The sequence below is a fragment of the Tistlia consotensis USBA 355 genome, assembly GCF_900177295.1.
Taxonomy (GTDB): domain Bacteria; phylum Pseudomonadota; class Alphaproteobacteria; order Kiloniellales; family DSM-21159; genus Tistlia; species Tistlia consotensis.
Genome location: NZ_FWZX01000039.1, coordinates 1 through 53,434, shown reverse-complemented (window position 1 = coordinate 53,434; position 53,434 = coordinate 1). Strand labels below are relative to the sequence as shown.

The 53,434-nt window shown below is 70.9% G+C and carries 59 protein-coding genes and 1 tRNA gene (1 of these 60 cut by a window edge); 29 read left to right on the top strand and 31 right to left on the bottom strand.

Going from position 1 to position 53,434, the window contains the following annotated elements; translation table 11 throughout:
- Positions 1-25, top strand: the 3' portion of a protein-coding gene (locus B9O00_RS28860; protein WP_085126320.1) for an SDR family NAD(P)-dependent oxidoreductase. The gene continues 737 nt to the left of window position 1, outside the view; only the last 25 of its 762 coding nucleotides appear in the window; its start codon lies beyond the left edge, outside the window; its stop codon occupies positions 23-25.
- A 9-nt stretch (positions 26-34) separates the two neighbouring features.
- On the opposite strand, the gene B9O00_RS28855 is transcribed toward B9O00_RS28860, so the two are convergent.
- Entirely contained in the window at positions 35-397 is a 363-nt protein-coding gene (locus tag B9O00_RS28855; RefSeq protein WP_085126318.1) for a hypothetical protein, read from the bottom strand.
- 109 nt (positions 398-506) lie between these two features.
- Positions 507-1,316: a phytanoyl-CoA dioxygenase family protein gene (locus B9O00_RS28850; protein ID WP_085126316.1), complete on the bottom strand. Its 810-nt coding sequence runs from the start codon at positions 1,314-1,316 to the stop codon at positions 507-509.
- 133 nt (positions 1,317-1,449) lie between these two features.
- Between B9O00_RS28850 and B9O00_RS28845 the strand changes: the two genes are divergently transcribed.
- Entirely contained in the window at positions 1,450-2,352 is a 903-nt protein-coding gene (locus tag B9O00_RS28845) for a LysR family transcriptional regulator (protein WP_159460364.1), read from the top strand.
- Between the two features lie 21 nt (positions 2,353-2,373).
- Here B9O00_RS28845 and B9O00_RS28840 read toward each other — a convergent pair whose 3' ends face one another.
- Both B9O00_RS28840 and dacB read right to left on the bottom strand, forming a co-directional pair.
- On the bottom strand, positions 2,374-3,423 hold the full coding sequence (locus tag B9O00_RS28840; RefSeq protein ID WP_085126312.1) for a lipid A deacylase LpxR family protein: 1,050 nt from the start codon (positions 3,421-3,423) through the stop codon (positions 2,374-2,376).
- Between the two features lie 49 nt (positions 3,424-3,472).
- Positions 3,473-5,008: a D-alanyl-D-alanine carboxypeptidase/D-alanyl-D-alanine endopeptidase gene (dacB, locus tag B9O00_RS28835; protein ID WP_085126310.1), complete on the bottom strand. Its 1,536-nt coding sequence runs from the start codon at positions 5,006-5,008 to the stop codon at positions 3,473-3,475.
- Between dacB and trmFO the strand changes: the two genes are divergently transcribed.
- Complete coding sequence (trmFO, locus tag B9O00_RS28830) at positions 5,007-6,353, top strand: methylenetetrahydrofolate--tRNA-(uracil(54)-C(5))-methyltransferase (FADH(2)-oxidizing) TrmFO (protein WP_085126308.1); 1,347 nt, start codon at positions 5,007-5,009, stop codon at positions 6,351-6,353. The two genes, dacB and trmFO, sit on opposite strands and share 2 nt — an antisense overlap.
- Before the next feature lie 90 nt (positions 6,354-6,443).
- Positions 6,444-6,881 (top strand): tellurite resistance TerB family protein, encoded by a 438-nt coding sequence (locus tag B9O00_RS28825; RefSeq protein WP_085126306.1) that lies wholly within the window; start codon positions 6,444-6,446, stop codon positions 6,879-6,881.
- Positions 6,882-6,918: 37 nt separating this feature from the next.
- Here the strand turns inward: B9O00_RS28825 and B9O00_RS32800 are convergent, their stop codons facing one another.
- Together B9O00_RS32800 and B9O00_RS28820 are read right to left on the bottom strand one after the other, a co-directional pair.
- Entirely contained in the window at positions 6,919-8,145 is a 1,227-nt protein-coding gene (locus tag B9O00_RS32800; protein WP_143596382.1) for a hypothetical protein, read from the bottom strand.
- Between the two features lie 146 nt (positions 8,146-8,291).
- Positions 8,292-9,152, bottom strand: a complete 861-nt coding sequence (locus B9O00_RS28820) for a phytoene/squalene synthase family protein (protein WP_159460363.1) — start codon at positions 9,150-9,152, stop codon at positions 8,292-8,294.
- Positions 9,153-9,257: 105 nt separating this feature from the next.
- On the opposite strand from B9O00_RS28820, the gene B9O00_RS28815 reads away from it, so the two are divergent.
- Positions 9,258-9,854: a hypothetical protein gene (locus B9O00_RS28815; RefSeq protein WP_085126302.1), complete on the top strand. Its 597-nt coding sequence runs from the start codon at positions 9,258-9,260 to the stop codon at positions 9,852-9,854.
- A gap of 204 nt (positions 9,855-10,058) precedes the next feature.
- On the top strand, positions 10,059-10,529 hold the full coding sequence (gene msrA / locus B9O00_RS28810; protein WP_085126299.1) for a peptide-methionine (S)-S-oxide reductase MsrA: 471 nt from the start codon (positions 10,059-10,061) through the stop codon (positions 10,527-10,529).
- Between the two features lie 128 nt (positions 10,530-10,657).
- Here msrA and B9O00_RS28805 read toward each other — a convergent pair whose 3' ends face one another.
- Positions 10,658-11,011 carry a PilZ domain-containing protein gene (locus B9O00_RS28805; protein WP_085126297.1) on the bottom strand — a complete coding sequence of 118 codons (354 nt, stop codon included), beginning with the start codon at positions 11,009-11,011 and terminating at the stop codon, positions 10,658-10,660.
- 275 nt (positions 11,012-11,286) lie between these two features.
- Here B9O00_RS28805 and B9O00_RS28800 point away from each other — a divergent pair, with 275 nt between their 5' ends.
- Both B9O00_RS28800 and B9O00_RS28795 read left to right on the top strand, forming a co-directional pair.
- Positions 11,287-13,779 (top strand): HWE histidine kinase domain-containing protein, encoded by a 2,493-nt coding sequence (locus tag B9O00_RS28800; RefSeq protein WP_085126295.1) that lies wholly within the window; start codon positions 11,287-11,289, stop codon positions 13,777-13,779.
- Between the two features lie 198 nt (positions 13,780-13,977).
- Complete coding sequence (locus tag B9O00_RS28795) at positions 13,978-14,244, top strand: hypothetical protein (protein WP_085126293.1); 267 nt, start codon at positions 13,978-13,980, stop codon at positions 14,242-14,244.
- Between the two features lie 104 nt (positions 14,245-14,348).
- On the opposite strand, the gene B9O00_RS28790 is transcribed toward B9O00_RS28795, so the two are convergent.
- The 3 genes from B9O00_RS28790 to B9O00_RS28780 are packed head-to-tail and all read right to left on the bottom strand — an operon-like array spanning position 14,349 to position 15,939.
- The gene (locus tag B9O00_RS28790) at positions 14,349-15,122 is read right to left on the bottom strand and encodes a hypothetical protein (protein WP_085126291.1); all 774 of its coding nucleotides are present in this window, start codon (positions 15,120-15,122) and stop codon (positions 14,349-14,351) included.
- Entirely contained in the window at positions 15,119-15,502 is a 384-nt protein-coding gene (locus B9O00_RS28785; protein ID WP_085126289.1) for a phage holin family protein, read from the bottom strand. Before B9O00_RS28785 ends, B9O00_RS28790 begins: the two co-directional genes overlap by 4 nt.
- On the bottom strand, positions 15,499-15,939 hold the full coding sequence (locus B9O00_RS28780; protein WP_085126287.1) for a hypothetical protein: 441 nt from the start codon (positions 15,937-15,939) through the stop codon (positions 15,499-15,501). Before B9O00_RS28780 ends, B9O00_RS28785 begins: the two co-directional genes overlap by 4 nt.
- A 251-nt stretch (positions 15,940-16,190) precedes the next feature.
- Between B9O00_RS28780 and B9O00_RS28775 the strand changes: the two genes are divergently transcribed.
- Complete coding sequence (locus B9O00_RS28775) at positions 16,191-16,382, top strand: hypothetical protein (protein WP_085126285.1); 192 nt, start codon at positions 16,191-16,193, stop codon at positions 16,380-16,382.
- A gap of 40 nt (positions 16,383-16,422) precedes the next feature.
- Here B9O00_RS28775 and B9O00_RS28770 read toward each other — a convergent pair whose 3' ends face one another.
- The gene (locus B9O00_RS28770; protein WP_085126283.1) at positions 16,423-16,977 is read right to left on the bottom strand and encodes a sigma-70 family RNA polymerase sigma factor; all 555 of its coding nucleotides are present in this window, start codon (positions 16,975-16,977) and stop codon (positions 16,423-16,425) included.
- Complete coding sequence (locus B9O00_RS28765) at positions 16,974-17,219, bottom strand: NepR family anti-sigma factor (RefSeq protein ID WP_085126281.1); 246 nt, start codon at positions 17,217-17,219, stop codon at positions 16,974-16,976. Before B9O00_RS28765 ends, B9O00_RS28770 begins: the two co-directional genes overlap by 4 nt.
- A gap of 261 nt (positions 17,220-17,480) precedes the next feature.
- Between B9O00_RS28765 and B9O00_RS28760 the strand changes: the two genes are divergently transcribed.
- Positions 17,481-18,272 (top strand): response regulator, encoded by a 792-nt coding sequence (locus B9O00_RS28760; RefSeq protein WP_085126279.1) that lies wholly within the window; start codon positions 17,481-17,483, stop codon positions 18,270-18,272.
- Positions 18,273-18,397: 125 nt separating this feature from the next.
- Here B9O00_RS28760 and B9O00_RS28755 read toward each other — a convergent pair whose 3' ends face one another.
- Complete coding sequence (locus B9O00_RS28755; protein WP_085126277.1) at positions 18,398-18,595, bottom strand: CsbD family protein; 198 nt, start codon at positions 18,593-18,595, stop codon at positions 18,398-18,400.
- A 90-nt stretch (positions 18,596-18,685) separates the two neighbouring features.
- On the bottom strand, positions 18,686-19,849 hold the full coding sequence (locus B9O00_RS28750) for an AI-2E family transporter (RefSeq protein ID WP_159460362.1): 1,164 nt from the start codon (positions 19,847-19,849) through the stop codon (positions 18,686-18,688).
- Between the two features lie 253 nt (positions 19,850-20,102).
- Between B9O00_RS28750 and B9O00_RS28745 the strand changes: the two genes are divergently transcribed.
- Positions 20,103-20,888 (top strand): hypothetical protein, encoded by a 786-nt coding sequence (locus B9O00_RS28745; protein WP_085126273.1) that lies wholly within the window; start codon positions 20,103-20,105, stop codon positions 20,886-20,888.
- Between the two features lie 31 nt (positions 20,889-20,919).
- Here the strand turns inward: B9O00_RS28745 and B9O00_RS28740 are convergent, their stop codons facing one another.
- The 4 genes from B9O00_RS28740 to B9O00_RS28730 all read right to left on the bottom strand — a co-directional run bounded on the left by B9O00_RS28740 (position 20,920) and on the right by B9O00_RS28730 (position 23,625).
- Entirely contained in the window at positions 20,920-21,681 is a 762-nt protein-coding gene (locus tag B9O00_RS28740) for a Crp/Fnr family transcriptional regulator (RefSeq protein WP_159460361.1), read from the bottom strand.
- Between the two features lie 55 nt (positions 21,682-21,736).
- Positions 21,737-22,036 carry a hypothetical protein gene (locus B9O00_RS33230; protein WP_159460360.1) on the bottom strand — a complete coding sequence of 100 codons (300 nt, stop codon included), beginning with the start codon at positions 22,034-22,036 and terminating at the stop codon, positions 21,737-21,739.
- A gap of 106 nt (positions 22,037-22,142) precedes the next feature.
- Complete coding sequence (locus B9O00_RS28735; protein ID WP_085126269.1) at positions 22,143-22,733, bottom strand: sigma-70 family RNA polymerase sigma factor; 591 nt, start codon at positions 22,731-22,733, stop codon at positions 22,143-22,145.
- Positions 22,734-23,549: 816 nt separating this feature from the next.
- Positions 23,550-23,625, bottom strand: a tRNA-Ala gene (locus tag B9O00_RS28730).
- A 212-nt stretch (positions 23,626-23,837) separates the two neighbouring features.
- Between B9O00_RS28730 and B9O00_RS28725 the strand changes: the two genes are divergently transcribed.
- From B9O00_RS28725 to B9O00_RS28680, 10 genes are all read left to right on the top strand, one after another.
- Positions 23,838-24,134: a YggT family protein gene (locus B9O00_RS28725; protein ID WP_159460359.1), complete on the top strand. Its 297-nt coding sequence runs from the start codon at positions 23,838-23,840 to the stop codon at positions 24,132-24,134.
- Positions 24,131-24,472 (top strand): DUF167 family protein, encoded by a 342-nt coding sequence (locus B9O00_RS28720; RefSeq protein ID WP_085126265.1) that lies wholly within the window; start codon positions 24,131-24,133, stop codon positions 24,470-24,472. Before B9O00_RS28725 ends, B9O00_RS28720 begins: the two co-directional genes overlap by 4 nt.
- A 150-nt stretch (positions 24,473-24,622) precedes the next feature.
- Positions 24,623-25,525: a bifunctional methylenetetrahydrofolate dehydrogenase/methenyltetrahydrofolate cyclohydrolase FolD gene (folD, locus tag B9O00_RS28715; RefSeq protein ID WP_085126264.1), complete on the top strand. Its 903-nt coding sequence runs from the start codon at positions 24,623-24,625 to the stop codon at positions 25,523-25,525.
- A gap of 402 nt (positions 25,526-25,927) precedes the next feature.
- The gene (locus tag B9O00_RS28710) at positions 25,928-26,971 is read left to right on the top strand and encodes an NAD(P)/FAD-dependent oxidoreductase (RefSeq protein ID WP_159460358.1); all 1,044 of its coding nucleotides are present in this window, start codon (positions 25,928-25,930) and stop codon (positions 26,969-26,971) included.
- A gap of 132 nt (positions 26,972-27,103) precedes the next feature.
- Entirely contained in the window at positions 27,104-27,340 is a 237-nt protein-coding gene (locus B9O00_RS28705; RefSeq protein WP_085126260.1) for an Os1348 family NHLP clan protein, read from the top strand.
- Positions 27,341-27,543: 203 nt separating this feature from the next.
- Complete coding sequence (locus B9O00_RS28700) at positions 27,544-29,649, top strand: cyclic nucleotide-binding domain-containing protein (RefSeq protein ID WP_085126258.1); 2,106 nt, start codon at positions 27,544-27,546, stop codon at positions 29,647-29,649.
- Positions 29,646-30,656 (top strand): polyprenyl synthetase family protein, encoded by a 1,011-nt coding sequence (locus B9O00_RS28695; protein WP_085126256.1) that lies wholly within the window; start codon positions 29,646-29,648, stop codon positions 30,654-30,656. The genes B9O00_RS28700 and B9O00_RS28695 overlap by 4 nt, the downstream gene beginning before the upstream one ends.
- A gap of 450 nt (positions 30,657-31,106) precedes the next feature.
- On the top strand, positions 31,107-31,334 hold the full coding sequence (locus B9O00_RS28690) for an Os1348 family NHLP clan protein (RefSeq protein ID WP_085126254.1): 228 nt from the start codon (positions 31,107-31,109) through the stop codon (positions 31,332-31,334).
- Between the two features lie 124 nt (positions 31,335-31,458).
- A complete protein-coding gene (locus tag B9O00_RS28685; protein WP_085126252.1) occupies positions 31,459-31,878 on the top strand; it encodes a hypothetical protein in 420 nt (139 codons plus the stop codon).
- A gap of 68 nt (positions 31,879-31,946) precedes the next feature.
- A complete protein-coding gene (locus B9O00_RS28680; RefSeq protein WP_085126251.1) occupies positions 31,947-32,885 on the top strand; it encodes a polyprenyl synthetase family protein in 939 nt (312 codons plus the stop codon).
- Positions 32,886-33,074: 189 nt separating this feature from the next.
- Here the strand turns inward: B9O00_RS28680 and htpG are convergent, their stop codons facing one another.
- Positions 33,075-34,973 (bottom strand): molecular chaperone HtpG, encoded by a 1,899-nt coding sequence (gene htpG, locus B9O00_RS28675; RefSeq protein WP_085126249.1) that lies wholly within the window; start codon positions 34,971-34,973, stop codon positions 33,075-33,077.
- Between the two features lie 199 nt (positions 34,974-35,172).
- Between htpG and B9O00_RS28670 the strand changes: the two genes are divergently transcribed.
- The 3 genes from B9O00_RS28670 (at position 35,173) to B9O00_RS28660 (ending at position 40,315) form a co-directional block, all read left to right on the top strand.
- Entirely contained in the window at positions 35,173-37,698 is a 2,526-nt protein-coding gene (locus tag B9O00_RS28670) for a DEAD/DEAH box helicase (RefSeq protein WP_085126247.1), read from the top strand.
- The gene (locus B9O00_RS28665) at positions 37,695-38,114 is read left to right on the top strand and encodes an RNA-binding S4 domain-containing protein (RefSeq protein ID WP_085126245.1); all 420 of its coding nucleotides are present in this window, start codon (positions 37,695-37,697) and stop codon (positions 38,112-38,114) included. The genes B9O00_RS28670 and B9O00_RS28665 overlap by 4 nt, the downstream gene beginning before the upstream one ends.
- A 263-nt stretch (positions 38,115-38,377) precedes the next feature.
- Entirely contained in the window at positions 38,378-40,315 is a 1,938-nt protein-coding gene (locus tag B9O00_RS28660; RefSeq protein WP_159460357.1) for a cyclic nucleotide-binding domain-containing protein, read from the top strand.
- A gap of 30 nt (positions 40,316-40,345) precedes the next feature.
- On the opposite strand, the gene B9O00_RS28655 is transcribed toward B9O00_RS28660, so the two are convergent.
- Complete coding sequence (locus tag B9O00_RS28655; protein WP_085126242.1) at positions 40,346-40,657, bottom strand: DUF3253 domain-containing protein; 312 nt, start codon at positions 40,655-40,657, stop codon at positions 40,346-40,348.
- Positions 40,658-40,789: 132 nt separating this feature from the next.
- Between B9O00_RS28655 and B9O00_RS28650 the strand changes: the two genes are divergently transcribed.
- Positions 40,790-41,494 carry an NnrU family protein gene (locus B9O00_RS28650; RefSeq protein ID WP_085126240.1) on the top strand — a complete coding sequence of 235 codons (705 nt, stop codon included), beginning with the start codon at positions 40,790-40,792 and terminating at the stop codon, positions 41,492-41,494.
- A gap of 7 nt (positions 41,495-41,501) precedes the next feature.
- Here the strand turns inward: B9O00_RS28650 and B9O00_RS28645 are convergent, their stop codons facing one another.
- The 7 genes from B9O00_RS28645 to gfa all read right to left on the bottom strand — a co-directional run bounded on the left by B9O00_RS28645 (position 41,502) and on the right by gfa (position 47,516).
- A complete protein-coding gene (locus tag B9O00_RS28645) occupies positions 41,502-42,155 on the bottom strand; it encodes an FABP family protein (RefSeq protein ID WP_085126238.1) in 654 nt (217 codons plus the stop codon).
- A 69-nt stretch (positions 42,156-42,224) separates the two neighbouring features.
- Positions 42,225-42,875 carry a histidine phosphatase family protein gene (locus tag B9O00_RS28640; protein ID WP_085126236.1) on the bottom strand — a complete coding sequence of 217 codons (651 nt, stop codon included), beginning with the start codon at positions 42,873-42,875 and terminating at the stop codon, positions 42,225-42,227.
- A 119-nt stretch (positions 42,876-42,994) separates the two neighbouring features.
- Positions 42,995-43,813, bottom strand: a complete 819-nt coding sequence (locus tag B9O00_RS28635; RefSeq protein ID WP_085126235.1) for a 3-deoxy-manno-octulosonate cytidylyltransferase — start codon at positions 43,811-43,813, stop codon at positions 42,995-42,997.
- 17 nt (positions 43,814-43,830) lie between these two features.
- Positions 43,831-44,865, bottom strand: a complete 1,035-nt coding sequence (locus B9O00_RS28630) for a phosphotransferase (protein WP_089229831.1) — start codon at positions 44,863-44,865, stop codon at positions 43,831-43,833.
- 25 nt (positions 44,866-44,890) lie between these two features.
- Positions 44,891-45,544, bottom strand: coding sequence for a LysE family translocator (locus tag B9O00_RS28625; RefSeq protein ID WP_085126231.1), 654 nt, complete (start codon positions 45,542-45,544; stop codon positions 44,891-44,893).
- An 18-nt stretch (positions 45,545-45,562) separates the two neighbouring features.
- A complete protein-coding gene (locus B9O00_RS28620; protein WP_085126229.1) occupies positions 45,563-46,774 on the bottom strand; it encodes an argininosuccinate synthase in 1,212 nt (403 codons plus the stop codon).
- A 169-nt stretch (positions 46,775-46,943) separates the two neighbouring features.
- Positions 46,944-47,516, bottom strand: coding sequence for an S-(hydroxymethyl)glutathione synthase (gene gfa / locus B9O00_RS28615; protein ID WP_085126227.1), 573 nt, complete (start codon positions 47,514-47,516; stop codon positions 46,944-46,946).
- A 291-nt stretch (positions 47,517-47,807) separates the two neighbouring features.
- Between gfa and mdoH the strand changes: the two genes are divergently transcribed.
- The 3 genes from mdoH to B9O00_RS28600 all read left to right on the top strand — a co-directional run bounded on the left by mdoH (position 47,808) and on the right by B9O00_RS28600 (position 50,413).
- A complete protein-coding gene (gene mdoH, locus B9O00_RS28610; protein WP_268810796.1) occupies positions 47,808-49,628 on the top strand; it encodes a glucans biosynthesis glucosyltransferase MdoH in 1,821 nt (606 codons plus the stop codon).
- Between the two features lie 63 nt (positions 49,629-49,691).
- The gene (locus B9O00_RS28605; protein WP_085126223.1) at positions 49,692-49,994 is read left to right on the top strand and encodes a type II toxin-antitoxin system MqsR family toxin; all 303 of its coding nucleotides are present in this window, start codon (positions 49,692-49,694) and stop codon (positions 49,992-49,994) included.
- Positions 49,892-50,413 (top strand): type II toxin-antitoxin system MqsA family antitoxin, encoded by a 522-nt coding sequence (locus B9O00_RS28600; RefSeq protein WP_085126221.1) that lies wholly within the window; start codon positions 49,892-49,894, stop codon positions 50,411-50,413. Before B9O00_RS28605 ends, B9O00_RS28600 begins: the two co-directional genes overlap by 103 nt.
- A 61-nt stretch (positions 50,414-50,474) precedes the next feature.
- On the opposite strand, the gene B9O00_RS28595 is transcribed toward B9O00_RS28600, so the two are convergent.
- The 4 genes from B9O00_RS28595 to B9O00_RS34375 form a co-directional block, all read right to left on the bottom strand.
- Positions 50,475-51,329, bottom strand: a complete 855-nt coding sequence (locus tag B9O00_RS28595) for a DNA adenine methylase (RefSeq protein WP_437123435.1) — start codon at positions 51,327-51,329, stop codon at positions 50,475-50,477.
- On the bottom strand, positions 51,326-51,904 hold the full coding sequence (locus B9O00_RS28590; RefSeq protein ID WP_085126219.1) for a 3TM-type holin: 579 nt from the start codon (positions 51,902-51,904) through the stop codon (positions 51,326-51,328). The genes B9O00_RS28595 and B9O00_RS28590 overlap by 4 nt, the downstream gene beginning before the upstream one ends.
- Positions 51,901-52,215, bottom strand: a complete 315-nt coding sequence (locus B9O00_RS28585) for a hypothetical protein (RefSeq protein ID WP_085126217.1) — start codon at positions 52,213-52,215, stop codon at positions 51,901-51,903. The genes B9O00_RS28590 and B9O00_RS28585 overlap by 4 nt, the downstream gene beginning before the upstream one ends.
- A gap of 233 nt (positions 52,216-52,448) precedes the next feature.
- Positions 52,449-53,033 carry a glycine-rich domain-containing protein gene (locus tag B9O00_RS34375; protein ID WP_496196061.1) on the bottom strand — a complete coding sequence of 195 codons (585 nt, stop codon included), beginning with the start codon at positions 53,031-53,033 and terminating at the stop codon, positions 52,449-52,451.
- Between the two features lie 151 nt (positions 53,034-53,184).
- On the opposite strand from B9O00_RS34375, the gene B9O00_RS32785 reads away from it, so the two are divergent.
- Positions 53,185-53,434, top strand: a 250-nt coding sequence (locus tag B9O00_RS32785; protein WP_200808696.1) for a transposase, incomplete at its 3' end; no start/stop codon positions are given.

Sequence of the window (53,434 nt, the reverse complement as noted above, 5' to 3'; positions counted from 1 at the left end):
CCTGACCCGCGGCGTGCAGTTCTGAGGGGCGGCCCTACTCGCCGACGGCGCGCGTAGTGCCGTCGCTCTGGTTGTAGTAGAGCGTGATGCGGTGCAGGGCGCAGAGGTCGACGCCGGTCCAGACCACGGCCTCGCCGTCGTCGTAGACCGCCTTGATGTCCCAGCGGCACTGGTTCTCCTCGGCGTCGAACTCGATGTCGACCGTCTCGCCGCTCGGCAGCGGGTCCTCGCCGAGGATGTCCTCCTCCCACTGCTCGGTCTTTGTCGAGGAGATGTAGAGGCGGTCGATCTGGTAGCCGGTCTCGTTGAGCAGGGTGAAGTCCTGCTCGCCGGCCTGGGCCGCCGCCGCCCACAGCAGCAGCGCAGCGGCCAGCAGCGTCCCCTTCGCGATCGTCATGTCCGAAAGCCCCCGCGCGGCAGCGCGATGCCGCCGATCGCGCGACCATTAGCACGCCTTTTCGCGCCGCGACAGTGGCCGCCGCGGCGCCGGGACGGCGGCGGCGACGCTACGGGCGGATCACCGGGAACAGCTCGGAATCGAGCGGGCCGCCGGCCGGGATCTGCGGGTCGAAGAGCATCGGCTGGAGGTTCGGCCGGGGGTTGTAGGTCACGTCCTCGCCGGCCCAGCGCATGACGTAGGCGCGCCGCCACAGGTCGTCGCGGGCGTTGCCCGGCGCGCCGTGGACCGTCAGGCCGTGGTGGATCGTGCAGTCGCCCGGCGCCATCTCGAAGGCGACGATGTCCAGCTCGTCGCGCATCGCCTCGATGTCCGGCACCGGTGGCAGGTCCTCCTTGTAGAGGTCCTTGTCGATGAAGGATTCGGCCTTGTAGCGCTGGCCCCAGCGGTGCGAGCCCTTCACGTATTCGACCGCGCCGCTTTCCATGGTCACGGGATCGAGCGCGAGCCAGAGGGTCGCGACCATGTCGCCGGCGACCGGCCAGTAGGTCGCGTCGTGGTGCCATACCGTGCGGGTCGAGGTGCCCGGCGCCTTGATCAGGAACTGGTCGAAGATGAGGTTGACCTTCTTCGTCCGCATCAGGGCGCAGGCGACGTCGGCCGCCCGCGAGTCCCGGACGATGCCGCCGAGCTCGGCGATGTGCTTGTGGACGAAGGTATCGCTGAAGAAGCGTCCCGTGCCGTCGCGCGTGGCGTCGTTGCTCATGCGGCTCGGCGCCGCCATGTCGCGGGCCGCGACGTCGCGCAGGAAGGCCACCTGGTCTGGGTCGAAGGCCTGCCGCAGGCAGACGATGCCGTCGCGCCGGTAGGCATCGACGGCGGCCTGCCCGAGGGCGTCGGCGTCGAAGTCGTTCGTCAAGCTGTCCCCCCTTCCCCTGCGTCGCGCTGGCGGCCGCCGCGGCCGGACCCCGGCTCTGTCGCTTGAACGAGCCTAGCGGCTGCCGTAGATGATCCAAAACGATGAAATCAGATGCCTTGGATCGGATTTTCCGATGAAGATCGAGCAGCTGGAGACCTTCCGCTGGGTCGCACGGCTCGGGTCCTTCACGAAGGCCGCGGCGCGGCAGAACGCGACGCAGTCGACGGTCTCGACGCGGATTGCCGAGCTGGAGCACAGCCTGGGCGCGCGGCTCCTCGACCGGTCGCGCCGCCAGGTGCGCCTGACGCCGAAGGGACGGGACCTGCTGAGCTACGCCGACGCGATCCTGGCGCTGGTCGCGGAGGCGCGGCTGACGGTCGGCGATCCCGCCGCCCTGACCGGCGGCCTGCGGGTCGGCGTCGCGGAACTCGTCGCGCTGACCTGGCTGCCGGCGATGGTCTCGACCTTTCACGAGGCCTGTCCGAGGATCCAGCTCGACCTGGAGATCGGCCTGACCGACGTCGTCCTCGAGCGCCTGGTCGCCGGCGAGATCGACGTCGGGATCGTCGGCCTGTCGCACGCGCCGCCCGACGGCTTCGCCGCCACGCCGATCGGAGAGACCGCGTTCGGCTTCCTCGCCGCGCCCTCGATGGCCCTGCCGGCGCCCCCGCTCGATCCGGCCGCGCTGAAGGACGTCCCGATCATCTCGCTCGGCCCGGGGGCGGAGGTCGCCAGGCTGCAGGACGACTGGTTCCGCGCCGGCAGGGTCGCGCCGCAGCGCTTCAACAGCTCGAGCTCGATCGAGATCAGCGCCGGCCTGGCGCGCGCGGGGCTCGGCGTCGCCCTGCTGCCGGTCGCCTACTTCGCCTCCGACCTGGAGCGCGGCTCGCTGGTCCGGCTGGCGGTCGAGCCGCCCCCGCCGCCGGTCAGGTTCTTCGCCCTCCACGCGCCTGGCGGCGCCTCGACGCTGGCGTCCCGCCTCGCCGAGATCGCCCGCCGGTCGGCCCGGGCCTCGTCCTGGCGCGCCGCACGCTGAGGCCGCGCGGGCCGCGCGGCCTCAGAACGGCACGTTGACCGAGAGCGCGAGGCTGCCGAAGGTCTGCCAGTCGTCGCCGACGAACTGCGGCGAGCGGGTGACGTGGGTGTAGCTGACGCGCACGTTGCCGAGCATCACCGCGACGCCGAGCTGCAGGTCGCCGACGAAGTTCTTCTTCTGGACCGAGGGGCTGTCCTGGAAGGTGTTGCCGTCGAGGAAGATGTCGCGGGCGACCGCGCGCCCCTCGACGCTGGCGAAGAGATAGGCGTCGAGGCCGCCGCGGGCGAAGTAGGCCGAGCCGGGCACCGCGGGACGGATGCGCGGCGGGCCGAAGTCGCGGTCGAGGCCGCTGCCGATCCGCACCGTGCCGCCGGCCGCGGCGTTGGTCATGACGTTGCCCAGGGTCAGCCCCAGGTGCGGCATGAAGTCGACGCCGAAGTTGGTGTCCTCGATCGGCTCGTAGACCATGCGCCACTTGGTCGTGTAGCTGAGGTCGAAGCCCGGCTCGTTGCCGAGCTGGTAGCCCCAGCCGTTCGAGGGCTCGTTGCCGATCAGCTGGTGGAAGGAGTTCTGCAGCTCCTCGGCCAGGGCCCAGGGGCCGACCACGCCGATGTCGAGGTTGAGGGTCTCCAGCTGGCCGATCTCGGTCGCCGTCGCGTCGTTGTAGGAGACCAGGCCGAAGCTGGCGTAGAGCCAGCCGGCATAGGGCCGGTCCTTCGGGTCGGGGGGATTGGCCTGGGTGTCGGCCGGGGTGAAGTAGATCTGCCCGACGCCGACCGAATAGCGCAGCTCCCGGTCGGAGTCGAAGAAGGGCAGCAGGTGGCCCATGGAGCGGGCGAAGTGCGTGCAGTCGAGCTCGTCCGACAGGTAGGACAGGTGCGTGCCGGTCGTGTAGTCCTTGTCGGTGCCGCCGACGACGTCGTTCTCCAGCGCCACCGAGATGTAGCCGCCGCTGCTGCTGTCCTTGGCCCGCGCCGTGCAGGCCGACGGCTCCTTCGCCTGGGCGCCGGCTGCGAACAGCAGCAGGCCCGCAGCGGCCAGCCCGGCGGCGCGTGTCGCAACTCCCGTCATTCTCGATCCCCCTTGCTGCCGCGCGAACGCGGGCCCCTGGTCGTCCCTGTCAACGCTTCCAGTGGCGCGAGAGGTCCCTGCGCATGGCAGAAAACGCGTCAGCCCGGGAAATCGGTCGGTCGGGGGCACCGTTCACCAGGAAGGCGAAGGCGCCCCAGCCGCCGTCCTTGAACCGGAAGTAGCCGGCGAGGCTGGTGACCGAGACCGGCACGCCGAGCCCGCCGGTCTTGACCATGATGCGCCGGTTCCAGTTGCCGTCGGCCGCCGAGGCGCCGGCGCCGCCGGGCGCCGGCAGGGTCGTCTGCGGGCCGTTCGCCGGCACCGTCAGGGCGCCGAGCAGGCTGGGGAAGGTCTCGGTCCGGCGATAGCCCTGCTCGAGCAGCTGGACGAGCTGGCGCGCGGTCAGCCGGTCGGCGGGATCGAGGCCGCTGCCGTCGGCGAGCCGCGGCGCCGGGGCGCCGGCGGGCGCCGGAAATGCGCTGCCGTCGGCGGCGCCGGCGACGTGGGCCTCCAGCAGCCTGCCGGCTGCCGCCAGGCTCGGCGGCTGGTCGGGCTGCAGCCTGCGCTGCAGGTCGAGCGCCAGGGTATCGGCCTGCAGGTTGTTCGAGTAGGTCAGCATCAGGTCGATGGCGCGTGCCAGCTCCGCGCCCTGGTAGTCGAGCAGCGGCTCGGCCCCGGCGACCGGCTGCTCGGACACGGCGACCGCGCCGTCGATCCGGATGCCGGCCTGCTCCAGGAAGGCGCGGAACAGCGTGCCGGCATAGTGCGCCGGCTCGGCCAGCGAGCGGTAGAGCGTCAGGGTCTTGCCCGGCGGCAGGCTGCCGGAGACCAGCAGGTTGTTCTGCGCGCCCTGGCTGACCCGCTCGAGCGACAGCTGCGTCGGGCCGTCGGCGGTGGTGACGCTGCCCTCGACGGCGACGTCCGGCAGGTCGTAGGGCTCGAGCAGCAGCTGCGCCGCCTGCCCCTCCTCGGCGTCGGCGACGACCGTCAGGGCCAGGGAATTGTAGTCGACCGGGGTCGCCGAGAGCGGGGCGTCGTAGGCGTTCTCGCTGCGCGCCTCGGCGTCGCAGCGGTCGGCGACGTTGCAGGCGATCCTGCCGAACAGCCCCTCGTCGACGATGACGCCGCCGGTGACCTCCTTCAGGCCGCGCTGCGCCAGGCTGCGCGCCATCCGCCAGAGGTCCTCGTCGGTGATCGAGGCGTCGCCGCCGCCGCGCAGCACCAGGTCGCCCGAGAGCGTGCCCTCCTTGAGGGCGCCGCGCCGCAGCAGGCTGGTGGTGAAGCGCCAGCCCGGCCCCCAGGCCTCGAGCGCGCGTCCGGCGGTCGCCAGCTTGACCACCGAGGCCGGGATCAGCGCGCGGTCGGGGGCATGGGCGGCGAGCACCTTGCCGCGCTCCAGGTCGACGATCAGGCCCGCGGTCGCGGCGCCCTTGGCCTCGAGCGCCGTCAGGGCGGGCAGGTCGGCCGGCGGAGCAGCGCGCAGAGGCCCCGGCAGCAGCGTCAGGCAGAGCCCGAGCAGCAGGCAGGGGAGGACCGGGGCGACTCGGCTTGCACCCGCGCTCGGCGCTTGGTTATGTGAGGCCATGACAACGCCTTCCGCACCCGTTCATGTCATCGGCGGCGGCCTGGCCGGCAGCGAGGCCGCCTGGCAGATCGCGCGCGCCGGCCTGCCCGTCGTGCTGCACGAAATGCGCCCGCAGCGCAAGACGCCGGCTCATGCGACCGATCGCCTTGCCGAGCTGGTCTGCTCCAACTCCTTCCGCTCCGACGACTGGCGCAGCAATGCGGTCGGCCTGCTGCACGAGGAGATGCGCCGCTGCGGCTCGCTGATCCTGGCCTGCGGCGACCGCCACCGGGTGCCGGCCGGCGGCGCGCTGGCGGTCGACCGCGACGGCTTCGCCGAGGCGGTGACGGCGGCCCTGGCGGCCGAGCCGCTGGTCACGATCGAGCGCGGCGAGGTCGCCGGCCTGCCGCCGGCCGAGTGGGACAGCGTCATCGTCGCGACCGGCCCGCTCACATCCCCGGCCCTGACCGAGGCGGTGCTGGCGCTGTCCGGCGAGGACCAGCTGGCCTTCTTCGACGCCATCGCACCGATCGTCCACAAGGACTCAATCGACTTCGGGAAGGCCTGGTTCCAGTCGCGCTACGACAAGGGCGGCGGCACGGACTACGTCAACTGCCCGCTCGACAAGGCGCAGTACGAGGCCTTCGTCGCCGCGCTGCTGGCCGGCGAGAAGACCGAGTTCCACGCGTGGGAGAAGGACACCCCCTACTTCGAGGGCTGCCTGCCGATCGAGGTGATGGCGGAGCGCGGCATCGAGACCCTGCGCTACGGCCCGATGAAGCCGGTCGGCCTGACCGACCCGCGCACCGGCGGCCAGCCCTATGCCGTGGTCCAGCTGCGCCAGGACAACGCGCTCGGCACGCTCTACAACCTGGTCGGCTTCCAGACCAAGCTGAAGTACGGCGCCCAGGTCGCGGCCTTCCGGACCATCCCGGGGCTGGAGCAGGCCGAGTTCGCGCGGCTCGGCGGCATCCACCGCAACACCTTCCTCAACTCGCCGAAGCTGCTCGACGGCCGGCTGCGCCTGAAGGCCGAGCCGCGGCTGCGCTTCGCCGGCCAGATCACCGGCGTCGAGGGCTACATCGAATCGGCGGCGATCGGCCTGCTGGCCGGGCGCTTCGCCGCCGCCGAGCGGCGCGACGAGGTGCTGGAGCCGCCGCCGGCGACGACGGCGCTGGGCGCCCTGCTCGGTCACATCACCGGCGGCGCCGCCGCCGAGACCTTCCAGCCGATGAACGTGAACTTCGGGCTGTTTCCGCCGTTGGGCAGGAAGCTGCGGAAGGCCGAGCGCAAGCCGGCCTACGGCGAGCGGGCGCTCGGCGACCTCGACGTCTGGCTCGGCCCGGGCAAGGTCGCCGCGGAGTAACGGAGGCTTCGATATCGCCGCGACCGGCGATATCATCGCATCGCGGGCGGACCGGGGGGTCCGGGACAGCCAGGGGAAAGAACGGCGCGCATGACGATCATCGGACAGCTTCGGGACGCCATCCGCTCGCGGCAGGAGCGCATCCGCTACCGGCCCTTCATGGAGGCGACCATGGCAGCCTGCGCGCTGGTCGCGATCGCCGACGGCGAGGTCAGCTTCTCCGAGCGCGTGCGCCTCGACCAGATGCTGGAATCCCTGGAGGAGCTGCAGGCCTTCGACCCGCACGAGGCGGTCGACCGCTTCAACGACTACGTCCAGCAGCTGACCGACGACCCCGCGACGGCGCAGGCCGAGGCCCTGGAGGCGGTGCGCCACTTGGCCGACGACGAGGAGGAGGCGGCGCTGGTGCTCAAGCTCTGCATCGCGCTCTGCCGCGCCGACGGCCGCTTCACCGAGACCGAGCGGGTCGCCGCCAAGCGGGTCGCGGAGACCCTGGGCCTCCCGGCACCCGACTATCTCAGCGTCTGAATTGTTCCTTGACCCATTTGGGAGTAAATTGTTTCTCCTAACTATTTCTGTGCGCATCTTCTTCTATGATGACAGATGGGAGATTCTCAATTTTTTCAGCCACCACCACTCCGATTTTTTTAAGGTTTTTGCGCACAAGCGATGAGAAATATCGATCTGAACGAAATATGTGTACATATGCTGCATAAGAGAGATGAACGAAATCTCCACCATCACTTTTTAGATTTTTCCTAGGACTTGTTGCATGCTGAGAAACGTACTCATGCAAACATACTGACACTAAATCCATAGATGGGAAAGCACCATATGGGAGATCCAGCAGAGCATCGATATGATCCATCGAGATTCGATAGGGGGACGTTCCTTCGCGAACTGCTGAACGAAGCGCTTTCGCCATACTCTCTCTAAGAAAAAGCGGGGTTATAGTTTTTCCGATATGCCCCCTGTATTCGGGCGGAATATTTCCCAAATCACCCCTCAGTTGATTTATTGAATTAAATACGTCCAATCCTAAATTGTCTATCCAAGCTGGGACCTTCTTCATATCTTGAAATTTTTCAAAATACCACCCTACGAAATTGCTCGGCCTAGTGACGCCCAACATAACCTCTCTCGCAACAGCCTCTTCATCGATTTCCCCAAGCATAAGTCGCAAAAAATATCGCTCTCTATAAAATCGTTCTGATAGTGGAAATCTTCGCTCCAAGCTGGCGCTTGCATTGACAATTTCAGCTTCACTCATATTCGAGATAACCTGCCGAACGTAAGCCATGCTGGCCGCTTGTCTAATTAAAATTCGGCGTTGATTTCTATTCAATCCAGGCTGTTCTCTTATTGTTTGTTTAATTTTTCCAATCACTTCCTCTTTAAAGTTTTCGAACGAAATTTTACCCCCTGGATACCAAACACCCTCATCAGAAAGTGGTGAAAAACTATCAAGCTCAAGCGTACCAGTAACGCTCGATATAGCCCTCTTCTCCTCCTCCTTCCACATGACGCCGGCAAATTTCAGGCATTTCAGGTCACACAGCTCCTCAATAATCTTTGCCTTCCGTTCAGCGACGTCCTTGTGGCCAGTCTCGTATTTAGTTATTTCCGCTAAGTGCGCAGCAGAGAACCTGAAATCTACCCTCCCAGAATTCTTGAAGTGCAATAATTCATCGTACACTGATCTCAGATGTGAAAGATTTTTATCGCGCTCGATATCCGCAAATTTCGAAAAATCGCTCGTATCCAAATAGACAATTAAAGGATCCGAACCCACCCCGGCTCTCCTTTTGCAGAAAGAATCACGTCACCAAATATGGCAACCTTCACCTTAGAATCTTGAGTTGCACGCTAGCTAGCGAGATCGATTTAGCTCATTTCCACGTCAAGCGGCTGCTATTGGTGCCAAGCCAAAATCATCTGCTATCCTCCACCAAATGCGAAGACCCAAGCTAGGATCCAGGCACGCTGCGGCAGGTCGGCGGCGACCGCCGGATCGAAGGGGTCGTAGCCGGCTCGCTCCAGGCGCTCCAGGTAGCGACGCGCCAGGGCACCGACCAGCAGCGGGGCGCGCGCCAGCTTCGGCAGCGCGGCGACCGCCGGCCGAGCCTCGTCCAGCCGCTCGGCGGCCCGCTTCGCCAGGCGCATGACGACGCCCGAAAGCGCTTCGGAGCGCTCGAAGGCGAAGACCTGCCGCGGCGTCACGCCGGCCGCGGCCAGGTGGTCGGCCGGCAGCAGCAGGCGCCGGCGGCCGGCGTGGAAGGGCAGCGCCCGGACCAGCCCGATCAGCGCCCAGGCGATGCCGACCTGGCGGGCCGCGCGCCGCGCCGCCTCCTGCCAGTCCGCGCCCTCGGCGCCGAGCACCGCCAGCTGCAGCTCGAGCAGGGTTGCCGAGGTCTCGGCGCAGTAGCGCTCCAGGCCGTCGAGGTCGGCCGGCGGCTCGGCGTCGAGATCGGCGCTGCGGGCCTCGACCAGGCGCTCCAGCAGCGCCCGCGGCAGAGCGTGGGCGGCGACCGCGCCGGCCAGCGCCTCGACGACCTCATGGCGCCGCGGCCGGCCGTCGTAGAGCTCCCCCAGCGCCTCCTGCCACCAGGTCAGGCGGATCTCGCCGAGCAGCGGCTCGGAGACGACTTCCGCGGTCTTGGCGATCTCGTGGTTGAAGGCGATCAGCGCGAACAGCGCCTCGCGCCGGGCAGACGGCGCGAACAGCGCCGCCGCGTAGCGGTCCGGGTCGCGGCGGCGCGCCAGGTCGGCGCAATAGGAAAGGCGCGGTGTCGTCGGCACGGGCCTGGCGTCGGCAAGGAGGTGGTGCGGGCGGTACAAGCCGACATAGGCTCAAGGCCGTGCCGGAGCAAGCCGCGCCCGCCCCGGCCGGAAAAGAGGGCCGCCATGGATGCCATCCTGAAGTCGCCGGTCCGCAGCGCGCTGCTCGGGCTGCTGCTGGTCGTACCGCTGCTGCTGTTCGTCACCCCCGAAGCCTGGTCGGGCGAGTTCTGGCGCTTCGTGGCGCGCTGGCTGCACGTCGTCGCCGGCATCCTGCTGGTCGGCCTGCTCTGGTTCGCCAACCTGCTGCAGCTGCCGCTGATGCCGCGCCTGCCGGAGGACGCGCGGGCGCCCTTCGCCCGGACCTTCGGGCCGGCGCTGCTGCTCTGGCTGCGCTGGTCGGGCCTGGCGACCGCCGCGACCGGCCTGCTGCTGGCCTGGCTGATGGGCTACCTGCCGCAGGCGCTGACCCTGGGGGCCATCGAGGGCTTCGCAGTGCCCAGGCACAGCGCCATCGGCCTGGGCATGTGGATCGCCCTGGCCATGATCGCCAACCTCTGGCTGTTCATCTGGCCGCAGCACCGCATCGCCCTGGGTCTGACCGGCGCCAGTCCCGAGCGGCGCCTGGCGGCGGCGCGGCAGGCGCTCTACGCCACCCGGATCAACTTCGCCGCGTCCCTGCCGATGCTGTTCCTGATGGTCTCCGCCCAGAACCTCTTCTGACGCGGCGGCGAAGCCCAGCCCTGCACGACGGGCGCTTGGCCGGGCCGGCGATCCGGCCCTAGGCTCGGGGATCGCCAAAGGGGAGCCGGAGTGCGTCTCTGGCCGAGGGCCGCCTGACGAACCCGTGATGCGGCAGCGCGGCCACTGGCTGTGGTGCCGTCGAGTGACCATATCGGCCGCAAGAAAGTTCCCTGGAGAATGAGAATGGAGAAAGCGAGCTTTGCCGCCGGCTGCTTCTGGGGCATCGAGGATGCCTTTGGGCAGGTGCCCGGCGTCATCCAGACCGAGGTGGGCTACATGGGCGGCAACTGGCCGAACCCGACCTACCATCAGGTCTGCAGCGGGGTCACCGGCCATGCCGAGACGGTCCGCGTGATCTACATCCCCGAGCTGGTCGGCTACCACGACCTGCTCGACCTGTTCTGGCAGATCCACGACCCGACCCAGGTCAACCGCCAGGGCCCGGACCGCGGTCCCCAGTACCGCAGCGCGATCTTCGTCCACGACGAGGGCCAGCGGGCCGCCGCCATGGCCAGCCGGGCCGCGCAGGACGCCTCGGGCCGCCATCGCCGCCGCATCGCGACGATCATCGAACCGGCCGGCGACTTCTGGCGCGCCGAGGAATACCACCAGCAGTACTTCGCCAAGCGCGGCCTCGCCAGCCTGCACGCCTGACCGGACGCTCGGCCGGGCAGCCGGACTCCGGCGCTCGAGGCGGCCCCGCTTCGGACGCCGGCCCCGGGTTCTCTGGCCCAGGGCTCTCTGGCCCCGGGTTCTCTGGCAGAAGGCTCTGGCGGCGTCGCTCAGCGCGGCTTGCGCAGGCCGATCAGCAGGCAGATGCACTGCAGGACGCGCTCGATCTCGCGCTTCGGCTCGACCAGCTCGATGCCGACGGCGCGTTCGTCGCTCCACACGCAGACGCCGCGGAACGAGCCGGCCGCCGGATGCTCGAGCATGACAGGGCTGCCGACCGGGCTGCCGTCCGGGCAGCCGTCGGGCAGCGCCAGCTTCATGCCGCGCACCGAGACGTCCTGGACCACGGCGCGCAGCCGGCGCCCCTCGGTCAGCAGGTCGATGTCGATGGCCTCGTCCGGAAGGTAGCGCAGACTCTTGCGCTGCTCCGCCAGCTCAGGATCGAACTTCTCCGCCGGTGTCATGATCGGTCCGCAATCAACTCCTGCGCTCTAACAATGCGTCGGCGTTGTTACCATTGGGTTAATGATCCACCGTAAAACGCGGATATTCCAGATAATTTCCACTACTGTTGCGAGTTTTCGGCGATCGATCCCGCCGGACCGCGGCCGCCGGAGCGCCGCCGCGGGAACCGAAACGCCCCCCGGGGCGCTGTCCTCGGACGGCTGGGGCCGGGCCTGCGCGAACGGGCGGACGGTATCGGCGAGCATCCGACGAGGGCCGGAGGGGATGGGCGGCCATGACGGGGAAAGGCGAGCGAGGCAAGGCAGATCCTGCGCCGCCGGGCCGGCCGGCGGCAGCGGCCGAGCGCTCCGAGGAACCGGCCGGCTGCCGGGCCGAAGACGAGCGGCAGGCCCCGCGCGAAGAGCTGCGGTCGACCAACGAGGAGCTCTCGACGCTCAACGGCCGGCTGGCGGACAGGGTGCGCGAGCTGGAGGCGGCCAACGACGACCTCGCCAACCTGCTGAGCTCGACGGACATCCCGACGGTCTTCCTGGACCGGCAGCTGCGGATCCGGCGCTTCACGCCGGCCTCGACGGCCCTTCTCGCGATCCGGCCGTCTGACGTCGGACGGCTGTTCGAGGACCTGCCCCCGCGCGTCGGCGACCCGCAGTTCCCGATCGACGCGGGGCGGGTGCTCGACGACGGCGAGAGCCGCCAGGCCGAGGTCCACGACCGGAGCGGCCGCTCGTTCATCCGCAAGCTCCTGCCCTATCGGACCGGCGGGCCGGCGATCGCCGGCGTCGTCCTGACCTTGACGGAGGTCACCGGTCTGAGGCGGGCCATGGACCAGCTCGGCCAGCTGGCCCGCCAGCGCGAGGCGGTCGTCGAGCTCGGCCGCCTCGCGCTCACCGAGGCGACGCCGGAGCGGCTGTTCGAGCGCGCGGTCGCGCTGCTCGGGCAGCATCTCGACTGCCGCTACGCCGAGGTCCTGGAACTGCTGCCCGGCGGCGAGGCGCTGCTGCTGCGCGGCGGCGTCGGCTGGCAGGACGGACTGGTCGGCAGGGCAAGGGTGCCGGCGGGCCGCGAGTCCCAGGCCGGCTACACCCTGCAGAGCGCCATCCCGGTGGTCGTCGCCGACCTGCCGCGCGAACACCGCTTCGCCGGACCGCCGCTGCTGGTCGAGCACGGCGTGATCGCGGGCATCAGCGTGGTCATCGGCCCGGAGACGGCCCCCTGGGGCGTGCTCGGCGTGCACGACGACCGTGGGCGTGCCTTCAACAGCGACGACGTCGGCTTCGTCCAGTCGGTCGCCAACCTGCTGTTCGTGGCGATCCAGCGCCGCAGCACCGTCGCCGAGCTGGAGCGCAGCGGCCAGCGGCTGCAGCTGGCGCTGGACGCCGCGCGCATGGGCACCTGGGAGTGGCAGCTGGCGAGCGGCCGGGTGACGCTCGACGCGCGCGCCTCGCGGCTCGTCGGCCTGCCGCCGGGCGCCGGGCCCATCGCCCTGTCCCACCTCGCCGCCCTGCTGCCGGCGGAGGAGCTGCGAGCGGCGCGCAGGAGACTGCTCGAAGCCCGGCGCAGCGGCTCGCTCGACTGGCCGGAGCTGCGCGTGCCGCGCGAGCGGCCGGGCGGACCGCGCTGGCTCGCGGTGCGCGGCCGCACGCTCGGCCGCGACCGGCGGGAGGAGGGGCGGATGATCGGCACCGTCCAGGACATCACGGCACAGAAGGAGGAGTTCCAACGCCGCGAGATGCTGATGGCCGAGCTGGACCACCGGGTGAAGAACATCCTGGCCAACGTCAACGCGATCGCCCGCCAGACCGGCCGGCGTCACCGGGATGCCGGCGAGTTCATCACGACCCTCGAGGGCCGCATCCGGGCGATGGCCGACTCGCATTCGCTGCTCAGCGCCTCGCGCTGGACCGGCGCCGACCTGCGCACCCTGCTCGCCTCCGAGCTGGCGCCCTACAGCTCCCAGGACAGCGATCACGTGGCCGTCACGGGCCCGACCCTGATGCTGGCCCCCAAGGCCGCCCAGTCGTTCAGCCTGGCGCTGCACGAGCTGGCCACCAACGCCGCGAAGCACGGCTCGCTGAGCCGCACCGACGGCCGGGTCTCGGCGAGCTGGGAAGTGGTCGAGACCGAGGCCGGCACCCGCGTGCGCTTCGAATGGCGGGAAGCCGGCGGCCCGGCCCCGGCGGGCAACGTCAGCGACGGCTTCGGCATGACGGTGCTGAAGCGCATGGTCCCGAAGGACCTGGGCGGCGAGGCCGAGCTCGCGCTGGCGCCGGACGGCCTCGCCTACCGCATCCACTTTCCGCTCGACCAGGTGATTCTCGCGGACGACGAGGCCGACGTGCGCACGCCCTGGGCGAGCCTGGGTGCCGGCGAGGCCGGCGGCCACGCCGAGCCGGCGCGGCCGGCGGAGGAGCTGCGCAGCCTGAAGGTGCTGATCGTCGAGGATGCCTGGGCGGTCGCCGAGCAGCTGCGCACCATCCTGGAGCTGCTCGGCCACCAGCCGGTCGGCCCGGCCTCGAGCCTCGCCGAGGGCCTGGCCCTGGCGGAGCTCGACGGGCTTGACGCCGCGATCCTGGACATCCGCCTGGACGGGGACAGCGTCTTCCCGCTGGCCGAGCGGCTCGCCGAGCGCGGCCTGCCCTTCGGCTTCGTCTCCGGCTACAACGACGCGCCGCGGATCCCGGCCGCCTTCCGGGACCGGCCGTCGATCAGCAAGCCCTTCGCCGACGGAAATATTCGAGCCTTGATCGAGCAGCTGGTGAAAAACTAGGAACTGCAGAGACTTCGCCGTTTCCGGCCAGTTGCAAATGTCGGTCGGGTGAGAATTTCGCCCTGAAAGCGACAGAATCCGGTGCTTCGTAGCCGGGGCAGTAATCGGCAGGCTCGCCGACAGAGGTCGAGGGAACTGCGGGAGCCGATGGGTCGTTGTCGGTTCAGTCAGTCCCCCCGCGCGCGGAGCACCCGACCCATGTGTCAGACGATCTTCCTGAAAGAGAACGAGGCGATCGAGGAGTCGGACAGACCCCTCGTCCAGGTCGTCCATCGCCTCGGCGCCGGCGCCCTGCCGGTCACCGAGATCTACGCCTACACGCGGGGCAGGCGTCCGACGCTGGTGCGCACCTCGCTCGACAGTCTGGCCGTGGCCCTCGACGAGGCCCGCACCCATGCCGAGCTGGCCGGCATCGAGCAGGTCTACGTCCTCGACCTGGTGCCGGAGCTCAGCGAAGCGGTCTAGGCAGGCGAGGCAGAGAGGCCCCGGCGCACCGCCGGGCCGCGCGACGACGAGGGGCGCTGCCGACGGCAGCGCCCCTTTTCTTCCGTGCGGCCCGCGGGCCGGCTCTAGCCGGCCGGCTTCGAGGAATTGGCGGCGGCGCCGCCGCTCTTGCCGCCGCTCTTCCTGCCGCCCGCCGGCTCGCTCTCCTCGGCCTCGGCCTGACGGCGCGCCTCGTCGCGAGCCGCCTTGGCGGCGGCGGCGGCCATCGCGCGGGCCCGCTCGGCCTCCTCGTGGAAGCGGCGCCGGGCGCTGCGCGCCGTCGTGTCCATGCGCCGGCGCAGCGCGCGCCGGTCGGCGGCGGAGCTGGTGACCAGCGCGCCGAGCGCGACACCGACCGCGAAGACCGTGGCGCCGGTCGCCAGGGGGTGCTGGCGCACGAAGCGGTCGGCCGACTCGCCGCCGTAGCGGATCGAGCGGCCGGCGCGCTCGGCGTAGGCCTCAGCGGTCTCGCCGGCCTGCCGCCCGGCCTCGCGCAGCCGCTCCCGGGCCCGCTCGAGGCGCTCGGAGCCGGCCCGCTCCGCCTCGGCCTCGAAGACCTCTTCGTCGAGGTCGCGCTCCGCCCGGTGCTGCGGCCGGTCGCTCAGCAGCTCGTAGGCCAGCCAGCCGAGCCCGAGGCCGACCAGCGCGGTCGGGATCGGGTTGTCGCGCGCCGTGCGGGCCAGGCCCTCGGCGACGTCGCGGCCGCCGGCGCCGACGCGGCGGGCGTAGCCCAGCGCATCCTGCACGGTCTCCCTGGACAGCAGTCGCGCCTCCAGGCTCGCCAGGCGCTCCTCGATCGCGGCTCGCGCCGCGTCGATGTCGTGCTCGGTGCGGTCGAGATCCTCGTCGTGATTGCTCATTTGATCGCCTCCTCTATGGCATCCGCGTCCTTCGACAGGCTGCGGAGCGTGCGTGTCGGTTTCAGTCGGGCGGCCGCCAGCGATCGGCGTGCGGCGAGCAGCAGCAGCAGGCAGATCGCCGCCGCGCCGCCCGCCACCACGAGGTTGGCCAGCCAGGGCTCCAGGCTGCGGGTCAGCGCGGCCACCGCCGCCTGGGCGACGAGCACGACGCTGACGATCGCGAAGACCAGGCCGCCGCCGAGCAGCCAGAGCCCCGCTGCCGCCTGTCTCAGCTTCTGCTCGGCCTCCAGCCTTGCCAGCCGGATCTCGCAACGCAGCAACCGTCCGAGATCGTCGAGCAGGCCGCGCAGCAGATCGGCGAAACCGGGGCGCTCGCTCATGGCAGCTCGTCGGGATCGTCGAAGCCGGCGCGCAGGAAGGCGCCGACCAGGAAGCCCGCGGCCAGCGCAGCGCCATAGGCCAGGGTCGGATTGTTGCCGAGACCGCGGCGCAGGGAGCGGCCCGCGCCGTCCGGCGCACCCTCCTCGAGCGCCCGCTCGGCGGACTGTTCCATCTCGTCCCAGAAGCTCTCGACCCGGTGCGCCGCCGAATCGAAGCAGTCGGCCGCCAGGCGATGGTCGTTCTTGGCCAGGCTGTCACCGCCGGCCCGCAGCGCCTCGCCGACCGCGAAGACGAAGTCGGCCGTGCGCGCCCTCAGGGTGTCGCCGAGCAGCTGCGCGGCATCGCGCGCGATCTCTTCGGCTCCGTCGCGGGAGGCCTGCCGGTTCGTCTGGTCGGCTCCCTCGCGGGGTGCCTTCCGGTTCGTCTGGTCGGTCATAGGGCCCTTCCTTGCTGGCGCGTCCTCGCGGGCGCGCGGGCGGGCTCTCGCTGCGGCTGGCTCCCCGCCGATGTCGGGGGCTCCGACCGGCGGCCCGCTGCCGCTCCGGAGCCGATCGTCCTCGCGGAAGCCAACGTCACCGGGGCTGCCGGGGTTCCAGGGCGCGGACGACGCACGCCCGACCGGAACCGGGCCGACGCCGAGAGCGTTTGCGACGCGAGGTGCCCGGCAGCGCCCTGGAGGGAGGTCCGATGAGCTTGAGTTCGGAAGCCGACTATCGGCGTGCGATGCGCGAGCTCAGCGCGATCGAGGGCCGTCCCCTGAGCGTCGGCGAGGCGCGCCGGAAGGCCGAGCTGGAGGGCGCGATCGCCGCCTATTCCGAACAGCCCGGTCGCCCCGACCGGCGCAAGGGCCGGCCGCCCGGCAAGGAGGACGCCAACTGATCGAAGCGGCGCCGGGGCGGCGGGACGCGCCCCGCCCGCCTCAGCGGAAGGCCGCCGCGGCCAGGCTCTCGAGCTGGAGCGGCGCGCGCTCGACCGTGGCCACGTCCTCGACCTCCTCGTCGAGCAGGCTGGCCAGCTTGCGCCGCGCGCGGTTGACCCGGCTCTTGATGGTGCCGACCGCGCAGCCGCAGATCTCGGCCGTCTCCTCGTAGGAATAGCCGGCGGCGCCGACCAGGATCAGCGCCTCGCGCTGGTCCTCCGGCAGCAGGCCCAGCGCCGAGCGGAACTCGCGCATGCGGATGTGCTCCGACTGGCTCGCCTCGACGGACAGCGCGCCGGCGTGGACGCCGTCGACGTCCTCGACCTCCCGGCGCCGCTTGCGCAGCTGCGAGTAGAAGCTGTTGCGCAGGATGGTGAACAGCCAGGCCCGGAGATTGGTGCCCGGCGTATAGGAGCCGAAGTTGCCCCAGGCCTTGACGAGGGTGTCCTGCACCAGATCGTCGGCCTGGTCGGTGCGCCCGCAGAGCGATATCGCGAAGGCTCTCAGCGACGGAATGGCGGCGATCAGTTCATCCCGTGCGATCGAGGTCGTCATTCGCCACCACCCGAGTTGCCGCTCTTGTCCGCCTTCTCGCGCTGCTCCAGCTGCTGCAGGAGCTGGACGAAGCGGTCGGGCAGCGGCTCCTGCACGAGGCCGTCGTAGAACACCTTGAGCTCGTCGCCGATGCGGCGCGCGGCCTCCTCGCTCAGGCCCTTCTCGCGGCGGCCCTGCTCGGTTGCCTGGCGCTCCCGCGCGGGCAGCTGCGTCGGCTTGGCTCTATTGGTTGCATCTGACATTATACAACGCCACTTTTAGTTATGCGCGCCGGTCTGTAACAGCCCCGGCGCGGGTTTGCGACCATGGTCTCGGTTTCGGACCGTCTCATCTCCGGTCAACTGCAACGCAGCGTCAAGCAGGGGAGTTCCATCGCGGAACGCGGAAATTCGTCGCCGGACGAGGAACCCGTGCCGCGCCCCGGCGTTCCATGGAACGACAAAAAAAAATCGCGCCGCCGGACGCGGTCAGCCAGCCGCGCGAATCGAGCACAGGAAGGAGCCATGGCCATCTCCCACGTCGTCGAGCCGCAGCTGCCGCATCTGCGGCGGTTCGCACGCGCTCTGACGGGCGACCAGGTCACGGGCGACAATCACGTCGAGGCCGTCCTCCAGACCGTGCTGGCGCGGCCCGAGCTGCTGTCCCGGGCCTCCGACCCGCGGGTCGCGCTCTACCGGATCCTGCTCTCGACCTGCCGATCGCTCGACCTGTCCGACCTGGCGAAAGCCACGAGCGCGGGCGAGCGGACACTGCGCCGCATGACCCCCCTGCCACGACAGGCCTTCCTGCTGCACAGCCTGGAGGGGCTGCGTGCCGAGCAGGTCGCCGAAGCCATGGCGATCGGCACCGAGGAGGCCGAGCGCCTGATCGAGACCGCGTCGCACGAGATCGCCCGGCAGCTGACGACACGCATCCTGATCATCGAGGACGAGCCGGTGATCGCGCTCGACCTCGAGGCCCTGGTCGAAGGCTCCGGCCATAGCGTCGCCGGCATCGCCAGCACCCACCGCGAGGCGCTGGAGCTGGCCGAGGCGCATCCTCCCGGGCTGGTGCTGGCCGACGTCCAGCTCGCCGACAAGAGCTCCGGCCTCGACGCGGTCAACGACCTGCTGGAGAACCTCTGCGTCCCGGTGATCTTCATCACCGCCTATCCCGAGCGCCTGCTGTCGGGCCGCCGGCCCGAGCCGGCCTTCGTGGTCACCAAGCCCTATTCGGCGGACACGGTGCTCGCGCTGATCAGCCAGGCGCTGTTCTTCGGCCGCATGGCGCAGCGCCGCGATCGCATCGTCGCCTGAGCGGGGCCGTCCGGCCCCAGACCCGCTTTCTCCTCGGTCCGCTGCCCCCCGCGACGGACGAACGGCCGGGCGCCCCTCCGGAGACGCCCGGCCGCGGGTCGCGGCAGTCGGCCGGCGACGACCGGTCAATGGCGCGCCAGCCAGTCGTCGATCTGGCGGTCCGCCTCGTCGCGCGCGATGCCGTAGCGCTCCTGCAGGCGCCCCGCCAGCTGGTCGCGACGGCCCTCGACGTAGTCGACGTCGTCGTCGGTCAGCTTGCCCCACTGCTGCTGCACCTGGCCGCGGAACTGCTTCCAGTTGCCTTCGATACGATCCCAGTTCATGGCTCGGGTCCTCCGTTCGCTGTGGTCTCGTCCGCCGGACGGCGGCCTCGACCCTGGAACGCCACCCGGGAAGCATCGTTCCGCGCCGGCTCAGTCCGCGACCGGCAGCGGCGCCTCGGACGGCGATCGCGCCTCGGCCTCGGGGGCGGCGTGGACGATGCGACCGGAGCTCGACAGGAACTCGGCGATGGCGCCCAGGTCCTCGAAGTGCTCGCCGATCGCCCGCATCACGATCAGCAGCGGCACCGCGATCAGCATGCCGGCGATGCCCCACAGCCAGCCCCAGAAGGACAGGGCCACGAGGATCGCCACGGCGTTGATCTCCAGGTTGCGGCCGAGCAGCAGCGGCGTGACCAGCTGGCCCTCGAGACTGGTCAGGGTCAGGTAGGCGAGCGGCGGCAGCAGCGCCTCGGTCAGGGTCGGGAAGCTGACGATCGAGACCACCGCCACGGTCACGATGCCGACCAGGTTGCCGACGTAGGGCAGGTAGTTCAGCGCCGTCGCGGCAACGCCCCAGAGCACCGGGTTGGGCACGCCGAGCAGCCACATCGCCGAGCCGACGAAGCAGCCGAGGCCGATGTTGATCAGGGTGATCGACAGCAGGTAGCGCGAGACCGTGCGCTCGATGTCGAAGATCAGCCTCAGCGCGCGCTTCTTGTCGGTCATGGTCGGCAGCACCCGGACGATCTTCTCGTAGATCATCTCGCTGGAGCCGAGCAGGAACAGGATCAGGATCGCGGTCAGCAGCAGCATCGCCAGAACGGCGACGACGTCGTCGGCGGCGCTGGGCAGGAAGCCCGGCTGCTCGACCGAGACGCGCTGTACCTCGGGGTCCTTGACCGATTCGGTCAGCTTCTGGACCTCCTTGCTGGCCTCGGTCACCTGGGCGACCGATTCCCGGAGGTCGTGCAGCTTGCTGCGCAGCTGGTAGCCGATCCGGGGCGCCTCCTGGATCCAGTTGGTCACCGGGCGGGTCAGCAGCGTGGCGCCGGCCAGGATGGTCAGCGACAGGCCGACGACCAGGACCAGCGCCGTGACGAAGGGGGGCACGCCGCGCCGGCGGCCGGCGCGCACGATCGGGCTCAGGGTCAGCGCGATCAGGAAGGCCAGGACCAGCGGCAGGAAGAAATCCCGTGCCACGTAGAGCATGCCGACGAACAGGACGAGCGCGCAGGTGCACAGGGCGAAGCGCGTGCCCTTCGGCACACGCACCGTGACCGGCCCGGTCTCGGCCTGCTGCTGGACCTCGCTCATGTTCCGCCCTCGTCCGCCGGCCGGCAGCCGTCCTTTCCGCAGCGCGGCCCTGCCGCGCCGCGGCGACGACCGCCGCCGATCTCCGCGCTGTGCAGGCCGTAACGCGGCCGGCCGACCAGGGGTTCCGGGCGGGCCCGGCGCCGGCATTAACCATGTGGCACGACTCTCTCGCACCGGTAGGATAGGCTGGCCCGCCTTGCGGGTATCCGCGGCCGCTCCCGGATCGCGGATCACAGCGGTCGAGGAGCATCCCATGGCTGCAGGTTTCGCGGATCACGCCGTCCACTCGCTGCAGGCCGTCATGAAACGGTCCGGCTTCACCCTCTCGGTCGAGGAGGATCTCACAGGCTGGGCCGACTTCATGCGCTCGACGCCCGGCTGCTGGCCGAACCCGACCTTCGATCCGGCCCACTGCGGCGTCGACCGCACCAACTCCTTCTGGACCCGCATCGTCGACGGCGACGGCCGGCTCGTCGCCCACGGCGCCAGCCGCGTGTTCGTCACCGGCGACATGATGGCGCTGATGGAGAACCACGCGATCTGGTACGGCCGCGGCGCGCTGCCGCCGCGGCCGGCGCGCAACCTGGCCGGGCCCGAGGTGCCGCGGATGTCCGGCGTGGTCTCCTACGACGGCGGCTTCTGGGCGGCGCCCGAGCACCGCGGCCAGGCCTTCGCCTTCGTCCTGGCGCACTGCAACCGGGCGGCGGCACTGGCCCGCTGGCAGCCGGCCTGGTTCACCGGCCACGTCACCGAGCTGTTCCTGGAGAAGGGCATCGCCAAGACGCTCTACGGCTATCCGATCGTCGAGCGCGGCCAGGGCGGGATCTGCCTGGAGGCGGTGCCCCGGCCCGACGGCTGCACCGAAGCGAATTTCGCGGTGACGGTCATCGACCGGGCCGGCGTCGAGGAGCAGTGCGCCACGCTGTGCCGCTACTTCGCCGCCAATCCGGGCCTCGACGGCCGCAGGCTGCACGAGGCGCTGAAGAACGGCTGCGGCCCGGCCTGGACGACCCCGCCGGCCGAGCGCGACGCCGCCTGACGGCCGGGAACCCTTCCGTCCCGCCCGCCGCTCAGCGCAGCTGGCCGACCTCGGTGAAGTGCAGGTAGCCGTCCTCGAAGCCGGCGGCCTGCTCGAGGCCCCGCATCGAGAGCACGCGCACATGGTTGGTGCCGAGCTCGATCAGGCCCTCGTTGCGCAGCTGGCGCAGGGTGCGGTTCACGTGGACCGCGCTGAGGCCGAGGGTATCGGCCAGGTCCTCCTGGGTGATCGGCAGCGGAAAGCGGTCGTTGTCGGTCAGCTCGATCAGGTGCAGCCGGCGCCAGAGCTCGCAGAACAGGTGCGCGACCCGCTCGCGCGCCGTGCGCCGGCCGAGCGAGGCCAGGCGCTCGGCCAGCAGCGCCTCCTCGTGGGCATTCGCCCAGGTCAGCGCGACCGCCAGCGCCGGATCCAAAGCGAGCAGCTTGCCGAAGGGGTTCTTCTCGATGGCGTAGGCCCGGACCGGCGTCTTGGCGGTCAGGAAGTGGTCGGCCTTGCTGAACAGCGTGGCGTTGAAGCAGACGAAGTCGCCGGGCAGCGCGAAGTTGATGATCTGCCGGTCGCCGGTCGGCAGCAGCTTGAAGCGCGTGACCCAGCCCTCGGCGAGCAGGTAGACGGCCTGGTAGGCCTCGCCGGCCTCGACGATCGCCTGCTGCCGCTCGAAGCGGACCTCGCGGGTGCAGAGCTCGACCAAGGCCCGCTCGACGGCCTCCGAGACGGCATAGAAATGCGACAGCTTCCTGTGCAGCACGGTCAGCCTGCCTTCCAAGCGGTGGGAACGCGGATCCTTCGGCATCGCCCCTGCCCTGCCGGTCGTCAGAAGCGCCCTCTGCCGGACGCGCGGCGGCGCCTCAGGGGCGCCGGTCCGGGCGCGCGACCCGGCAGCGGACCAGGATCTGCCGCAGCAACGCGGCCGCCTCGGCATGGTCGCCCCGCGAGAAGGGCCCCGGCTCGGCCTGCAGGTTGGCGTCTCGCGCACTCTCCAGGACCTCCTCCAGCTCGGCCTCATCGAGCAGCCCGCGCTCCATCAGCGAGATCAGCAGCGACTCGCAGATCGACAGGGCAGCCAGGGCGACTCCGTTGCCGGAGCGTCCTTCCCGCGGGCCTTGCTTCGGGCCTTCCCGCGTGGCCTCGCGCCGCTGGCTGTCCATGGGCCCTCGCCGATCCTTCCGTTCCGCCGCTGCACATGCTGCCGAGTCCGATCTCCGCAACGCTTCGTCCGTCAGATGGTTCGATTCCGCAGCATCGCCGCCCGGCTCACGCGACCAGCGCGCCGGGGTCGACGGCGCCGGCCTCGGGCCCGGCCGACCCCGAGGCCGGCGTGCCCTCGAGCAGCTCCTTCAGGCGCGTCCGGGCACGCGACAGGCGCGAGCGGACAGTGCCGATCGGCGTGCCCAGCACGTCGGCCGCCTCCTGGTAGCTCATGCCCTCGGCGCCGACCAGGATCAGCACCGTGCGATCCATCTCGGAGAGCCGGGCGAAGGCGCGCGAGAAGTCGCGCACCTCCAGCCCGACCTGCTGCTCGGCGCGCACCGACAGCGCCCCCTCGTGGTCGGCGGGATCGACCGTGTCCGGCCGGCGCGCGCGCTTGCGCATCTCGGTGAAGTAGCAGTTGCGCAGGATCGTGAACATCCAGGCCTTGAAGTTGGTGCCCGGCTGGTAGAGCTCGATCCGGCTGAGCGCGCGCTCAACGGCGGTCTGCACCAGGTCATCCGCGTCGGGGCTGTTCTTGGTCAGCACCCGGGCGTAAGCGCGCAGTCGCGGCAGAAGTTCCGCGAGCGCCTTCGTTATCTCTGCCGTCGTGAACTCTGCTGTCGTGGACTCTGCCGTCGTGGCCTCTGCCGTCATGAACTCTGGTTGCATCGCTCCCTCAATCGGTACGATCCGCTCGGCCTCTCTGCAGTCCCCCCCCCCGACCTCGACGAACGGTCTTCCCGCGGGAAGACCCGCGGGGGATTGTCGGCCGCGCTCCTTCCCGCCGGGCCCTCGAGCGCGGTCCGGCGCGCAAGCGGGACACGGCCGGAAAGGAGCAGGCTCGGAAGCCGCAGACGCTAGGAGCGCGCGGCCCGGCTGTCGTTAACCTATGTGTGTCACACGCGGAAATGGCGGCCGCGCGGTCACCGGAAGGTGTCGTCGGGGCGTTCGCATGCCACGCCCCGCTCCTGCTCGAAACGCTGGTCGCTCGTCATCGGGATGCATCTCGCCGGTCGATCCGGGGCCATGGCTGCTCGACGCGGCAGACGCGTCCCCTGCCACAACGCCGCCCCGGCCTTCCGGTTCGCCTCGGCCGGACCGCCGCCCGGCAGGCTGTCGGGGGCGAGGCGGCCGCCGGCCGGAGCCCCGTCTCGGGCTATTTACCGAAATGAATCAAAGAATCCGCCGGGCGGAAGCGAACCCGGAGCCGCCTGCTGCGTTTCTGGATCGTGCTGGACGGACACGGCACCCCCGCCACCGGTCCTCGAGTCCCCCCAATCCCCCGAACGGTGGCGGGGCCGTCCGATCCGGCACACTCCCTGAGACATCGCCGAGCGGCCCTCCCGAGGAGGAGCCGCTCATTTTTTTCCGCGCGGACGGGCTCGTCTTACGCGCGCGGACGGCCTCGCCCGATCCTGGCGGCAGGGCGCAGGCCGGGCGGCTTCATGATCTGGACGTGAAGGGGCAGGATGGTGGAGCCGGACGGGATCGAACCGACGACCTCAGCAGTGCGATTGCTGCGCTCTCCCAACTGAGCTACGGCCCCACGCGGGTTCCTGTTGGGAACACCGCCCCGTCCCGGGAACGACCCGGGCCGGCGCGAGAGCGCGGATAATGGTGAGGGCGTCCTGCCCTGTCAAGGCGCCATCGCGGCCGCCGGTGTGGCCGGCCGCGGCCCCTGCGGCCTTGCCGCGGCCGGTGCCGGGCGGCTATAGGGATGCTCCTGCAGCGCAACGCGACCCGGGAGCGGCCGAGCGGATGATTGCCCTTTTCCAGCTGATCAGCACGGTGATCTCGATCTACATCTGGCTGCTGATCGCCTCGGCGATCCTCAGCTGGCTGGTCGCGTTCAACATCGTCAACACCTCGAACCGCTTCGTCTACATGGTCGGCGACTTCCTCTACCGGATCACCGAGCCGGTGCTCAGGCCGATCCGGCGCATCCTGCCGACGCTGGGCGGCATCGACCTCTCGCCGATGGTGCTGATCCTGCTGCTGATCTTCCTGCAGAACCTGCTGTGGAACGACATCGCCCCGGCGCTGATCATGCGATGAGCGGCGCCGGCGCCGGCGCCGCCACGGCCTGGCGCGAGACGGCAGGGAGCCTGATCCTCGACCTGCGCGTCCAGCCGGGCGCCCGGACCGCCGGCATCGTCGGCCTGGAGACGCGCGACGACGGCCGTACCCGGCTGAAGGTCAAGGTCACGGCGGCACCGGAGGCCGGCAAGGCGAACGCCGCCGTCGCCCTCCTGCTCGCCAAGGCGCTGGGCCTCGCGCCCCGCGACGTCGCGCTGCTGCGCGGCGAGACGACGCGGGACAAGACCCTGTCGCTGGTCGGCGATCCGGCCGATCTGGCCCGACGCCTGGCCGCACTGGTCGGCGGCGGCCGCTGACGGCGCCCGGACCGCCCGTCCCCTCCGACCCGGGGGTCGGGCCTGGGCCAGGGCGCGGCGGATTCCGGCTGGCCGCCCGGCCGCCGGGCCCGTAAGACGGCTCCGCCCGACCAGACGAACCGACCAGACGAACCGAAAGGGAGCAGCGGCATGAGCGAGGCCAGCACCGAGGCGCGGATCATCGACGGCAAGGCCTTCGCGGCGAGCCTGCGCGGCCGCATAGGCGAGCAGGTCGCCGGGCTCAAGACGCGCCACGGCCTGACCCCGGGCCTCGCCGTCGTGCTGGTCGGCGAGGACCCGGCCAGCCAGGTCTACGTGCGCAGCAAGGGCAAGCAGACCCTCGAGGCCGGCATGGCCTCCTTCGAGCACAGGCTGGACGCCTCGACCTCCCAGGAGACCCTGCTGAAGCTGGTCGCCGAGCTCAACGCCGACCCGGCGGTCCACGGCATCCTGGTGCAGCTGCCGCTGCCGAAGCAGATCGACGCCGAGGCGGTGATCAACGCCATCGACCCGGCCAAGGACGTCGACGGCTTCCACGTCATCAACGCCGGGCGCCTGGCGACCGGCCAGAAGTCCCTGGTGCCCTGCACGCCGCTCGGCTGCCTGCTGCTGCTGCGCGACACGCTCGGCTCGCTGTCGGGCCTGGAGGCCGTGGTCGTCGGCCGCTCGAACATCGTCGGCAAGCCGATGGCCCAGCTGCTGCTCGGCGACAGCTGCACCGTGACCATCGCCCATTCGCGGACCAAGGACCTGCCCGCGGTCTGCCGGCGCGCCGACATCCTGGTCGCCGCCGTCGGCCGGCCCGAGATGATCCGCGGCGACTGGGTCAAGCCCGGCGCCACGGTCATCGACGTCGGCATCAACCGCGTGCCGGGCGAGGGCGACAAGACCCGGCTGGTCGGCGACGTCGCCTATGCCGAGGCCGCCAGGGTCGCCGGCGCGATCACCCCGGTGCCGGGCGGCGTCGGCCCGATGACCATCGCCTGCCTCCTGGCCAACACCCTGACCGCCGCCTGCCGCAGCGCCGGCCTGCCGGAGCCGGAGCTGATCTAGCGGACGCCGCTGTTCCGTCACCTCTGCCCTCGGATCGGACCCTTCGACGAGGCGCAGCTGCTCCGGGCCCTGTTCCATTTCTTCAGCTGCTTTCCGTGCGGATGGCCGCCGGCGTGGCGTGGTCGAAGTCGACGCGGGAGAACGGCACGGCCCCGGTCGCCGCTGTCGTTCCAGCCGATGCCCCCGGCGGGCCGTTTCGGCGCCGGCTGCGTGTCGACGACGGCGATCGGTGGGACCGCGCGGTCGCCCGACGCCTCGACGGGGAGCCCGGAACGGCCGAAGCCGGTTGCCAGGACCGCGGACGTCGACGGACTATCGACCGTCGGGCGGGGCGACGGCTTTCCTGCCGGTGCCATGCGGTGGGGGACGGTTTCGGGCATGTCCGATCGAGAGGGACCTCTGGTGGCCGTGATCGGCGCGGGACCCGCCGGATGTGCGGCGGCCTGCGCGCTGGCCGCGGAGAAGGTTCGGACGATCGTCTTCGAGCAGGGGGCGCGCGGGCGGGACAAGCCGTGCGGCGACGGCTTCACGGCGCCGGCGCTGCGGGCGCTCGAGGCGATGGGCGCCGGGATCGTTCCGGCGCTGACGCCGAAGGCGGAGTTCCAAGCCATCGGGCTCGGCATCAGGCGGCTTTCGACCAGCGGGATGCGCGTCGGGCCGGGGGACGGCTATGTCATGCGACGGCGCCATTTCGACCGCATTTTCCAGACCTGGATCGGCACTCTCTCCGGTGTGCAGATCCGGTTCGAGACGACGGTTCTGGACATTACCGAGGAGAGATCCGGGCTGGATGGCAGGGGCATAGCGGTATCGTTTCGCGAAAAGGCCGAGGGGACGATGCGGACGATCCGCTGCGACGGCGTCATCGTTGCGACGGGTGCGCAATCGAAGCTCTCCAGAAAATTCGACCTGGATGGCGCACCCGAAATCGGATCCGCCCTCTCTCTTTACGTTCCGGAAAAGGCCGGAGAGCTGGAGATGCGTTTCGACGCCAGGGAGGGATATTTCTGGCGGTTTCCGGTTTCGGGATCCGAGTCGAATGTCGGCATCTGCGGCGCGGGCGTCCCGAAGAACAGGCTGCTCGACCGGCTGTTCCGCTACGTCGACCCGGCTTTTCGGACAGGCGGTCGGTCCCGTGGCGGCGTGGTTCCCCTATGGAACGGCCGGAGCTCCGTCCGGCACGACGAGTCCGGCATCCTGAGCTGCGGCGATGCGGCGGGTCTCGCCGACCCCGATACGGGGGAAGGGCTGTCGATGGCCCTGATCTCCGGTCAGCGCGCCGGTCTGGCGATGGCGGCCTTCGTGGCCGGGGTGCCGCCGACGACCGCTCTTTCGGACTATTCGAGAGACCTCGATGCGACCTTGCGATCGTTCTATCGACCGACGGCCAGATGGCGGCTTCTCTGGCGCGGTCACGCGTTCGTGGCCCGGACTCTGTTCGATTAGACCAGGCGCTTGATTCGAGTGGAAACAGATACTTGCGCTGCATCGCGGATTTCGTGTCGATTCCGGCGGCGATAGACTGCAAGCTGGGGTGGCAAGAATGTTCTCGAGACATCCGGCGGGAGGAGATTGGGGATGAGCGAAGAAATCGTGATGACGATCGTGGACAGATATGTCTCCGACGAGACGTTCCGGGCGGAAGTCCGGGCCGACCCGGAGGCCGCCATCCGGAACGCCGGCTTCGAGCTGGGCGACGAGGAACGGGCATTGCTGAAGTCGATCGACTTCTCGCAGACCGACGAGCAGCTCTCGGCGCGGATGGCGGCGTCGGGCGGTCTCTCCGGCGGTCTCTCTGGGGACTACGCAGGGTAACGATGGTGCCCGCCTGAAGACACTTGGCAGCGGAGGGCCGGTCCGGAAGGCGCCATGAGGGACGCCGGAGTCGAGCCGACAGTGGGGACTGCGCGTTGCTGACATCGATCGACGTCTCGCAAACGAAAGAGCGGCTTTCGCAACGGATCTCCGTGACCACAAGGGCAGACATGCACCGCCAGCCCCACGATCCCTGACCAGTCGTGCCCGCGCAGGACCCATCCACTGCGGACAAGAGCGGTGTCCTTGCCGCCCACCCGGCCTTTGCGACGCTGTCCGGGCAGGTGCTGGCGTCGCTCGCCGGGCAGTTCACGGAGGAACGCTACGACGCCGGCGAGCTGATCGTGCGCGAGGGCGATGTCGGGGACCGGCTGTTCCTGATCGCCTCCGGCACCGTCGATGTCCATTCCGCCGACGGCAAGCGGTCGGTGTTCATGAAATCGCTGGGGCCCGGCGACATGTTCGGCGAGCTGGCCCTGCTCGAGCCGGACGGCCGGCGCAACGCGACCGTCACCGCGACCGGCCCCGAGACCGGCCCCGAGACCGGCCCCGAGACCGGCCCCGAGACCGGCACCGTGCGGGTTCTCAGCCTGCCGAGAGCGGCCTTCGCCGAGGCGCTCCAGGCCGAAGGCGGGCTGCGCGACGCGGTGCTCCAGCTTCGCGACGCCATCCTCCGATTCCGCTTCCTGCGCATGGCCAGCCCGTTCGGCGCGCTGGAGCCGGCGATGCTCGACGCGCTGTCGGCGCGGATGACGCGAACGCACTTCGAGGCCGGCGAGACCTTGATCCGGCAGGGCGACGTCGGCGACTTCGCGCTGCTGATCGCCGAGGGACAGGTCGAAGTGGCCCGGCGCGACGGCGAGGACGAGCGCCGGCTCGCCACGCTCGGCGTCGGCGCCATGCTGGGCGAGGCGGCGATCCTGACCGGCGCGGTCCGCAACGCCACGGTCCGCGCGCTGACGGACGGCCAGGCCTTCCGGATCGACCGCGGCGCCCTGCTGGAGATGTTCGAGCGCGACCGGCGGATCGGCCTGCAGGCGATCCAGCTGCTCCGTCTGCGCGAGCGGCCCCGGCAGGCGCCGAACGTGGAGGTGCACGATCGGCGGACCGTGGACGGCGACACCCTGCACATCCTGAAGCGAAAGGACACCGGCGCCTTCTTCCAGCTGTCGGAGACCGGCTGGCGCCTCTGGCAGAGGCTCGACGGCGAGTCGACCCTCCGGGACATCACGATCGCCCATATGCTCGCGACCAAGACCTTCGCGCCGCAGATGGTGGCCGACACCATCGCCGCCCTGACCGCCGCGGGCTTCATCGAGGTTCAGACCGTGACCCAGGAGGTCTCGGGGCGGCTGCTCGGCAGTCGGACGGGCGGCAGCACGGTCCCCCGCCGGATCGGTGCAGCCCTGGCACGCATCTTCGTCTGGCACTGGGATTTCGGCTCCGGCGACCAGCTGATCGGGCGCCTTTATGATCGCGGCGGGCGTCACGCCTATCGTGCGGCCGGCCTCGCCGTCATCGCCGCGATCATCCTCTGCGGAGCGGCGGTCGTCGCCCTCATCGGCCCGGAGGCGCGACCGGCGATGGAGGGCGGATGGCGCGAGGGCTGGCTGTGGCTGGTGGTGCCGATGGTCTACGCCAGCATCGTCCTGCACGAGCTCGGCCACGGTCTCTCGGTGAAGCACTACGGGCGCGAGGTTCTCGGCGCCGGTCTCGGCTGCCAGGGGCCGGTCCTCTTCGCCTACGTCAACACCAGCGACATGTGGCTGGAGGGGCGGCTGCCGCGGCTCGTCGTCGACGCCTCCGGCATCGTGGTCAACATGGTCCTGGCCGGACTGGCCGGGCTCGGCCTGCTGATCGTCGAGGACCCGGCGACGGTCGCGGTGCTGTGGCTGTTCGCGGTCTTCTCCTGGCAGATCGTCCTGGTCAACCTGAACCCCTTCTTCGACCTGGACGGCTACTACCTGCTGTCAGACTGGCTGGACCGTCCGAACCTGCGGACCAAGTCGTTCCGGCGCTTCCTCGAGCTGGTCCGCTCCGGAGACCTGACGATCGCCCGGCGGTATCCGGTGGAGATCGCCTATACCGTCCTGACCCTGGTCTACGTATCGACGATGGGCGTCGTGCTGTATCTCGTCTACCGTCCGCTGCTCGCCAGCTGGTTCGGCGACGCCGCCCCGGCCCTGCTGGCGGAGCTGGGCGCGCTGGCCATCGCCCTCCTCTGGTATGCGAGCAGCGCCGCCTTCCTGTCCCGGAGCCTGAGACCCGCCTGGCTGGCGTCCCGGAACCAGCCGGCGACCGGGGCGTGACGGCGGCCCAATCCGGTCCGGCATCCGAGACGGCGCGCCTCGACGATCCGGGGTTCGCCGAGGCGCTGACGACCTGGATCGACGCCCTCGCCGACGGGCTGGCCCGGAGCGAGGGCCAGCGCGACCTGCTGCGGCTCGCGAGGGCCGAGCTGGCGGACAAGGAATCGAAGGCGCGGGCAGCCGTCGGCTTCTCGATCTTCGGCACCCTGCCGGCCGCCGTCTTCGAGGCGGTCGCTCCGCAACGCCAGGTGCCGATCGCCCTGCCGGCCGCCTCGGCCCTCACCTTCCTCGCGCTCGACATCCTCGACGATCTGGCCGACGGCGACTGGCCGGCGCACTGGGGCGACCGCCATCCGGCGGAGATCGAGCTGACCGGGGTGCTGATCCTCTCGGCGCTGGTCCCCGAGGCGCTGGCGCGAACGACCGGCGATCCGGCCCTGCTGGCGGCGCTGGGCGCCGTCCATCGGCGCTCGCTGCTGCGCATGGCGGACGGCCAGCGGGAGGATCTGGCCGCGCCCGGGCCGGCTTCCTGGGAGATGGCCACCGCCCGCCGCGTGCTGAACGCGCGCGGCCCCGAACAGGTGTCCGGCTATGTCGAGATGGCGGCCTTGCTGGCCGGCGCCGGCCCGGCCACGGTGCGGCAGCTCGCCGCCTACGCCCACCGTCTCGGCGGCGCCCTGACCCTGACGAGCGACCTCGCCGACCTGCTGAGCCCCCAGGGACGTGACCTGACGCAGGGCAAGCGCACCCTGCCGCTGGCCGCCCACGTCAACGCGCTGGCGGCTTCGGAGCGGCCGGCGTTGCTCGCCCGGCTCGAGGCGGCACGGACCTCGGAGGCCGAGCGCGAGGCCCTGCGCCGGGAGCTCAACGCCAGTCCGGCGGTGGCCGCGGCGATGGCATACCGGGACATCGACCTGGCGATGGCGCGGGCCGCCTTGACGCGCGCCGAGCTCCCGGAGCCGGGACGCCTCGCGGGCTTCGTCGAAGCCCTCGCCGGCGCGGGCTGACTGGCCCGGCGGCGGTCGACGCCATCGCCCCCGGGGCGAGGCCGTCGACGGCGTCCACGAGCCGATGCAGGGAAAGCACCTCTTACGCCGCCGCCCGCGGCCGTCATCCCCGCGAAGCCTGCCCTCGGCAAGCCTGCCCTCGCGAAGGCGCGGGGCGGTTGGCCCCTACCCTAGCAACTTGTCGCAGCGGTCGCTCCGCTCTCTCGGACCATTCGCGAGACCTCGATGCGATCTTCGCGCTCGTGCCATCGACCAATGGCCGGATGGCGGCTTCTCTGGCAAGTCCAAGCGTTCGTGGCCCGGACTCTGTTCGACTAGACCAGGCGCTTGATTCGAGTGGAAACAGATACTTGCGGTGCATCGCCGTTTTCTTGTCGAATCCGGTGGCGATAGGCCGCAAACTGGGATGGCAAGGACGATTTCGAGACACCCGACGAGAGGGAGCGGGGCATGAGCGAAGAAACCGTGATGACGATCGTGGACAAGTACGTCTCCGACGAGACGTTCCGGGCGGCAGTTCGGGCCGACCCGGAGGCCGCCATCCGGAACGCCGGCTTCGAGCTGGACGACGAGGAACGGGGCCTGCTGAAGTCGATCGACTTCTCGCAGACGGACGAGCAGCTTTCGGCGCGGATGTCGGCGAGTTGGTCTGATCCGATCGGCAGCCCGTTCGACTGAACCGGCCAGGAGCACCAGTTCCGCCTGGCCGGGACGATCCTGGCGGCGGCCCGGCCGGTCGGTAAAGCGCCGTCGGGGCCAGGTGAACCAGGGTGAACAAACAGAGCCACGATCCCTGACCACCGTGTCCGCCAAGCTTCCATCGGCCGTCGACAGGACCGGTGTCCTCGCCTCCCACCCGGCCTTCGCGACGCTGTCTCGGCCGGTGCTGGAGTCGCGTGCCGAACATTTCACGGAGGAACGGCACGGCCCGGGCGAGGTGATCGTCCGCTTCGGCGGCCTGGGGATCGCCCGGCGGCGCCCGGTCGAGATCACCTACAGCGTCCTGAGCCTGGTCTACGTCTCGGCGATGGGCGTCGTGCTGTACTTCGTCTATCGCCCGCTGCTCGCCAGCTGGCTCGGCGACGCCGGCCCGGCCCTGCTGGCGGAGCTGGGCGCGCTGGCCATCGCCCTGCTCTGGTATGCGAGCAGCACCGCCTTCCTGTCCCGGAGCCTGAAAGTCGCCTGGCTGGCCTCCCGGAACCAAGCGGCGGCCGGGCAGTGACGGCGACGCCACCCGGTCCGGCGTCCGCAACGGCGAGTCTCGACGATCCGGGGTTCGCCGAGGCGCTGATGGCCTGGATCGACGGCCTCGCCGACGAGCTGGCCCGCAGCGAAGGCCAGCGCGACCTGCTGCGGCTGGCGTCCGCCGAGCTGGCGGCCAAGGACTCGCAGACGCGGGCGGTCCTCGGCTTCTCACCCTTCGCCACGCTGCCGGTCGCCGTCTTCGAGGCGGTGGCCCCGCAGCGGCCGGTGCCGATCGCCCTGCCGGCCGCCTCGGCGCTCTGCTTCCTCGCGCTCGACGTCCTCGACGATCTGGCCGACGGCGACTGGCCGGCGCACTGGGGCGAGCGGCAGCCGGCGGAGCTCGAGCTGACCGGGGTGCTGATCCTCTCGGTGCGGGTCCCCGAGGCGCTGGCGCGGACGACCGGCGATCCGGCCCTGCTGGCGGCGCTGGGCGCCGTCCATCGGCGCTCGCTGCTGCGCATGGCGGACGGCCAGCGGGAGGACCTGGCGGCCCCGGGGCCCGCCTCCTGGGAGATGGCGACCGCCCGCCGCGTGCTGAGCGCGCGCGGCCCCGACCAGGCGTCCGGCTATGCCGAGATGGCGGCCTTGCTGGCGGGGGCCGGGCCGGAGACGGTGCGGCAGCTCGCCGCCTACGCCCACCATCTCGGCGGCGCCCTGACCCTGACGAGCGACCTCGCCGACCTGCTGAGCCCGGAGGGACGCGACCTGAAACAGGGCAAGCGCACGCTGCCGCTCGCCGCCCACGTCAACGCGATGGCGGCTTCGGAGCGGCCGGCGTTGCTCGCCCGGCTCGAGGCGGCACGGACCTCGGAGGCCGAGCGCGAGGCCCTGCGCCAGGAGCTCAACGCCAGTCCGGCGGTGGCCGCGGCGATGGCCTACCGGGACATCGACCTGGCGATGGCGCGGGCCGCCTTGACGCGCGCCGAGCTCCCGGATCCGGGGCGTCTCTCCGACTTCGTCGAGGCGGTTGCCGGTCTCGGCTGAGCCCGGCGGCGTCGGTTGCGTCACCTCGCCCCTCGGGGGAGAGGTCGGATCGGCGACAGCCGATCCGGGTGAGTGCCGGCACGGACAGCGCCAACGATCAGGGACGGCGCGGGCCGGTCGACGACGGCCGAGCCCTCACCCGAAACGCTGACGCGTCTCGACCTCTCCCCCGAGGGGAGAGGTGCTCAGTTACCCCAGCGTCTTGGTCGCCAGCTCGCTCATGCGCCGGGCGAAGGCGGCCGGGTCGAGGGGCGCCTCGCCCTCCAGGATGCGGGCCTGGTCGAGCAGCAGGAAGGCGTAGGGCTCGAGCGCCTCGGCGGCGCCGTTGCCGGCCTGGAGGCGCTCGCCGAGCTGCCTGATCAGCGCGTGCCTGGCGTTGATCTCGAGGACCCGCGGCGCGATCTCGTCGAGCTGCTGGTGCTGCTTCAGGAGCTTGGCGAGATGCAGGTCCAGGTCGCCCTCGTCGGCGACCAGGCAGACCGCGCTCTCGGTCAGGCGCTGCGACAGGCGCACGTCCTTGACCTTGCCGTCCAGCGTCTGCTTGAGGAAGGCCAGCAGCGTCGCGGTCTCGGGGCCGGCCTCCGGCTCCTTCGCCTCGTCCTTCTTGTCCTCGCCCTCCGTCGCCTCGGCCTCGATCTCGTCGAGCTCGGCGCCGCCGCGGGTGACCGAGCGGAAGGGCTTGTCCTCGAAGGCGTGGACCGCGTTCGGCCAGAACTCGTCGACCGGGTCGGTCAGCAGCAGCACCTCGACGCCCTTGGCGCGGAAGCCCTCGAGCTGCGGGCTGCGCTTCAGCTTCTCGGCGTCGTCGCCGGCGATCGTGAAGATCGCCTTCTGGCCGGGCTTCATGCGCCCGACGTAGTCAGCCAGGCTGGTCCAGCCTTCCACGGCCGTCGAGCGGAAGCGCGCCAGCTTGAGCAGCGCCTCGCGCTGGCCGTCGGCCTCGTAGAGCCCCTCCTTCAGGACCGCGCCGAAGTTCTCCCAGAAGGTCTCGTAGCCCTCGCCGTCCTTCTCGGCCTTCGCCTCCAGTTCGCCGATCACGCGCTTGGTGACCGCCTGGCGGATCTTCTGCAGCACCGGGTGGTGCTGCACCATCTCGCGGCTGATGTTGAGCGGCAGGTCCTCGGAATCGACGATGCCGCGCAGGAAGCGCAGGTAGGACGGGACCAGCCCCTCGCAGTCGTCGGTGATGAAGACGCGCTTGACGTAGAGCTTGACCCGCGACTTGCGCTGCGGGTCGAAGAGGTCGAAGGGCCGCGCGCCCGGCACGAACAGCAGGCCGCTGTACTCGATCGTGCCTTCGGCCTTGAAGTGCAGGCGCGCCCAGGGCTCGTCGGCGGCGTGGGCGACGTGGTGGTAGAACTCCTGGTACTGCTCGTCGGTGATCTCGCTCTTCGGGCGCGTCCAGAGCGCGCCGGCCGAGTTCAGGGTCTCGGGATCCTTGCCGCCTTCGCGCAGGCGCACCGGCACGGCGATGTGGTCGGAGTAGGTCTTGACCACGTGGCGCAGCCGGTGCGGCTCCAGGTACTCGCGCTTGTCCGCCTTGAGGTGCAGGACGATGCGGGTGCCACGCGCCGGGGCCTCCGCGCTCTCGCCGCTCCCGGCTTCCCCTACCGTGAAGCTGCCCTTGCCGTCGGAGACCCAGTGCCAGCCCTGCTCGTCGCCGGCCTTGCGGGTCAGCACCTCGACCTTGTCGGCGACCATGAAGGCGGCATAGAAGCCGACGCCGAACTGGCCGATCTGCTCGACCTCGCCCTTCTTCTCGCCGAGCGCCTGGACGAAGGCGGCGGTGCCGGAGCGGGCGATCGTGCCGAGGTTCTCGATCAGCTCCTCGCGGTTCATGCCGATGCCGTTGTCGGCAACGGTCAGGGTGGCTGCCTCCTTGTCCGGCGCGATCTCGATGGCGAGCTCGGGATCCTCGCCGAGCAGATGCGGCTCGGAGATCGCCGCGTAGCGCAGGCGGTCGCAGGCGTCCGAGGCGTTCGAGACGAGCTCGCGCAGGAACACCTCGTCCTGCGAGTAGAGCGCGTTGGCGACGATGTCGAGCAGCCGAGACACCTCGGCCTGGAACGAAAGGGTCTCCTCCGTCATCGGTCTGGTACCTGTCCCCAAGAAACTGTGCGAAGTGATTGGCCGGAAACGGCAAATGCCGTATGGCCCGCCCACATATGTGCTCTGACGCGCGGGGACTCAAGAGCAAAGGCCGCTGCTGCGCTGCGGTATCGCCGCTCCGCCGGCCCGCCTGTCCGCCCCCTTGCCAGACTCTGGCGGCGTGGCGATCTAATGGGCCATGAGCAGGCGGCATGACCGGCAGGTGACGGCCGTTCTCGGCCCGACCAACACCGGCAAGACCCATCTGGCGATCGAGCGCATGCTGGGCCATTCCAGCGGCGTCATGGGCTTTCCCCTGCGCCTGCTGGCGCGCGAGAACTACGACAAGGTCGTGCGCCTCAAGGGCGCCGGCCAGGTCGCGCTGATCACCGGCGAGGAGAAGATCGTCCCGCCGCGCGCCCGCTACTTCCTCTGCACCGTCGAGTCGATGCCGCTCGACAAGCCGGCCGCCTTCCTGGCGGTCGACGAGGTCCAGCTCGCCGCCGACCCGGAGCGCGGCCACGTCTTCACCGACCGCCTGCTGCACAGCCGCGGCGTCGAGGAGACGATGTTCCTCGGCTCCGACACCATCCAGCCGCTGCTGAAGCGCCTGGTGCCGGAGGCCTCGGTCGTCTCGCGGCCGCGCTTCTCGACGCTCAGCTACGCCGGCGCGAAGAAGCTGACCCGCCTGCCGCCGCGCTCGGCCGTCGTCGCCTTCTCGGCCGCCGAGGTCTACGCGCTGGCCGAGCTGATCCGCCGCCAGCGCGGCGGCACGGCGGTGGTGCTGGGCGCGCTGTCGCCGCGCACCCGCAACGCCCAGGTCGAGATGTTCGAGAGCGGCGAGGTCGACTACCTGGTCGCGACCGACGCCATCGGCATGGGCCTCAACCTGGGCCTCGACCACGTCGCCTTCGCGCGGCTCACCAAGTTCGACGGCTACGCCCACCGCCGCCTGCAGCCGCCCGAGATCGCTCAGATCGCCGGACGCGCTGGCCGCCACATGGCCGACGGCACCTTCGGCACGACCAACGAGCTGGGAGCGATCGACCCCGAGACGGTCGAGGCCGTCGAAGGCCATTCCTTCGACCCCCTGACCAGCCTCTTCTGGCGCAGCCGCGACCTCGACTTCCGCTCGCCCGAGGCACTGCTCAAGAGCCTGGAGGCGCGCCCCGAGCGGCGCGAGCTGATCCGCGTCAGGCCGCCCGAGGACCAGCAGGCCCTGGCGGCGCTGCTGCGTGATTCCGAGATCCGCGGCCTGGCCGGCGATCCGGGCAGCGTCCGGCTGCTCTGGGAGGTCTGCCAGGTCCCGGACTTCCGCAAGATCCTGTCGGAGCAGCACTCGCGCCTGCTCGGCCAGATCTTCCGCCACCTGCGCCGGACCGAGGGCCGGCTGCCGGAGGACTGGGTCGCCCAGCAGATCCAGCGCATCGACCGGGTCGACGGTGACATCGACGCCCTGGTCGCGCGCATCGCCCACATCCGCACCTGGACCTTCATCACCCACCGCGCCGACTGGCTGGACGACAGCAGCCACTGGCAGGAGCGGGCGCGGCGCATCGAGGACCAGCTGTCCGACGCCCTGCACGAGCGCCTGACCCAGCGCTTCGTCGACCGCCGCACGGCGATGCTGTCGCGCCGCCTGCGCTCCGGCGAGGCGCTGATCGCCGCCGTGCGCCGGACCGGCGAGGTGCTGGTCGAGGGCGAGCACGTCGGCAGGCTGCAGGGCTTCCGCTTCCAGCTCGACGGCTCGATCGAGAAGGGCGACGCGCCGGCCGTGCTGACCGCGACCCGCCGCGCCCTGCAGGACGAGATGCCGCGCCGGGTCAACCGGCTGGAGGCCGACGACGACGGCTGCTTCCGGCTCGAAGGCGACGGCGTCGTGGCGTGGCGCGGCGCCCCGGTCGGCCGGCTGGCCAAGGGCGACAGCCCGCTGCGGCCGCGGGTCCAGCCACTCGACAGCGAATTCCTCGACGGCCGCGCGCGCGAGCGCATCCGGCTGCGCCTGCAGAACTGGCTGACCCGGCACCTGCGCAACCGCCTGGCCCTGCTGTTCGACCTGGAGGAAGCGGCGCTGGCGGGAGCGGCCCGCGGCCTCGCCTTCCAGCTCGCCGAGGCCATGGGCGCCCTGCCCCGCAGCCGGGCGGCCGCCGAGATCGCCGCCCTGGAGCGCGCCGACCGCAAGGCGCTGCAGGGCCTGGGCGTGCGGCTCGGTGCCGCCAGCCTCTACGTGCCGGGCGTGCAGAGCCCGCCGCTGCAGCGCTTCAAGGCCCTGCTCTGGTCGGTGTTCCGCGAGCGCGAGGCCTTCCCGCCGCCCAGCGACCGGGTCGCGCTGCCGGCGCCCGACGACTGGGACGAGGCGACGGCCCTGGCGCTCGGCTTCCGGCTCTGTGGCGGCGCCGGGCGCGGCGGTCCGGGCCGGGAGCGCCGGCGCCTCGCGGTGCGCGTCGAGGCCCTGGAGAAGCTCTCCGCCGCGGCCCACAGGCGCGCGCCACTGCCGGCCGACGGCGCGCTGGCCGAGGCCTGCGGCCTGACCGAGGAGCAGCTGCCGACCGCCCTGGCGGCGCTCGGCTTCCGGCCGCTGCCGGCCGGAGACACCGGTCAGGCGCGGCTCTGGGCACCGAAGCCGAGGCACGAGCGGCATGGCAGGCCGGGCCGGCGCCGCAGCGCGGAGGTCGTCTCGCCTTTCGCCGCGCTCGCCGGACTGAAGCCCTCGCGGAAGCGATGACCGACCAGGCCGCGACCGATCAGGCGGGTGGCGGCAGTGCCTTCCTGCGCCTCGACAAGTGGCTGTTCTTCGCGCGCTTCTGCAAGTCGCGCCAGCTCGCCGCGGCGCTCTGCGAGAGCGGCCGGCTGCGCATCGGCGGCGCCATCGTCAGCAAGCCGCACTACAAGCTGCGGGTCGGCGACGTGCTGACCTTCCCGCAGGGCCGCTTCATCCGCGTCGTCAAGGTCGAGGCGCTCGGCCGGCGCCGCGGCCCGGCCGAGGAGGCGAAGACGCTCTACGAGGACCTGAGCCCGCCGGACGCGCAGCCGCCCCTGCCCCGCCAGGCCGTGGCCGCCGCACCCCATCGCGAGCCCGGCGCCGGCCGCCCGACCAAGCGCGAGCGCCGCGACATCGAGCGGCTGCGCGACGAGGAGTGACAGCCGTCCGCCGGCGCATCCTCGCCCGCACCGAGCGGGAGGTCCCTGCAAGCATCTCCCGCAGCGATCGAAAGACCTACAGCACCGGAAAGCGGGATGGTACCCTCCGGATAGCCTGAAGAATGAGGCATGCCTGGATTCGGAAGCCTGTCCTCGACCTTGTCCCGGTCGGCAGGGGCGGCCGGACAGGCGCCAGGACGGCGGGGGGAAGCATCGATGGTCGTCGACAGGGTCTCGCGCCCGCAGACCGGGGAGGCAGAGGCGTGACGGTCACCGAATTCTTCGGCTACCTCGCCTCGGTGCTCGTGTTCATGAGCTTCTACATGAGCACGATGGTCGCGCTGCGCTCGGTCGCGATCCTCAGCAACTTCGCCTTCATCACCTACGGCTATCTCGGCGACCTCGTGCCGGTGCTGGTCCTGCACCTGATGCTGCTGCCGATGAACGTCTACCGGCTGCAGCAGATCCGGCGCCTGCTCCGGGACGTCGCGAACCTCAAGGACCGCGGCCTGCCGATCGAGCCGCTGATCCCCTTCATGCAGGAACGGCCGATCAAGCGCGGCGAGGTGCTGTTCCGCAAGGGCGACCTCTCGACGGAGATGTTCTACCTCGCCGACGGCCGGGTCCGCATCGTCGAGGTCGGCGCCCTGCTGCAGCCGGGCGAGGTCTTCGGCGAGATCAGCCTCTTCACCCCCGACAACCGGCGCACGGCCACCGCCGTCGTCGAGGACGGCGGCATCGTCTTCCGGCTCTCCGAGAAGGCGGTCCGGCAGCTCTTCCAGCAGAACCCGCGGATGGGCTTCTCCCTGGTCCGCATCATCACCGGCCGCCTGGTCGAGAACCACCGGCGGCTGGAGCAGGCTCGGGCTGCGGGCGACGCTGCAGGCGACGAGCCGGCAGCCGGCATCGAGCCCGGCCCGCCCCCACCGCCCGTGATGCCCGACCCGGAGAGGGTCGGCGAAGCCGAGGCGGTGCTGCGGGCCGCGCACAGGCGCCGGCGGCTCTCCTATGCCGTCCTGGCCCTGGTGCCGATCGTCCTGCTGGCCGGCACGCTCTACAGCCAGCGCCGCTACCTCGCCTCGGTGCTGTTCCGCGACGCGGTCATGACCAACTGGGTCTACGTCGCGACGGCGCCGATCTCCGGGCAGGTCGAGGCGCCGGTGCCGAAGCCGGGCGACCGCGTCGCGGGCGACGGGTCGGTGCTGCGGATCCGCAACCTTCAGGCCGACGACACCGCGGTCGCGCGCCTCGACGCCGAGCGCGCGCGCATGCAGCAGCGGATCAAGGAGCTGGAGACCCGGCTCGCCCAGCTGCAGAGCACCTCGGCGCAGTGGCAGCGCCGCTCCGACGTCTACGCCAAGGTGTTCCGCGACGCGGTCGAGGCGGACCTGGCCGGCCTCGAGGAGAAGCTCGCCTTCACCCGCAAGCAGCTCGACTACTCGAGCCGCGTGGCCAAGCGCATCGAGACGCTGGCGAGCCGCGGCAACGCCTCGCTCTCGACGGCGGACAAGCGCCTCGCCGAGGTCATGGACCTGAAGAGCCAGCAGTCGGACCTCGAAAAGGAGATCGCCCATACCCGGCACCGCGTCGAGGCCGCCAGGGAGGGCGTGTTCATCACCGCGGACGGGACCAATCCCGACTGGGCCTTCGGCAGCCGCGACGTGCTGGACCTCAAGTTGATCGAGGCGAGCGACGCGCTGGCCGAGGCCAAGGGCGCGCTCGCGAAGCTGGCCCTGGAGCGGGAGGCCGCCGCCCAGCAGCTGAAGCGGGACAGCACCGCCGGCGTCTCGCTCCCGGCCGGGAGCCTGGTCTGGAGCGTCGAGGCCGGGCCGGAGGCGACGGTCGGGCGCGGCGCGGCGCTGCTGGAGTGGATCGACTGCCGGAAGCCCCTGGTCGACGTCCCGGTCTCGGAAGTCGATCTCGCGCTGATCCGCGAGGGCGAGAAGGTCGAGGTCCGGGTCGACGGAGTCGACGAGCCGCTGTCAGGCGAGGTCGTCTACAAGCGCGGCGCCGCCGCGCGCCTCGACAGGCGCCAGCTGGCCGCCGTCGCCGAGCAGGCCGGCGACCCGCGCGCCCAGGTCATCGTCGCCCTCGAGAAGAGCGGCTTCGGCCCGGACAACTGCCCGGTCGGCCGGGCGGCCTTCGTCGACTTCCCGACCGTCGGGCCGCTGAGCTCGCTGGCGACCTTCCTCAGGCTGTAGCCGGCTGGTCGAGCGGCGGGCCCGCCGCCCCTACCCCTGCGGCAGCCTGAGCCGGATGACGCCCTTGATCGGCGCGTGGGGATCCTCGACCGGCTCGCCCTTGCGCAGGATCTCGATGCGGCCGGCGCGCGCCAGGTGGCGGGCCTGCTGGTTGACGGCGTTCATGTAGCGGCGCCAGCCGTCGGCGGGGTCGGAGGGCTTGGCGCGCGGCCGCCAGAAGGCGCGGGCCACGGCATCCGGCGCGATCGAGGCGCCGGGGCCGGCCTCCTGCAGCAGGGCCAGGATCGTCTCGGCGACCGGGTCGAGCTTGTCGGCCGGCTTGTCTGGTGCGTTCTCGCTCATGGCGCGCGAGCTAGCACGAAGCGGCCGCGAAGCCCAGCGGAACCGGCCGGCCGACGGCGCGAAATCGTCACGGCACGGTCACCCGCAAGGGCTGGACGCTCCCGGAGTCCGCTCAGTAGAGTCCGCGACACCATGCTGTCGGACCTGAACCAGCTGCTCGCCGCGACCGTGCTCTTCGTCGGAGGCCACTTCCTGCTGTCGAGCCAGGCGCTGCGGCCGGGGCTGGTCGCGCGGCTCGGCGAGACCGGCTTCCGCGGCCTCTATTCGGCGGTCGCCGGGGTCGGCATCGTCTGGATGTGCTTCGACTATGCCGACGCGCCCCATGTCCAGCTCTGGGCGCTGCCCCTGCTGCGCTGGCTGCCGCTGATCCTGATGCCCTTCGCGGCGATCCTGGCGGTCGCCGGGCTGACCACGCGCAGCCCGACCGCGGTCGGCGGCGAGCACTTGGCCGGCGGCATCGAGCCGGCGCCGGGCATCCTCAGGATCACCCGCCACCCCTTCCTCTGGGGCGTCGCGCTCTGGGCCGTCGGTCACCTGGCGGCCAACGGCGACCTCGCCAGCCTGGTCTTCTTCGGCGGCTTCCTGGTGCTGGCGCTCGGCGGCATGCAGCACATCGACCACCGGCGCGAGCGCGCGCTCGGCAGCGACTGGGGGCCGATGAAGCTGACCACCTCGCTGCTGCCCTTCGCGGCGCTGGCGACCGGGCGCACGACCATGGACTGGCGCGGCCTCGGCTGGTGGCGGCCGCTGCTCGGCGTCGCGCTCTACCTGGCGCTGCTCCACCTGCACCCGCTGCTGTTCGGCGTCAGCCCGCTGCCCCTGGGGCTGACGCGCTAGACCTGCCCTAGCCTGCCGCGCCGCTCTCCGGCAGCCCGACGAGCGGGTTCGGCGTCGGCGCCGCGACCCGGCGCAGGCGGTTGGTGTCGCGATGGTCGAAGGCCGGGGTCTCGCCGCGCACCGCCAGGTCCGTGCGCGTCACGTAGCTCCAGCTGTCGTCGTCGTGGAAGGTGATGTCGATCCGGTAGTAGTCGGTGCGGAACGCCTCGTCGAGGAAGGGGGTCGAGCAGATCCCGAAGCGGGGATCGCCGCGCCGCGCCTCCACCGAGATGCGACTGTCGCCCGGCGCCGCCGTGCCGCCGGCCAGCACGACCTGCCCGCGCGGAATGGCGATGGTCTGCATGATCAGGCCCGTGGCCGGCTCCCACAGCCAGTAGCCGACCTGGTCGTGGAAGGTGATGGCCTCCTCGGGCGTGTTGATGTGGATGTGGTAGCGCAGCCCGTAGAGGAGCTGCGGGCCGTTGGGCTGCGGATCGATCGGGTCCATCCGGATGTGCTCGCGGAACAGGCGCCGCTCGGGACCGTCCGCCTTGGGCGCGATGTCGACCCCTCGGTCGGACTCCCACACGCCCGCCAGGCGGCGCAGCGGCCCCAGGTTGGCCAGCGTGTCCGGCGAGAAGTCCTCGGGCTCGGTAAAGACGTCCTCGGGAATGCTCGACATCGGTTCCTCACGCAGCCTGACGGGGGCGAGTGTGCCTCTCCGCCCTCGTCGCAACAAGCGCGCGGATCGCTAGGCTCCGACCAGCGCCTCGGGCTCGCGGTTCCAGAGGACGACGTTCCAGCCGTCCTCCTCGTGGTGGGTCAGGATCGAGAGCTTGCCGGTGCCGAGCTTGGCCGTGCCGGCGCCGGCCGCCTGCTCGAAGGCGCCGGGCACCAGCTTCAGGAAATAGCGCAGCACGCCGTTGGAGCTGACGACCAGCACGGCGTCCTCGTCCGGCAGGCCGGCGACCGCCTCGCGGGCGAAGGCCAGGACGCGGGCCTCCAGGCTCGCCTCGTCGGGCCGCCAGCCGGCCTCGCCCGGCCAGACCGAGCGGTCGCGCCAGGCGGCCAGGGCGGCGCCGTGGCCCTCGGCCGCCAGGGCGGCGTCGGACTTGCCCTCCCAGGGCCCGTAGTCGATCTCGCGCAGCCGCTCGTCGATCAGCACCGGCCGGTCGAGCCGCGCCTCGGCGAGCGCGATCCTGGCGAAGTCGGCGGTGCGCTTCAGCGGCCCCGCGTAGACCCGGTGCGGATCGATCCCGGCGGTGCGCAGCGCGTCGCCGAGGGCGCGCGCCTGGGCCTCGCCCTTCTCGACCAGCGGCAGGTCGCTCGCGGCGCCGACCATGACCGGGGTGTCGCCCGGCGCGAAGGTGTTGCCGTGCCGGGCCAGCAGCAGGCGAGCCATGAAACCTCCTAGTCCTCGTCCTGACGATCGATGCGGTGCCGGCCCTCTGCCCCACCCGGCCCCCCCGACGACCGTATCCTGGAATGGCTGGCCGGGTGGGGCGGAGGGCCGGCGACGTCTCACTCTGGTTCGAATCGCGCGCTGCCGTCGTAGCGGGCGAGCAGCTCGCCCTCCTCGGCGATCAGGCGCTCGGCGATGGCGGCGTCGTCGGGGCTGTCGACCGCCCAGTGGGTGCGGCCACGGTAGTCGACCTGGACGACCCGGACGGTCATGCCGTTCTCCAGGGCGCGCAGCTGCTCCAGCCCCTCGGCGCGCTCCAGCGGTCCCGGCTCCAGCGAGACGTAGCGCGCCAGGGCGGCCGGCTGGAAGCCGTAGAGGCCGATGTGGCGGAACACCGGCAGCGGTTCGACGGGCTCGCGCAGGAAGGGGATGACCTGCTTGGAGAAATAGAGCGCGCGGCCGCGGCGGTCGAAGGTCACGGTGGTGCCGCCGACCTGGCCGGTCCTCTTCTGCTCGACCAGCCGCCGGTAGGCCGCCTCGCTCATCCGCACCGCGGGAGTCGCGACCTCGGCCGCGGCGTCCTCCGCCAGCACGGCCGCCAGGGCGCCGATCACCCAGGGCGGGGTCAGCACGGCGTCGCCCTGGACGTTGACCGCCGGGCGGTCCTCCAGGCCGGCGCGCTGCAGGGCCTGGTGCATGCGCTCGGTGCCGTTGCGGCAGGCCGGGTCGGTCATCACGGCGCGGCCGCCGAGGCCCTCGACGAAGGCCGCGATGCGCGGATCGTCGGTCGCGACCAGCACCTCGGCGACGCCCGGCGCCGCGGTGGCCAGGGCCCAGACGCGCTGCAGCAGCGGCACGCCGGCGATGCGCGCCTCCAGCGGCTTGCCCGGAAAGCGGCTGGAGCCCCAGCGCGCGGGAATCACGGCGACCACGTTCATCTGCGTCCCTTCCGGGCTCACGTCCCTGCCCCCGCCGCCCCGGTCTCCAATCGTTCCGCCATCGATCCCTCCGCCAGCACCTCGAGCCGCGCCCGGTAGTGCCGGGCCGGCGGAAAGGGCGGCGCCGGCGGCCGGCCGGCCGCCTCGCGCCGCTGCTCGAAGATCAGCGCGCGCAGCAGCCAGAGGATCTCGCAGGCGCGCAGCCGCCCGGTATCGGGCGCCGGCCCGCCGGCCCCGTCATAGCCCTCGCGGAACGCGGCGTACAGGGCCGGCTCGGAGACCAGCCAGCCGCCGGCGTCGAGCGCCGTCCAGTGGCGCAGCTTGACCAGGTCCAGCTCGGCCGGCCGCAGCACCGCGTTGTCCCAGTCGATCGGGACCGGCTCGCCCGCCTCGCCCCGCAGCACGTTGAGGCCGTGCAGGTCGTTGTGGCAGAGCGCCGGCCGCGCCCCGGAGAAGTCGGTGGCGGCGGCCTGCCTGAGCGCCGCCGACAACGGCGCCTGCAGCCCGGCCGCGGCCAGCGCCCGCTCCAGGTCGCGGCCGAACAGCGCGCCGGGATCGAGCGGCGGGCCGCCGAGCTCGCGGAAGGTCTCGGCGCAGGCGGCGAGCGGCAGGGCGTGCAGCTCGGCGAGCAGCGCGCCGAGCCGGCGGTAGGCGGCGAGCTCCGGCGCCTCGCCGAGCGCCCGGCCGGGCAGCGCCTGCTGGATCGACCAGGGCCGCGCGCCGTGGCCGGCGGCCAGCAGCTCGGGCCCGTGCGGCAGGCGGCCGGGCGCCGGCCGCTGCAGCGCCGCCGCCATCGCCGCCTCGACCGCCGCGGCGCCCCCGCCGCGCGCGCGCCAGGCGGCGGCGACCACCGCCTCCTTGGCGATGTCGGGCTCGTAGGCGAAGGCGACCTCGGGGAGCCGCCGGCGCAGCAGCAGCGGCCGTCCGCGCCACTCGAAGAAGCGGATCTCGTTGACCGCGCCGCGGCGCCCGCCGCCGAAGCGCGCCTCGCGGCCGGCGGCGGCGCCCAGGCCCTCGGCGATCAGCAGCCGCGCCTCGGCCTCCCCGGCCACCGGGTCCTGCGCAGCCGACACGGGGTCAGGCCGGCCGGCGGACCAGCGCGAGGCCCAGGCCGACGGCGACCAGGGCAGCGCCCGACAGCCGCTCCTGCCAGAGCCGCAGGCGGCCGCCGAGCGCGCGGCGCGACCCGAGCGCCGCCAGCCAGCCGTAGCCGAGCAGGATCGGCAGCTCGATCGACCAGGACAGCAGCAGCAGGAGCGCCATCTGCAGCCACAGCGGCCAGCCGCCCGCCGGGTCGAGAAACTGCGGCAGCAGGGCGCCGAAGAACAGCACCGACTTGGGATTGGCGAGCTGGCCGACCAGGCCCTGCAGGAAGCAGGCGCGCGGCGTCACCCGGGCCGAGGCGGCCAGCGCTGCGGCCGGCGGCGGCGCGCCCCGGGGACCACCTCGCGCCTGCCAGAGCGTCCGGAGCCCGAGCCAGATCAGGTAGCCGGCGCCGGCGCACTTGACCGCCTCGAAGGCAAGCTGCGAGGCCAGCAGCAGCGCGCCGAGGCCGGCCGCCGTCACCAGGAAGTAGACGCCGTTGCCGGCCAGCACGCCGAGCGCGCCGTAGAGGCTGGCGCGGCGCCCGGCCCGCACGGCCTGGCCGACGACCAGCAGCACCGCCAGGCCCGGGGTCGCGCTCAGCACGGCCTCGGTCAGGGCGAAGCCGAGGATCAGCTCCAGGCCCATGGGCCGCGCCGCCTCCGCTCAGCTCTGCTGGCGGTTCAGCAGGCGCAGGCGCAGGGCGTTGAGCTTGATGAAGCCCTGGGCGTCGCGCTGGTCGTAGACGCTGTCCTCCTCGAAGGTCACGTGCTCGAGGCTGTAGAGCGAGTTCGGCGACTTGCGGCCGACGACCGAGACCGAGCCCTTGTAGAGCTTCAGGCGCACCGTGCCGGTGACCGGGCCCTGGCTCTGGTCGATGGCGGCCTGCAGCATCTTCCGCTCCGGGCTGAACCAGAAGCCGTTGTAGATCAGCTCGGCGTAGCGCGGCATCAGCTCGTCCTTGAGGTGCATGGCGCCGCGGTCGAGGGTGATCTGCTCGATGCCGCGGTGCGCGACATAGAGGATCGTGCCGCCCGGCGTCTCGTAGATGCCGCGGCTCTTCATGCCGACGAAGCGGCCCTCCAGCAGGTCCAGGCGGCCGATGCCGTTGGCGCCGCCCAGTCGGTTGAGCTCGGTCAGCAGGGTCGCCGGGCTCATCCTCTTGCCGTCGACGGCGACGGCGTCGCCCCTCTCGAACTCGACCTCGACGTAGGTCGGCTTGTCGGGCGCCTGCTCCGGGGCGACGGTGCGCGAATAGACGTACTCCTCGGCCTCCTGCCAGGGATCCTCCAGCACCTTGCCCTCGGCCGAGATGTGCAGGAGGTTGGCGTCGACGCTGAACGGCGCCTCGCCGCGCTTGTCCTTGGCGATCGGGATCTGGTGCTCTTCGGCGAAGGCGATCAGCCTGGTCCGGCTGGTCAGATCCCACTCGCGCCAGGGCGCGATCACCTTGATGTCCGGCTTGAGGGCGTAGTAGCCGAGCTCGAAGCGGACCTGGTCGTTGCCCTTGCCGGTCGCGCCGTGGGCGACGGCGTCGGCGCCGGTCGCCTTGGCGATCTCGATCTGGCGCTGGGCGATCAGCGGCCGGGCGATCGAGGTGCCGAGCAGGTAGAAGCCCTCGTAGAGCGCGTTGGCGCGGAACATCGGGAAGACGAAGTCCTTCACGAAGGTCTCGCGCAGGTCCTCGATGTAGATGTTCTCCGGCTTGATGCCGAGCAGCTCGGCCTTCTTGCGCGCCGGCTCCAGCTCCTCGCCCTGGCCCAGGTCGGCGGTGAAGGTGACGACCTCGCAGCCGTAGGTCGTCTGCAGCCACTTGAGGATCACCGAGGTATCCAGCCCGCCGGAATAGGCGAGCACCACTTTCTTCACGTCGCTCATCGAAAGGTCCATCGCTGGAAGGGGCCCGGGCCGCACGGAACAGCGCCCGGCGGCCGGCTTAAGCGCGCGCGAGTATAGCCGCGCGCCCTGCCGGGGCAAGGGACTGCCCCGGCAGGGCCGGCTTCCGCTTTCCGAACCCCTCCCGAAGGCCGGGAAGGCGCTCGCGGGATCAGGCGGCGAGCGTGCCCTTGGCCTTGGCGACGTGGGTGGCGATCGCGTCCATCAGCGGCGGCGACAGGCAGTCGTAGGGCTCCAGCCCCATCCCCTTGAGCTGTCCCCGGATCGCCGGCAGCAGGTCCGGCGGCGTTCCGGCCTCGATGATCGAGGACACGAAGGCGGCGAACTCCGGCGGCGACCAGCCGTCCTGGCTCGACAGCTCGGTGTGGATGAAGTCGAGGCCGTAGAAGGGATGGTCCTTGTTCTCGATGCGGCCGTACATGTGCACGCCGCAGCCGGTGCAGGCGTAGCGCTGGATCGCCGCCGAGGGGTCGACGACCTTCAGCTTGTCGCCGTTCTCGACGACCTTCACGGCGTCGCGCGGCACCACCGCGACCATCGAGAAGGTCGCGCCGTCGGGCTTCCAGCACTTGGTGCAGCCGCAGACGTGGTTGTGGGCGCTCTGGGCCGAGATCTGCACCTTCACCGGCCGGTCCTTGCACTTGCAGACCAGCATGCCGCCGGAAAAGCCCGGCGAGGCCGGCTTGATGCCGTGATCGACGCTCGGATGAATCGATACCGCCATTGGGTCCTCCTCCCCTGCTCGTTCTGTTCTGGGTCGCGGAACCGGCGTCTCGCGGACAGGGAACAGCAACAGCCGCCGGTCCGGGGCCGAGGCGGTCAGGCCTCACGCCCAAAACGAGTATATGTCGACCCGGCCTTGCGAGAGTAGAGGGAAGACTCGCGCTGCGCGGAATCGCGCCGGGCACGGCCGGCCCGGCCGTGCCATCAACTTTCCGCCAGCCCCCCTTGCGGAGCCGCCGGCGCGGCGTAAATCGGCGACGGAAGGTCGTCGCGGCCCGATCCTCACCCCGTCGTGGCCGCGTCGTGCCGAGGAACGTCCGACAGCCCGGAGGAGACAGCCATGCCCCTCGCCGCGCGCCGCGCGCTCATGCTGGCCCTGACGACGGCGACGATCGCCGGCCTGCTCGCCGCCTTCCTGACCCTGGTCGGCGGCCGCGACGCCGGCCCGCTCGGCCTCGCGATGGCCGGCTGCTTCCTCCTGACCCTGCCCTGGACGGTGATCGGCTTCTGGAACGCCGCGCTCGGCTGGTGGCTGCTGCGCCGCGGCGAGCGCGGCCTGGCCGCCGCGGCGCCGCTGGTCGAGAGCGGCTGGCGCGACCGGCCGCTGGAGACACGCACGGCGCTGGCCGTGCCGGTCTTCAACGAGGAGCCGGCGGGCGTCTTCGACAAGCTGGAGCGGCTGCTCGCCGACTTTCGCGGCCGCCCCGAGGCCGAGCGCTTCGAGCTGTTCCTGCTGAGCGACAGCAGCGACCCGGCGGTCGTCGCCGAGGAGGAGGCGCGCTTCGCCGCGCTGCAGCTGCGCCACGGCCCCGATCACGGCCATCACCTGGCCCTGCACTACCGCCGGCGCGACCGCAACGACGACAAGAAGGTCGGCAACCTGCGCGACTTCGCCGAGCGCTGGGGCGGCCGCTTCGACTTCCTGCTGGTGCTCGACGCCGACAGCCTGATGTCCGCCGCGGCGGTCCTGCGCCTGGCCCTGCTCATGCAGGCGAACCCGCAGGTCGGCATCCTGCAGAGCCTGGCGGTCGGCCTGCCCAGCGCCAACGCCTTCACCCGCCTGTTCCAGTTCGGCATGCGCCACGGCATGCGCGCCCACACCCTCGGCGCCGCCTGGTGGCAGGGCGACGGCGGCCCCTACTGGGGCCACAACGCGATTCTCAGGCTCGAGCCCTGGCGCCGGCACTGCCAGCTGCCGCGGCTCGCCGGCCGGGCGCCCTGGGGCGGCCTGATCCTGAGCCACGACCAGGTCGAGGCGGCGCTGATGCGCAAGGCCGGCTGGGAGGTCCGCGTGCTGCCGATCGAGGACGGCAGCTTCGAGGAGAACCCGCCGACCCTGCTCGACTTCATCCGCCGCGACCTGCGCTGGTGCCAGGGCAACCTGCAGTACCTGGGGCTGCTGGCGCGGCCCGGCTTCCGGCCGCTCGGCCGGCTGCAGCTGCTGCTGGCGATCCTGATGTACGTCGGCGCGCCGGCCTGGATGGGCTTCATGGCCCTCGGCCTCGCGAGCGCCCTGGGCGCCGGCGGCGAGCTGGTGGCCGGCCCCCTCGCCTACGGGCTCTTCGCGACCATGCTGCTGCTGATCTTCGCGCCCAAGCTCTGGGGCGTCGTCGACGCCCTGCTGAGCCGCGAGCGGCGGGCGAGCTACGGCGGCGGCGCGCGCCTCGCGGCCGGCTCGGCGCTGGAGTTCCTCTTCTCGCTGCTGCTCTCGCCCAGCGTCGCGCTCGCCCAGACCCTGTTCGTCGCGCGCCTGGTGCTGCTGCGCCGCGGCCTCGACTGGCAGGCCCAGCGCCGCGCCGGCTACCGCCTGGGCTGGGCCGAGGCGGCGCGGCGGCTCTGGCCGCAGACCCTGGCCGGCCTCGGCGTGACGGCCCTGCTCGCCGCCACGGCGCCAAGCGCCCTGCCCTGGGCCGCGCCGGTGCTCGCCGGCTGGCTGTTCGCCGTCCCCTTCGCCGTGCTGACCGCCCGCCCCGCCCTCGGCGCCTGGCTGACCCGCCGCGGCCTCGCCGCCGTCCCCGAGGAGCTGGCGCCGGCGGCTCTGCCGGCCCTGCCCGGCGAGCCCGAGCCGCTGCCGCCCGTGCCCGTGCTCGCTCCGGCGCCGGAGGCGGCGTAGAAAGGGCGGGCAAGAGACTCTGAGATATCTTGAATTTTCACCCTATAAGGGTTAAATGATGGGGTGGAAAAACGATCGCCGCACTACGATCTCGTAGAGATTCAAGCGATGGTTCTGCGCTTGGGCGCTTCCGCCTTCACTAAGTCCGCATTGGATGGTGGTCGCGCAATGGGGTTGACGACGTCAGAAATGATGACTGTGGTCGCTTCACTGACACGCCGCCACTTCTACAAATCTATGACGACCTTCGCTGACCACAGGATATGGCAGGATGTCTATCACGCGGCAACGCCAATGAGACGCGACGCCTATATCAAGGTTACCCTGCGCGATACTGCTCCAGTTATTCAATTCAAGGAGAAGTAGTCTTGCCGAGAGACTGCGTAATCTGTGATGGGCATGGTGATTTGGTGCGCTTCGAAGACGAAGTGTTCAGTGTGGAGCATGCCGGCCAGGAGACAGAGGTAAGAGGTCTTTCCGGCTGGCGCTGCGCCGCCTGCGGCGAGATCGAGTTCGACGCGGAAAGTGCGCAGCGCTATGCGGCAGCAGGCGACGAACTGGTACTTAGGGCTCGCGCGAGGCAGAGCCAGGAAATCCGCAGGATTCGCCGCAAACTCGGCCTGAGCCAAGCAGCGGCTGCCCGCCTCACGGGAGGCGGGCACAACGCCTTCTCACGGTACGAGCGCGGCGAAGCAACTCCTCTGCCCGCCGTGGTCAATCTTTTCCGCCTCTTGGACAGACATCCGGAGCTTCTGAATGAGCTTGTCCGAGATCCTTCCGCATGAGGTGAAGACACAGGCTTGGAGAGAAGACACAGGCCTGGAGAGTCGATGCGTCTCTCGATGTTCAGGGGCGCCAAGTCTTTGGTCCACTGACGATCAATTCCTTGGCCTGGAATCGTCGCCCCTGTCCCTGCAGGCCATAGGAGACAGCGGCCTCCTCAAGTTGGAAGTGTGCAAAAAGTCGCCGAGTGTGCTCGGTCGCATTGATAGTCAATAGAAACCGCCCCCGAAGGCGGGCAAGCACGTCGGCCAACCGCTCGTGATCCGCTGCTCCGTACTCTTGCCCATATACCCTTTCCGATCCGTGGTAGGGGGGATCCAAGTAGAAGAGCGTCCCTGGCCGATCATAGCGCTCCAGGAAGTCCACGTAAGGAAGGCGCTCGACCACGACCCCGGAGAGCCGTTCATGCGCGACTTCAAGCAATGGAACGACCTTCCTCACGTCGAAGCGAGCCGGCATCTCGGGGGTTACGCCGAACGTCCGGCCAGTGACCCTGCCTCCGTAGGCAAGCCGCTGTAGGTAGAGAAAGCGGGCCGCCCTTTCGAGGTCGGTTAACGTGGACAAATCGGCGGCCAGCAGCCGGTCGAACTCGGTCCGTGAGGTGATCTGCCATCGAACCGTCTCGATCAGAGCATTGCAGTGCCGCTGCAGCATGCGGAAAAGGTTCGCGACATCTCCAGACAAGTCGTTGATCACTTCGACTTTGGGCCGCCGGGTTCGCCGGAAGAACACCCCACCCATTCCGACGAAGGGCTCGGCGTAGGTCGTGCAAGCAACATCATCGAGAATCGAAGTCAACCGCTTCGCCAGAGTTCGCTTTCCTCCTATGTAGGCTGCGACCGGGAGCGTCGGGGCAACGTCAAGAAGTGGCTGTGCCGAAAGACAACGACGCTGCCGTGAAATCGGACTTCTCCTCACTTCCGCGCTTCCCCGATCATCGTCTGGAGCGCGCCGCCGAGCCGGCGCAGCGCGCCCGCGGGCGGCTCGGTCCCGCCGGCGGCGGCCTTGTCGTCGGAGCGCTTGACGACGTAGAGGCCGCCGACGCCGGCCAGGGCGTAGACCACCCACTGCAGGGCCGCGATGGTGTCGGGCAGCAGCACCGGCTCGCGCCAGCAGATCAGCAGGGCCGTCGCCGCCGCGGCGAGGCCAATCGCGACCAGGGCGTAGATGATCGTCGGCCGGGCGCGGCGCACGTAGGCGTCCTCGCTGCCGGTCATGGCGCGCCAGGAGGCCTCGCGCTCGGCCAGGCGCCGGGTCTCCTCGGCGGCGAGACCGAGGGCGCGCCGGGTCAGCGCCTCCTGGAAGCGGGCGAAGAGCGCCGGGTCGGCCTGGATCGCGGCGGCGGCCGTCTCGAGGTCGGGCTCGCCGGTCAGGCCGCTCGCGATGCCGCCGGCGGCGTCGACCAGGCGCGTGCCGATCGGCTGGTCGCCCTCGATCAGCTCCTTGATCGCCGGCAGCGCGGCGCCGGCGAGCGACAGCAGCAGGGGGATCATCGCGAGGCTCCGTCGGAAAAGCTCGGCCGGACCAGGCCGTCGATGCGGCTGTGCAGCCGCTCCATGCCGCTCGACAGCTGGTCCTGGCCGCGCTCCAGGCGCTGCAGGTGCGGCATCAGGTCCTCGCGGCGCATGGTGTCGTCGCGCAGGCGGTCGATGCGCCGGTGCAGCTCGGCGTCGCGGCCCAGGCTCTCGCCCGACTCCTCGCGGATCCGCCCGAGCAGCCAGCGCACCGTCGCCCACTGCGCCCCGGCGACCGCCGCCATCAGCGTCAGCAGCGACGACAGCTCGGCAAGCGAGTGGCCGAGCATCAGCGAACACCTCGGCGGGAGGGCGAGGATGACAGGATCGCGTCGGGCGATATTGGGGAAGGCATAGCTTTCGATCTCTCCAGGAAATGACATTCCAAGACTAGCCATGTTCTGCGCTCGTGACACCTGCTGAAAACATAGAAATATATCTACCAAACTTTAGTTTCTAACGCAACCGTGGCTAGAAATAAGAACACTACGAAAGATGGATATTCAAGTATTCTAGATTCCCGTCAAATATCACCTCCCCATTCAACAATGCAAAATCCACTCGCGCCCGACGAACCGTTGGCGTTCGAATCACCATTGCCCCCTCCTCCGCCACCTCCGTAGAAGGAACCGACTCCTGCCCCCCCAGCGCCACCGGGACTTCCAAGACCCCCAGCGCCTCCAGGCGAATTGCCTCCACCCGCCACGGGAGTGCCACCGGCACCACCGTTGCCGGTCGAGCCAGCCGCACCGCCTCCACCACCGCCTGGTCGAGAACCGCTATTCGAGCCAGTGCCGCCTTGGCCACCACTATAGTTCGCGTCGCCCCCGGATCCGGCTCCTGACGAACCACCAACGCCTAATGAACCTTTCGCCCCTCCTCCTCCGGCACCCGCCTGGACATAGCCGCCGAAGTCGGTGTTGCCACCTGTGCCCCCATTTGCATCAGGGCCGCCGCCACCACCGCTTGCGCCAATCGTGACAGCGATGATCTGGCCGGAGGTGACTGAGATAACTTTGCTGGCAGCCCCTCCACCGCCACCGCCTCCTCCACCACGAATGCCGATGGTCCCTCCCCCACCGCCGCCGCCGCCTCCGATAGCCGTCACACGAATGCGGGTCACGCCAGCAGGCACGATGAAGGTCCCGTCGGCAGCAAACGTCTGAGCGCCGTAAGGGAGTAAGCGCTCACTTAACCCCCTCCTGGCCAGCCTGACCTGATCGTGCGAAGACCCCTCCGCTTTGGACGGAGGTGTCTGCGTGGAACGAGACGGCAAAATGGGCGGCCCTTTGGGCGTCTCAAAGGAAGGCTATGCGGGCCGGCTGGAGGTTCTCTCGGGTCCGACGGGGCGCCGACAACGCACGGAGGCGGATAAGGCGCGGATCGTGGCGGAGAGCCTGCTGCCGGATGCCCGGGTCGCCGAGGTGGCGCGCAAGCACGGGGTGACGCGCTGGCAGATTTACGACTGGCGCAAGAAGCTGCGGAAGGGGCATCTGGCGCTGCCGGACG

Excerpts from the sequence above, each read along its gene's own strand:
- B9O00_RS28855 (WP_085126318.1), bottom strand. The coding sequence starts at position 397 with ATGACGATCGCGAAGGGGACGCTGCTGGCCGCTGCGCTGCTGCTGTGG.
- B9O00_RS28845 (WP_159460364.1), top strand. The coding sequence starts at position 1,450 with ATGAAGATCGAGCAGCTGGAGACCTTCCGCTGGGTCGCACGGCTCGGG.
- B9O00_RS28840 (WP_085126312.1), bottom strand. The coding sequence starts at position 3,423 with ATGACGGGAGTTGCGACACGCGCCGCCGGGCTGGCCGCTGCGGGCCTG.
- trmFO (WP_085126308.1), top strand. The coding sequence starts at position 5,007 with ATGACAACGCCTTCCGCACCCGTTCATGTCATCGGCGGCGGCCTGGCC.
- dacB (WP_085126310.1), bottom strand. The coding sequence starts at position 5,008 with ATGGCCTCACATAACCAAGCGCCGAGCGCGGGTGCAAGCCGAGTCGCC.
- B9O00_RS28825 (WP_085126306.1), top strand. The coding sequence starts at position 6,444 with ATGACGATCATCGGACAGCTTCGGGACGCCATCCGCTCGCGGCAGGAG.
- B9O00_RS28815 (WP_085126302.1), top strand. The coding sequence starts at position 9,258 with ATGGATGCCATCCTGAAGTCGCCGGTCCGCAGCGCGCTGCTCGGGCTG.
- msrA (WP_085126299.1), top strand. The coding sequence starts at position 10,059 with ATGGAGAAAGCGAGCTTTGCCGCCGGCTGCTTCTGGGGCATCGAGGAT.
- B9O00_RS28805 (WP_085126297.1), bottom strand. The coding sequence starts at position 11,011 with ATGACACCGGCGGAGAAGTTCGATCCTGAGCTGGCGGAGCAGCGCAAG.
- B9O00_RS28800 (WP_085126295.1), top strand. The coding sequence starts at position 11,287 with ATGACGGGGAAAGGCGAGCGAGGCAAGGCAGATCCTGCGCCGCCGGGC.
- B9O00_RS28795 (WP_085126293.1), top strand. The coding sequence starts at position 13,978 with ATGTGTCAGACGATCTTCCTGAAAGAGAACGAGGCGATCGAGGAGTCG.
- B9O00_RS28790 (WP_085126291.1), bottom strand. The coding sequence starts at position 15,122 with ATGAGCAATCACGACGAGGATCTCGACCGCACCGAGCACGACATCGAC.
- B9O00_RS28785 (WP_085126289.1), bottom strand. The coding sequence starts at position 15,502 with ATGAGCGAGCGCCCCGGTTTCGCCGATCTGCTGCGCGGCCTGCTCGAC.
- B9O00_RS28780 (WP_085126287.1), bottom strand. The coding sequence starts at position 15,939 with ATGACCGACCAGACGAACCGGAAGGCACCCCGCGAGGGAGCCGACCAG.
- B9O00_RS28775 (WP_085126285.1), top strand. The coding sequence starts at position 16,191 with ATGAGCTTGAGTTCGGAAGCCGACTATCGGCGTGCGATGCGCGAGCTC.
- B9O00_RS28770 (WP_085126283.1), bottom strand. The coding sequence starts at position 16,977 with ATGACGACCTCGATCGCACGGGATGAACTGATCGCCGCCATTCCGTCG.
- B9O00_RS28765 (WP_085126281.1), bottom strand. The coding sequence starts at position 17,219 with ATGTCAGATGCAACCAATAGAGCCAAGCCGACGCAGCTGCCCGCGCGG.
- B9O00_RS28760 (WP_085126279.1), top strand. The coding sequence starts at position 17,481 with ATGGCCATCTCCCACGTCGTCGAGCCGCAGCTGCCGCATCTGCGGCGG.
- B9O00_RS28755 (WP_085126277.1), bottom strand. The coding sequence starts at position 18,595 with ATGAACTGGGATCGTATCGAAGGCAACTGGAAGCAGTTCCGCGGCCAG.
- B9O00_RS28750 (WP_159460362.1), bottom strand. The coding sequence starts at position 19,849 with ATGAGCGAGGTCCAGCAGCAGGCCGAGACCGGGCCGGTCACGGTGCGT.
- B9O00_RS28745 (WP_085126273.1), top strand. The coding sequence starts at position 20,103 with ATGGCTGCAGGTTTCGCGGATCACGCCGTCCACTCGCTGCAGGCCGTC.
- B9O00_RS28740 (WP_159460361.1), bottom strand. The coding sequence starts at position 21,681 with ATGCCGAAGGATCCGCGTTCCCACCGCTTGGAAGGCAGGCTGACCGTG.
- B9O00_RS33230 (WP_159460360.1), bottom strand. The coding sequence starts at position 22,036 with ATGGACAGCCAGCGGCGCGAGGCCACGCGGGAAGGCCCGAAGCAAGGC.
- B9O00_RS28735 (WP_085126269.1), bottom strand. The coding sequence starts at position 22,733 with ATGACGGCAGAGGCCACGACGGCAGAGTCCACGACAGCAGAGTTCACG.
- B9O00_RS28725 (WP_159460359.1), top strand. The coding sequence starts at position 23,838 with ATGATTGCCCTTTTCCAGCTGATCAGCACGGTGATCTCGATCTACATC.
- B9O00_RS28720 (WP_085126265.1), top strand. The coding sequence starts at position 24,131 with ATGAGCGGCGCCGGCGCCGGCGCCGCCACGGCCTGGCGCGAGACGGCA.
- folD (WP_085126264.1), top strand. The coding sequence starts at position 24,623 with ATGAGCGAGGCCAGCACCGAGGCGCGGATCATCGACGGCAAGGCCTTC.
- B9O00_RS28705 (WP_085126260.1), top strand. The coding sequence starts at position 27,104 with ATGAGCGAAGAAATCGTGATGACGATCGTGGACAGATATGTCTCCGAC.
- B9O00_RS28690 (WP_085126254.1), top strand. The coding sequence starts at position 31,107 with ATGAGCGAAGAAACCGTGATGACGATCGTGGACAAGTACGTCTCCGAC.
- B9O00_RS28680 (WP_085126251.1), top strand. The coding sequence starts at position 31,947 with ATGGCCTGGATCGACGGCCTCGCCGACGAGCTGGCCCGCAGCGAAGGC.
- htpG (WP_085126249.1), bottom strand. The coding sequence starts at position 34,973 with ATGACGGAGGAGACCCTTTCGTTCCAGGCCGAGGTGTCTCGGCTGCTC.
- B9O00_RS28670 (WP_085126247.1), top strand. The coding sequence starts at position 35,173 with ATGAGCAGGCGGCATGACCGGCAGGTGACGGCCGTTCTCGGCCCGACC.
- B9O00_RS28665 (WP_085126245.1), top strand. The coding sequence starts at position 37,695 with ATGACCGACCAGGCCGCGACCGATCAGGCGGGTGGCGGCAGTGCCTTC.
- B9O00_RS28655 (WP_085126242.1), bottom strand. The coding sequence starts at position 40,657 with ATGAGCGAGAACGCACCAGACAAGCCGGCCGACAAGCTCGACCCGGTC.
- B9O00_RS28650 (WP_085126240.1), top strand. The coding sequence starts at position 40,790 with ATGCTGTCGGACCTGAACCAGCTGCTCGCCGCGACCGTGCTCTTCGTC.
- B9O00_RS28645 (WP_085126238.1), bottom strand. The coding sequence starts at position 42,155 with ATGTCGAGCATTCCCGAGGACGTCTTTACCGAGCCCGAGGACTTCTCG.
- B9O00_RS28640 (WP_085126236.1), bottom strand. The coding sequence starts at position 42,875 with ATGGCTCGCCTGCTGCTGGCCCGGCACGGCAACACCTTCGCGCCGGGC.
- B9O00_RS28635 (WP_085126235.1), bottom strand. The coding sequence starts at position 43,813 with ATGAACGTGGTCGCCGTGATTCCCGCGCGCTGGGGCTCCAGCCGCTTT.
- B9O00_RS28625 (WP_085126231.1), bottom strand. The coding sequence starts at position 45,544 with ATGGGCCTGGAGCTGATCCTCGGCTTCGCCCTGACCGAGGCCGTGCTG.
- B9O00_RS28620 (WP_085126229.1), bottom strand. The coding sequence starts at position 46,774 with ATGAGCGACGTGAAGAAAGTGGTGCTCGCCTATTCCGGCGGGCTGGAT.
- gfa (WP_085126227.1), bottom strand. The coding sequence starts at position 47,516 with ATGGCGGTATCGATTCATCCGAGCGTCGATCACGGCATCAAGCCGGCC.
- B9O00_RS28600 (WP_085126221.1), top strand. The coding sequence starts at position 49,892 with ATGGCAGGATGTCTATCACGCGGCAACGCCAATGAGACGCGACGCCTA.
- B9O00_RS28590 (WP_085126219.1), bottom strand. The coding sequence starts at position 51,904 with ATGATCCCCCTGCTGCTGTCGCTCGCCGGCGCCGCGCTGCCGGCGATC.
- B9O00_RS28585 (WP_085126217.1), bottom strand. The coding sequence starts at position 52,215 with ATGCTCGGCCACTCGCTTGCCGAGCTGTCGTCGCTGCTGACGCTGATG.